Origin of the sequence: Clostridium beijerinckii HUN142, assembly GCF_000621745.1 — a bacterium.
Taxonomy (GTDB): domain Bacteria; phylum Bacillota; class Clostridia; order Clostridiales; family Clostridiaceae; genus Clostridium; species Clostridium beijerinckii_A.
Genome location: NZ_JHXK01000021.1, coordinates 57,672 through 115,342, shown reverse-complemented (window position 1 = coordinate 115,342; position 57,671 = coordinate 57,672). Strand labels below are relative to the sequence as shown.

The 57,671-nt window shown below is 28.7% G+C and carries 64 protein-coding genes and 1 pseudogene (2 of these 65 cut by a window edge); 56 read left to right on the top strand and 9 right to left on the bottom strand.

Annotated elements, in window-relative coordinates; translation table 11 throughout:
* Positions 1 to 58: the final stretch of a PAS domain-containing sensor histidine kinase gene (locus tag T483_RS0111735; protein WP_026887024.1), read on the top strand. 2,705 nt of this gene lie to the left of the window's left edge; only the last 58 of its 2,763 coding nucleotides appear in the window; the start codon falls outside the window, past its left edge; its stop codon occupies positions 56 to 58.
* A gap of 384 nt (positions 59 to 442) precedes the next feature.
* Positions 443 to 718 (top strand): hypothetical protein, encoded by a 276-nt coding sequence (locus T483_RS0111730; RefSeq protein ID WP_026887023.1) that lies wholly within the window; start codon positions 443 to 445, stop codon positions 716 to 718.
* A 110-nt stretch (positions 719 to 828) separates the two neighbouring features.
* On the opposite strand, the gene T483_RS31580 is transcribed toward T483_RS0111730, so the two are convergent.
* The gene (locus T483_RS31580; protein ID WP_196244869.1) at positions 829 to 972 is read right to left on the bottom strand and encodes a hypothetical protein; all 144 of its coding nucleotides are present in this window, start codon (positions 970 to 972) and stop codon (positions 829 to 831) included.
* Between the two features lie 552 nt (positions 973 to 1,524).
* On the opposite strand from T483_RS31580, the gene T483_RS0111720 reads away from it, so the two are divergent.
* From T483_RS0111720 to T483_RS0111670, 11 genes are all read left to right on the top strand, one after another.
* A complete protein-coding gene (locus tag T483_RS0111720) occupies positions 1,525 to 2,271 on the top strand; it encodes a hypothetical protein (RefSeq protein ID WP_026887022.1) in 747 nt (248 codons plus the stop codon).
* A 163-nt stretch (positions 2,272 to 2,434) separates the two neighbouring features.
* On the top strand, positions 2,435 to 3,025 hold the full coding sequence (locus T483_RS0111715; RefSeq protein ID WP_242841853.1) for an FtsX-like permease family protein: 591 nt from the start codon (positions 2,435 to 2,437) through the stop codon (positions 3,023 to 3,025).
* Positions 3,026 to 3,201: 176 nt separating this feature from the next.
* Positions 3,202 to 3,702 (top strand): GNAT family N-acetyltransferase, encoded by a 501-nt coding sequence (locus T483_RS0111710; RefSeq protein ID WP_026887020.1) that lies wholly within the window; start codon positions 3,202 to 3,204, stop codon positions 3,700 to 3,702.
* 361 nt (positions 3,703 to 4,063) lie between these two features.
* Positions 4,064 to 4,606 (top strand): signal peptidase I, encoded by a 543-nt coding sequence (gene lepB, locus T483_RS0111705; protein WP_026887019.1) that lies wholly within the window; start codon positions 4,064 to 4,066, stop codon positions 4,604 to 4,606.
* Positions 4,607 to 4,877: 271 nt separating this feature from the next.
* Positions 4,878 to 5,399, top strand: a complete 522-nt coding sequence (locus T483_RS0111700; RefSeq protein WP_026887018.1) for a GNAT family N-acetyltransferase — start codon at positions 4,878 to 4,880, stop codon at positions 5,397 to 5,399.
* 116 nt (positions 5,400 to 5,515) lie between these two features.
* Positions 5,516 to 6,520, top strand: coding sequence for a MerR family transcriptional regulator (locus tag T483_RS0111695; protein WP_026887017.1), 1,005 nt, complete (start codon positions 5,516 to 5,518; stop codon positions 6,518 to 6,520).
* 131 nt (positions 6,521 to 6,651) lie between these two features.
* Positions 6,652 to 7,191 carry a hypothetical protein gene (locus T483_RS0111690; protein WP_026887016.1) on the top strand — a complete coding sequence of 180 codons (540 nt, stop codon included), beginning with the start codon at positions 6,652 to 6,654 and terminating at the stop codon, positions 7,189 to 7,191.
* Between the two features lie 141 nt (positions 7,192 to 7,332).
* The gene (locus tag T483_RS0111685) at positions 7,333 to 7,980 is read left to right on the top strand and encodes a cyclase family protein (protein ID WP_026887015.1); all 648 of its coding nucleotides are present in this window, start codon (positions 7,333 to 7,335) and stop codon (positions 7,978 to 7,980) included.
* 373 nt (positions 7,981 to 8,353) lie between these two features.
* On the top strand, positions 8,354 to 8,482 hold the full coding sequence (locus T483_RS32455) for a hypothetical protein (RefSeq protein WP_278247426.1): 129 nt from the start codon (positions 8,354 to 8,356) through the stop codon (positions 8,480 to 8,482).
* Positions 8,483 to 8,524: 42 nt separating this feature from the next.
* Positions 8,525 to 9,787 (top strand): ATP-binding protein, encoded by a 1,263-nt coding sequence (locus T483_RS0111675; protein WP_051560359.1) that lies wholly within the window; start codon positions 8,525 to 8,527, stop codon positions 9,785 to 9,787.
* A 732-nt stretch (positions 9,788 to 10,519) separates the two neighbouring features.
* Positions 10,520 to 11,233: a histidine phosphatase family protein gene (locus T483_RS0111670; protein ID WP_026887013.1), complete on the top strand. Its 714-nt coding sequence runs from the start codon at positions 10,520 to 10,522 to the stop codon at positions 11,231 to 11,233.
* Between the two features lie 264 nt (positions 11,234 to 11,497).
* On the opposite strand, the gene T483_RS0111665 is transcribed toward T483_RS0111670, so the two are convergent.
* Entirely contained in the window at positions 11,498 to 12,304 is an 807-nt protein-coding gene (locus T483_RS0111665) for a zinc dependent phospholipase C family protein (protein ID WP_242841852.1), read from the bottom strand.
* 271 nt (positions 12,305 to 12,575) lie between these two features.
* On the opposite strand from T483_RS0111665, the gene T483_RS29050 reads away from it, so the two are divergent.
* The 7 genes from T483_RS29050 (at position 12,576) to T483_RS0111630 (ending at position 17,637) form a co-directional block, all read left to right on the top strand.
* Positions 12,576 to 13,019, top strand: coding sequence for a hypothetical protein (locus tag T483_RS29050; RefSeq protein WP_242841851.1), 444 nt, complete (start codon positions 12,576 to 12,578; stop codon positions 13,017 to 13,019).
* A 250-nt stretch (positions 13,020 to 13,269) separates the two neighbouring features.
* On the top strand, positions 13,270 to 14,322 hold the full coding sequence (locus tag T483_RS0111655; protein ID WP_026887011.1) for a galactose ABC transporter substrate-binding protein: 1,053 nt from the start codon (positions 13,270 to 13,272) through the stop codon (positions 14,320 to 14,322).
* A gap of 422 nt (positions 14,323 to 14,744) precedes the next feature.
* Positions 14,745 to 15,074: a hypothetical protein gene (locus tag T483_RS0111650; RefSeq protein ID WP_026887010.1), complete on the top strand. Its 330-nt coding sequence runs from the start codon at positions 14,745 to 14,747 to the stop codon at positions 15,072 to 15,074.
* Between the two features lie 84 nt (positions 15,075 to 15,158).
* Positions 15,159 to 15,449 (top strand): hypothetical protein, encoded by a 291-nt coding sequence (locus T483_RS0111645; protein ID WP_026887009.1) that lies wholly within the window; start codon positions 15,159 to 15,161, stop codon positions 15,447 to 15,449.
* A 56-nt stretch (positions 15,450 to 15,505) separates the two neighbouring features.
* Complete coding sequence (locus T483_RS0111640; RefSeq protein WP_026887008.1) at positions 15,506 to 16,189, top strand: rhamnogalacturonan acetylesterase; 684 nt, start codon at positions 15,506 to 15,508, stop codon at positions 16,187 to 16,189.
* 418 nt (positions 16,190 to 16,607) lie between these two features.
* The gene (locus tag T483_RS31010) at positions 16,608 to 16,769 is read left to right on the top strand and encodes a hypothetical protein (protein ID WP_155268475.1); all 162 of its coding nucleotides are present in this window, start codon (positions 16,608 to 16,610) and stop codon (positions 16,767 to 16,769) included.
* A 607-nt stretch (positions 16,770 to 17,376) separates the two neighbouring features.
* Positions 17,377 to 17,637: a hypothetical protein gene (locus T483_RS0111630; protein ID WP_026887007.1), complete on the top strand. Its 261-nt coding sequence runs from the start codon at positions 17,377 to 17,379 to the stop codon at positions 17,635 to 17,637.
* 249 nt (positions 17,638 to 17,886) lie between these two features.
* On the opposite strand, the gene T483_RS0111625 is transcribed toward T483_RS0111630, so the two are convergent.
* Positions 17,887 to 19,089: an MFS transporter gene (locus T483_RS0111625; protein ID WP_026887006.1), complete on the bottom strand. Its 1,203-nt coding sequence runs from the start codon at positions 19,087 to 19,089 to the stop codon at positions 17,887 to 17,889.
* A gap of 3 nt (positions 19,090 to 19,092) precedes the next feature.
* The gene (locus tag T483_RS0111620) at positions 19,093 to 19,515 is read right to left on the bottom strand and encodes a MarR family winged helix-turn-helix transcriptional regulator (RefSeq protein WP_026887005.1); all 423 of its coding nucleotides are present in this window, start codon (positions 19,513 to 19,515) and stop codon (positions 19,093 to 19,095) included.
* Between the two features lie 74 nt (positions 19,516 to 19,589).
* Here T483_RS0111620 and T483_RS32450 point away from each other — a divergent pair, with 74 nt between their 5' ends.
* The 11 genes and pseudogenes from T483_RS32450 (at position 19,590) to T483_RS32150 (ending at position 25,224) form a co-directional block, all read left to right on the top strand.
* Complete coding sequence (locus T483_RS32450; protein WP_278247425.1) at positions 19,590 to 19,712, top strand: hypothetical protein; 123 nt, start codon at positions 19,590 to 19,592, stop codon at positions 19,710 to 19,712.
* 385 nt (positions 19,713 to 20,097) lie between these two features.
* Positions 20,098 to 20,616: a VanZ family protein gene (locus T483_RS0111615; RefSeq protein ID WP_026887004.1), complete on the top strand. Its 519-nt coding sequence runs from the start codon at positions 20,098 to 20,100 to the stop codon at positions 20,614 to 20,616.
* Between the two features lie 200 nt (positions 20,617 to 20,816).
* The gene (locus T483_RS0111610; RefSeq protein WP_026887003.1) at positions 20,817 to 21,434 is read left to right on the top strand and encodes a hypothetical protein; all 618 of its coding nucleotides are present in this window, start codon (positions 20,817 to 20,819) and stop codon (positions 21,432 to 21,434) included.
* Positions 21,435 to 21,637: 203 nt separating this feature from the next.
* Positions 21,638 to 21,721 (top strand): annotated as a pseudogene (locus T483_RS32650) (MurR/RpiR family transcriptional regulator); the annotation flags it as partial.
* Between the two features lie 18 nt (positions 21,722 to 21,739).
* Positions 21,740 to 22,234, top strand: a complete 495-nt coding sequence (locus tag T483_RS29045) for an SIS domain-containing protein (protein WP_242841850.1) — start codon at positions 21,740 to 21,742, stop codon at positions 22,232 to 22,234.
* Between the two features lie 88 nt (positions 22,235 to 22,322).
* Positions 22,323 to 22,922, top strand: a complete 600-nt coding sequence (locus T483_RS0111600) for a sugar O-acetyltransferase (RefSeq protein WP_026887002.1) — start codon at positions 22,323 to 22,325, stop codon at positions 22,920 to 22,922.
* Positions 22,909 to 23,142 (top strand): hypothetical protein, encoded by a 234-nt coding sequence (locus T483_RS0111595; protein WP_026887001.1) that lies wholly within the window; start codon positions 22,909 to 22,911, stop codon positions 23,140 to 23,142. Before T483_RS0111600 ends, T483_RS0111595 begins: the two co-directional genes overlap by 14 nt.
* Positions 23,143 to 23,178: 36 nt before the next feature.
* Positions 23,179 to 23,673 carry a GNAT family N-acetyltransferase gene (locus T483_RS0111590; protein ID WP_026887000.1) on the top strand — a complete coding sequence of 165 codons (495 nt, stop codon included), beginning with the start codon at positions 23,179 to 23,181 and terminating at the stop codon, positions 23,671 to 23,673.
* A gap of 107 nt (positions 23,674 to 23,780) precedes the next feature.
* The gene (locus T483_RS0111585; RefSeq protein ID WP_026886999.1) at positions 23,781 to 24,320 is read left to right on the top strand and encodes a nitroreductase family protein; all 540 of its coding nucleotides are present in this window, start codon (positions 23,781 to 23,783) and stop codon (positions 24,318 to 24,320) included.
* Positions 24,321 to 24,672: 352 nt separating this feature from the next.
* The gene (locus tag T483_RS32155) at positions 24,673 to 24,882 is read left to right on the top strand and encodes a helix-turn-helix domain-containing protein (protein WP_242841849.1); all 210 of its coding nucleotides are present in this window, start codon (positions 24,673 to 24,675) and stop codon (positions 24,880 to 24,882) included.
* Between the two features lie 30 nt (positions 24,883 to 24,912).
* Complete coding sequence (locus T483_RS32150) at positions 24,913 to 25,224, top strand: hypothetical protein (RefSeq protein WP_242841848.1); 312 nt, start codon at positions 24,913 to 24,915, stop codon at positions 25,222 to 25,224.
* 147 nt (positions 25,225 to 25,371) lie between these two features.
* Here the strand turns inward: T483_RS32150 and T483_RS0111575 are convergent, their stop codons facing one another.
* Positions 25,372 to 26,112 (bottom strand): SDR family oxidoreductase, encoded by a 741-nt coding sequence (locus T483_RS0111575; protein WP_026886998.1) that lies wholly within the window; start codon positions 26,110 to 26,112, stop codon positions 25,372 to 25,374.
* 205 nt (positions 26,113 to 26,317) lie between these two features.
* Between T483_RS0111575 and T483_RS0111570 the strand changes: the two genes are divergently transcribed.
* From T483_RS0111570 to T483_RS32140, 10 genes are all read left to right on the top strand, one after another.
* Positions 26,318 to 27,253, top strand: coding sequence for an AraC family transcriptional regulator (locus T483_RS0111570; protein ID WP_026886997.1), 936 nt, complete (start codon positions 26,318 to 26,320; stop codon positions 27,251 to 27,253).
* Between the two features lie 475 nt (positions 27,254 to 27,728).
* On the top strand, positions 27,729 to 28,262 hold the full coding sequence (locus tag T483_RS0111565; protein ID WP_026886996.1) for a sigma-70 family RNA polymerase sigma factor: 534 nt from the start codon (positions 27,729 to 27,731) through the stop codon (positions 28,260 to 28,262).
* A 13-nt stretch (positions 28,263 to 28,275) separates the two neighbouring features.
* Positions 28,276 to 29,367: a DUF4179 domain-containing protein gene (locus tag T483_RS0111560; RefSeq protein ID WP_026886995.1), complete on the top strand. Its 1,092-nt coding sequence runs from the start codon at positions 28,276 to 28,278 to the stop codon at positions 29,365 to 29,367.
* A 475-nt stretch (positions 29,368 to 29,842) separates the two neighbouring features.
* The gene (locus tag T483_RS0111555) at positions 29,843 to 30,175 is read left to right on the top strand and encodes a PadR family transcriptional regulator (protein WP_026886994.1); all 333 of its coding nucleotides are present in this window, start codon (positions 29,843 to 29,845) and stop codon (positions 30,173 to 30,175) included.
* Positions 30,176 to 30,178: 3 nt separating this feature from the next.
* The gene (locus tag T483_RS0111550; protein WP_026886993.1) at positions 30,179 to 30,892 is read left to right on the top strand and encodes a DUF2812 domain-containing protein; all 714 of its coding nucleotides are present in this window, start codon (positions 30,179 to 30,181) and stop codon (positions 30,890 to 30,892) included.
* Between the two features lie 417 nt (positions 30,893 to 31,309).
* Positions 31,310 to 32,146, top strand: coding sequence for an AraC family transcriptional regulator (locus T483_RS0111545; protein ID WP_026886992.1), 837 nt, complete (start codon positions 31,310 to 31,312; stop codon positions 32,144 to 32,146).
* Positions 32,147 to 32,297: 151 nt separating this feature from the next.
* The gene (locus T483_RS0111540; RefSeq protein ID WP_026886991.1) at positions 32,298 to 32,840 is read left to right on the top strand and encodes a DUF6144 family protein; all 543 of its coding nucleotides are present in this window, start codon (positions 32,298 to 32,300) and stop codon (positions 32,838 to 32,840) included.
* A 122-nt stretch (positions 32,841 to 32,962) separates the two neighbouring features.
* Positions 32,963 to 33,670: a PadR family transcriptional regulator gene (locus tag T483_RS0111535; RefSeq protein ID WP_051560357.1), complete on the top strand. Its 708-nt coding sequence runs from the start codon at positions 32,963 to 32,965 to the stop codon at positions 33,668 to 33,670.
* A 78-nt stretch (positions 33,671 to 33,748) separates the two neighbouring features.
* The gene (locus tag T483_RS32145) at positions 33,749 to 34,204 is read left to right on the top strand and encodes a flavodoxin family protein (RefSeq protein WP_242841847.1); all 456 of its coding nucleotides are present in this window, start codon (positions 33,749 to 33,751) and stop codon (positions 34,202 to 34,204) included.
* A gap of 3 nt (positions 34,205 to 34,207) precedes the next feature.
* Complete coding sequence (locus T483_RS32140) at positions 34,208 to 34,552, top strand: hypothetical protein (protein WP_242841846.1); 345 nt, start codon at positions 34,208 to 34,210, stop codon at positions 34,550 to 34,552.
* A gap of 233 nt (positions 34,553 to 34,785) precedes the next feature.
* On the opposite strand, the gene T483_RS0111525 is transcribed toward T483_RS32140, so the two are convergent.
* Together T483_RS0111525 and T483_RS0111520 are read right to left on the bottom strand one after the other, a co-directional pair.
* Positions 34,786 to 35,229, bottom strand: coding sequence for a MarR family winged helix-turn-helix transcriptional regulator (locus T483_RS0111525; protein WP_026886989.1), 444 nt, complete (start codon positions 35,227 to 35,229; stop codon positions 34,786 to 34,788).
* Position 35,230: 1 nt separating this feature from the next.
* Entirely contained in the window at positions 35,231 to 35,644 is a 414-nt protein-coding gene (locus T483_RS0111520) for a polyketide cyclase (RefSeq protein WP_026886988.1), read from the bottom strand.
* Positions 35,645 to 36,246: 602 nt separating this feature from the next.
* On the opposite strand from T483_RS0111520, the gene T483_RS0111515 reads away from it, so the two are divergent.
* From T483_RS0111515 to T483_RS30130, 5 genes are all read left to right on the top strand, one after another.
* Positions 36,247 to 37,524 carry an aspartate aminotransferase family protein gene (locus T483_RS0111515; RefSeq protein ID WP_026886987.1) on the top strand — a complete coding sequence of 426 codons (1,278 nt, stop codon included), beginning with the start codon at positions 36,247 to 36,249 and terminating at the stop codon, positions 37,522 to 37,524.
* Entirely contained in the window at positions 37,512 to 38,561 is a 1,050-nt protein-coding gene (locus tag T483_RS0111510) for a zinc-dependent alcohol dehydrogenase (RefSeq protein ID WP_026886986.1), read from the top strand. Before T483_RS0111515 ends, T483_RS0111510 begins: the two co-directional genes overlap by 13 nt.
* A 15-nt stretch (positions 38,562 to 38,576) precedes the next feature.
* Positions 38,577 to 39,218, top strand: coding sequence for an HAD family hydrolase (locus T483_RS0111505; protein ID WP_026886985.1), 642 nt, complete (start codon positions 38,577 to 38,579; stop codon positions 39,216 to 39,218).
* A 111-nt stretch (positions 39,219 to 39,329) separates the two neighbouring features.
* Positions 39,330 to 40,526: an MFS transporter gene (locus tag T483_RS0111500; protein WP_026886984.1), complete on the top strand. Its 1,197-nt coding sequence runs from the start codon at positions 39,330 to 39,332 to the stop codon at positions 40,524 to 40,526.
* Between the two features lie 226 nt (positions 40,527 to 40,752).
* A complete protein-coding gene (locus tag T483_RS30130) occupies positions 40,753 to 41,865 on the top strand; it encodes a DUF1349 domain-containing protein (RefSeq protein WP_051560355.1) in 1,113 nt (370 codons plus the stop codon).
* Positions 41,866 to 42,055: 190 nt separating this feature from the next.
* Here the strand turns inward: T483_RS30130 and T483_RS0111490 are convergent, their stop codons facing one another.
* A complete protein-coding gene (locus T483_RS0111490) occupies positions 42,056 to 42,613 on the bottom strand; it encodes a TetR/AcrR family transcriptional regulator (RefSeq protein ID WP_026886982.1) in 558 nt (185 codons plus the stop codon).
* A 252-nt stretch (positions 42,614 to 42,865) separates the two neighbouring features.
* On the opposite strand from T483_RS0111490, the gene T483_RS0111485 reads away from it, so the two are divergent.
* The 4 genes from T483_RS0111485 to T483_RS0111470 are packed head-to-tail and all read left to right on the top strand — an operon-like array spanning position 42,866 to position 47,708.
* Positions 42,866 to 43,915, top strand: coding sequence for an HlyD family secretion protein (locus T483_RS0111485; protein ID WP_026886981.1), 1,050 nt, complete (start codon positions 42,866 to 42,868; stop codon positions 43,913 to 43,915).
* Between the two features lie 13 nt (positions 43,916 to 43,928).
* Positions 43,929 to 45,119 carry an ABC transporter permease gene (locus T483_RS0111480; protein WP_196244868.1) on the top strand — a complete coding sequence of 397 codons (1,191 nt, stop codon included), beginning with the start codon at positions 43,929 to 43,931 and terminating at the stop codon, positions 45,117 to 45,119.
* Complete coding sequence (locus tag T483_RS0111475; protein WP_026886979.1) at positions 45,094 to 46,302, top strand: ABC transporter permease; 1,209 nt, start codon at positions 45,094 to 45,096, stop codon at positions 46,300 to 46,302. The genes T483_RS0111480 and T483_RS0111475 overlap by 26 nt, the downstream gene beginning before the upstream one ends.
* Before the next feature lie 53 nt (positions 46,303 to 46,355).
* A complete protein-coding gene (locus T483_RS0111470; protein ID WP_026886978.1) occupies positions 46,356 to 47,708 on the top strand; it encodes a TolC family protein in 1,353 nt (450 codons plus the stop codon).
* 138 nt (positions 47,709 to 47,846) lie between these two features.
* Here T483_RS0111470 and T483_RS0111465 read toward each other — a convergent pair whose 3' ends face one another.
* On the bottom strand, positions 47,847 to 48,911 hold the full coding sequence (locus T483_RS0111465; protein WP_026886977.1) for a LacI family DNA-binding transcriptional regulator: 1,065 nt from the start codon (positions 48,909 to 48,911) through the stop codon (positions 47,847 to 47,849).
* A 353-nt stretch (positions 48,912 to 49,264) separates the two neighbouring features.
* Here T483_RS0111465 and T483_RS0111460 point away from each other — a divergent pair, with 353 nt between their 5' ends.
* From T483_RS0111460 to T483_RS0111435, 6 genes are all read left to right on the top strand, one after another.
* Complete coding sequence (locus T483_RS0111460; protein ID WP_431603150.1) at positions 49,265 to 50,239, top strand: ABC transporter permease; 975 nt, start codon at positions 49,265 to 49,267, stop codon at positions 50,237 to 50,239.
* A 13-nt stretch (positions 50,240 to 50,252) separates the two neighbouring features.
* Positions 50,253 to 51,149: a carbohydrate ABC transporter permease gene (locus T483_RS0111455; protein ID WP_031276350.1), complete on the top strand. Its 897-nt coding sequence runs from the start codon at positions 50,253 to 50,255 to the stop codon at positions 51,147 to 51,149.
* 34 nt (positions 51,150 to 51,183) lie between these two features.
* Positions 51,184 to 52,800 carry an extracellular solute-binding protein gene (locus T483_RS0111450; RefSeq protein WP_026886974.1) on the top strand — a complete coding sequence of 539 codons (1,617 nt, stop codon included), beginning with the start codon at positions 51,184 to 51,186 and terminating at the stop codon, positions 52,798 to 52,800.
* A gap of 66 nt (positions 52,801 to 52,866) precedes the next feature.
* A complete protein-coding gene (locus T483_RS0111445) occupies positions 52,867 to 54,354 on the top strand; it encodes a glycoside hydrolase family 32 protein (protein ID WP_026886973.1) in 1,488 nt (495 codons plus the stop codon).
* Positions 54,355 to 54,514: 160 nt separating this feature from the next.
* Entirely contained in the window at positions 54,515 to 55,462 is a 948-nt protein-coding gene (locus T483_RS0111440) for a carbohydrate kinase family protein (protein WP_026886972.1), read from the top strand.
* Between the two features lie 416 nt (positions 55,463 to 55,878).
* Positions 55,879 to 57,671, top strand: partial view of a sigma 54-interacting transcriptional regulator gene (locus T483_RS0111435; protein WP_026886971.1) — the 5' portion only. Its footprint extends 1,003 nt past the window's final position; 1,793 of the gene's 2,796 nt are visible here — the first part of the coding sequence; its start codon is at positions 55,879 to 55,881; its stop codon lies off the right edge, out of view.

The following is a 57,671-nucleotide window of genomic DNA, read 5'->3' as shown; positions in this document are numbered from 1 at the left end:
GAATGACAATCGACTTGTCCAGACTACTAACATAGAATTTTCTGATATATATTTATAGATAAAAGTATTTATATTTAAATGCCATATGATATGAATAATAAAATAATGTATTAAAATATAAAATCATTTAGAGGTGAGTTATTATGTTTTCTATTGAAAAAATAATAAGGAATAGGAGTGAATAACACATAGTTATGCTCCTATTCTTATGAAACAAGTGACAACCACCATTTTGAGGAAATGGTTTGGGGTGTAGTTAGTGGCAGTTATCAGATTGCACTATTATTATGTGAAAGAACGAGATAGATATTCTAATTAGATTCTGCAAAAATTTCAGATTATAGGGAATTAAAGATGATTTAACATGAGTTGTTTTAAAAATGGATATTTTGGAAAGGATTAAGATTAATAGACTAAGTTAAATCAAGGAGATAATAAAATTATGATGTGTAGTGGAGAGTTATTAGAAGAAAAAGTACAGCAATTTTGCAAAAATATTAATAAAGATGAAGGCCAAATATGGCAAGTTATAAACAGTGTCCATACAAAGACCTATGGACGTAACATAATGTTTGAAAAGGAGCGGTATCAAAAAGAAAATAATCTAGAAGATATACCAATGGCTGAGCAGTTTGCCAAATTGAATTTAGTTCATAGAGCGATAGAAATACTAAAAGGACTTGAAGAGTGTGCTAAAAATGGTTGGGAGTTAGAGTAGAAGAAAACTTTACGTTAATTGATGTAAATAAAAGTTAAAGAAAAATTAATATGACAATCTAAAGCCTAATAGGGCTTTAGATTGAGATGGTTTTGGGTAAGGAATTTCTATTATTTGCTTTCAACATTAAAATCTCTTAAGCAAGCTACAATATTTCCATTACCTCGATGAAAGTTAACACATTCGCAGCACTTACCATGTCTTTCGCAAGCGATATTAGAGCATGTACAATTCTTTTCGTTACAACCAGCCATTTTGAATTCCCCCTTAAGATCTAAATAAAAAATTCTAATTCATTAATAATTATAAACTAATTTCTAGGAGATATATAGAAAAGTGAAGATGATTATTGAAATTTTAATAATTAAAATTTGTATGCATAAATTGTCTTTGACTTAAAAAAGATTATTAATTAAAGGTATATTTTTTATTTTGTAGGGAGTGAAATAATAAATAGATTAACAGCTAATAGTAGTATATTATGATTCTAGTCGAGAATTTAAAATAAAGTTAAAAAACATCCGTGAAGGTAGATTAAGTTGAAAATACTTGATCTACCTTTCTATTTATTTGATTTTAAGACAATGTTTATACAGAATAATGATAAAATTACAATATATGTTATAATTAAGAGCGAGAATGAATTGATAATAAATAAGATGGAATTGTTATTTATGAAAATATAAATAAAAAATCAATTGATTATAATTTGAAAAAGTGACACTTAAATTTTTAGAAATTGTTCTATTTGGCATCTATAAATAGTTATGTAATGATTTTATATTCAAGATAAGGAGTAATAAGATATGAAGAAAATAATTTTGATAATAATATGTATTAGTACAATGTTTACATTAACATCATGTTACAAAGAACATAACACTAATTTTTTTGAGGAAACATCACCGTATACTAAGGAAGCGGAAAGCAACTATAGCTATGAGTTTAATGATAATAAATTGGTGATTAGCAATAAATGCAGTAATTTAGAAATTACAAAGAGTGGCACTAATGAAGTAAAAATTAGTATGAGAAAATCTGTTGGAGGAGAAGATGAAGAAAAGTTGCAGGAAGCACTAGATAATATTAAATGCACATTTTCAGATGGTACTGTTAATATAGAACCTGAAAAAGATGATGGCTTTCTTTTAAACTCAAGAAGTATAGAAGCTACTATTAGTATTCCTAAAAACATTGGTATGTTAGATATAGAAAGCTCTGTGGGAAATGTTGAATTGCAAGGAAATTTTGATAATTTAAAATCTGATATGAAGACAGGAAATTTAGCGTATAAAGGAGAATTAAAACAAGGAAATTTCACAGCTAGTGTTGGTAATGTTAAATTGGACTTACAGAGTCTAGATCCTGCTTATAAGTATGATATTAATGATAAGGTTGGAGATGTGGAGATTAAAATACCTAAGGAAAGCTCAATTAATCTAACTGGGCCAACTAATAGAGGTATTGAAGTGGGAAATGATGTTAAAATTGATGATAATAGTGCTACATTTAATATAAATTCAAAAGTATCAAATGTAAAAATAGATAGCTAAAGAGATTTGCTTAAGAAAGTTGAATTATTATGAAATACTTACAAAGTTGAATTATTATGAAATACTTACTATGTGAAATGTGCGTAATAAATAATTTGAGATTTTATATTTATTAATGTAACAAATCATCAAGATTACATATGCAAATAAAAGGAGAAACAGTATGATGAATATTTATAAATTTAAATACTTTTCTTTAGATGCGATAAAGAGTCTAAAACGAAATTCTACAACAACAATTTTTTCAGTAACTACTATAGCTGCAGCTTTCTTTATTAATGGATTATTTCTATTATTCTTATTATCAATTGGCATAAGTTTTGGAACTATTTCTACAGATAATGGAGCAATGAAAGAAATGATTATAATTTTAAGATGTTTTGAAGTTGCAATTTTTATTGTATTACCAATAGCAGCAGTATTTTTAATTGTAAATGCAATTAAAATGGTTATGTTCTCCAGAAGGAGTGAAATAAGTATAATGAAATTTATTGGGGCTACTGACTGGTTTATTAGATGGCCATTTATTATTGAAGGGGGAGTCATAGGAATTGCAGGGGCTTTTATAGGAAATTTATCTCTATTTTTCATATATAGCTTTATTTATACTAAAGCAATGGAGTTTGCACCAGAATTTAATCTTGTACGACCTACTTTTATAACTAATGTAATGCTTTTTCCATTTGGAATAGCAGGGGTTTTTATAGGTTTTATAGGAAGTATAATAGCTCTAAGAAAATTCTTAAATGTATAGATTTAATACTTAAGAAATTAATTGTTTGAAGATTTATTATTATATAAATTAGAAAAAGTGATATTATGATTTGGAGGTGAATTAGTGTTATTTCAAAGAGATTTCACTGTTTAATCAGAATAGAAGTTTGTATGTAATGTTCTAATAATTAAGTTAATTGAAAGAAGGAAACAAAGATGGAATTTAGTATTCGTCCAATGAAAGAAGAAGATTGGAATAGTGTTGCTGATATTTACATTGAAGGAATGAAAACTAAAAGGGCTACATTTCAAGCAGAACTTCCTAAGTATCAAGATTGGGACAAGGGACATTTAAATATAGGAAGGTTTGTTGCTACTAATAGTGATAATAGAATTCTTGGTTGGATAGCTCTAAGCCCAACAAGTAGTAGATGTGTGTATAAAGGTGTTGCAGAAGTCAGCATCTATATTAGTGAATCTTGTAGGAGGAATAATGTTGGATATGAACTAATGAATAGAGTAATAGAGGAAACTGAAAAAGAAAATATATGGACATTGCAATCAGGAATATTCTCTATTAATGAAGCAAGTATTAAATTACATAAAAAATGTGGTTTTAGAGTTGTTGGAGTAAGAGAAAAAATTGGATGTGATGCTGATGGAATATGGCATGATACTACCCTTATGGAAAGACGAAGTAAAATAGTAGGCATATAGAAAATATGTCAGTGTTAAGAGTTATATTGCTTAGTCCAAGTTATCTTTAGAATATGTATATTACAATAATAAGTTTTTATCATAATTCCCAAAATAGTACAAGAATTTTAGTCGTAATTGTGAAATGTGCATTGTGCAGTGCAACATATATACATAGCAAACAAATGAAAGAATAAAAATTTTTTGTAAGAGTTAACAATTATTAATTATAAACGATTCTATATTCTATTTATAGCGATGAATTAGAGAAGGTAATATTATTTAAGATAAATTTAAAATATCTATGCATAATACTATATTTTGGATATATGATATAATAATTACAAGATAAAAAAATGATCAACACAAAAGGAGAGAAGTAATGGACAGTGCAGTTAATCACAACTATAAGAATCAAGGCATAAAATTTTTTAAGGAATGGGTAATTCCAATAGCATTAGCCCTTATAATAGCTATGTTAATAAAAAATTTCTTGTTTTTTAACATATATGTTCCTAGTGAATCAATGGTACCTACCATAAACGTCGATGATAAGATGGTTGTTACAAAAATATATAATATGGGTAATATTAAAAGGGGAGACATTATTGTATTTTATTCCGATGAATTAAAGAAAACACTTATTAAAAGGGTTATTGGATTACCAGGAGATCATATTGTAATACATGATGGAATTGTTAATATAAATGGAAATGATATTAAAGAAGATTATGTAAAAAACAATGAAAAATATAATGGAGCATTTGATGTTCCGGAAGATAAATTTTTCTTTTTAGGTGATAATAGATCTGATTCTTGGGATTCAAGAAGATGGAAAAACCCATATATAGATAAAAGTAATATAAAAGGTAAGGCTGTATTTAGATTTTATCCATTTAGTAAAATGGGTTCGTTATCACAATAAAAAATAAGAACAAATAACATATCAAAAATCGCAGTATTCACAATAATATATTTTACTTAAAGTAGTAGATTTTGATTTTTTTAGATACTTTAAAGAGAATAGATTGTAAGTGAATTTGTGATTTTTTATTATTTAGCTTTAAAATTCTAAAAATAGTTTGGAGTTCATTAATAAATAAAATTGTTGTAGATGAGACTAAAATATAGAAATCTGATCTAAATATATATAACAAATAATTAAAAATAATATAATAGAATAATTTGAGGAGAGAATGAATATATTAAATTTAATTTTACCAACTTTAGAAGATAAGGAAAAACTCATGGATTATAAAAGAGAGTTTATTGAAAATAATGACAGCATGGATGGTACAGCTGGATTAGGTATTGCTGAAACTTTTGAAGAATGGTATAGCGCATTTTGTGATAATTCAAAAGAAGAAACTGTAAGAGATGGCTTAGTTCCTGCAACTACATACATGGCTGTTTCTGTTAGCGATGGACATTTAATAGGAATGATTGATATTAGACACCGATTAAATGACTATCTTTTAAACTTTGGTGGTCATATAGGTTACAGTGTTAGAAAATCGGAAAGACGACAAGGATATGCAACTGAGATGTTAGGACTAGCACTAAAGGAATGTGTAAAGTTAGGAATTAAGAAAGTATTAATCACTTGTAGCAAAAATAATATTGGATCTGCAAAAACAATAGTAAATAATAATGGAATATTGAAAAACGAAGTGGATGAAGGAAATAGGATTACACAAAGGTATTGGGTTTGTTTATAATAGCCATAGAATAGAAACGGAAGATTACTACTTTAAGAGCAAATATAAAATTTGAAATAGGTATTGACTCAGCCCTTAGTGGAGGAGTTAAACTAATTTTGAGGGGAGGAAGAATCTTGAAAATCAGTGAGTTTGCTAAAAGGTCAGGGGTAACCATAAAAACATTAAGGTATTATGATGAGATTGGTTTGTTAAAGCCATCTACAAAAACTGAAACTGGATATAGAGTTTATTGTGATAATGATTTTATAAAATTACAGCAGATTACTATGTTGAAATTTATAGGGTTATCTCTTGAGGAAATAAAACAATTGACAAGTGGAAAAGAATATAATATGTACAATATGATTGATATTCAAACAAGAGCTTTAGAGGAAAATAAAAAGCACATTGAAGTGGTTCTTACGGCTTTAAATAAAGCTAAAAAGAAAATGCAAAGCAATAATTTTTTGGAAGTTCAGCAACTTATTGAGATTATTAAGATAACAAATATGGAATCAATAGCAAAACAACGATTTAATAATGCAAGTAAAGAGTACGTTACTAATAGTTATTTTTGGAGAGCTAAGGCCGCAGAGCTTATAAATAAATTAGTTGAACCTAATACTGATGATGTTATACTCGATTTAGGATGTGGTACAGGCAAACAAATTATTGAGTTATCACGAAATGTAAAATTAGCAATCGGATTAGACATTAGTGATGGAATGCTTAAACAAGCTAAGATAAATATTGAAAATCATAAGGCTACAAATATTGAGCTCTATATAGGAACCTTTGAGGAACCAAATTTGAATGTAGATTTATATAATAAAGGTATTACAAAAATTATTTCTAATTATGCATTACACCATTTGACTACAGAATATAAAAAAAGGGCAATAGAAAAAATGATCTCCATAGGAGGAAAGAGTCTTAATAGTATTATTATAGGAGACTTAATGTTTTTTGAGAACCCAGATTATTATCAAAATGAATTTTCAGAAGTAGGATATGGACCTGAAGTTGATTCACCATCAAGTGTTGACGAATTATTAAATTGTTTTTCAAATTTTAACTTTCAAATTGAGGTACACAAGTTACATCCTCTTGTAGGAGTTATCATCGCAAATAGAAATTAGATCTTAAGGTTTCAATTTTATTTCAAATATTACTAATTCTTATATAGAATAGAATTCTTATAATAGCTAAATATAAATATTATTTAGTTTTATATAGTTAGTATAATTTCTATAAAAGGAGCGAATTAGTAATGATGAAAAAAATAAACAGATTAGTAGTACTAATAGTTGTTATCGTACTAGCAATGACGAATTTAGCATATGCACAACCAATACCTAAGCAGAACATACAATATGGACCTAAAATATCAGATTTAAAGAATAAACAAGATATTATAAAAAATTTTCAAGATATCAAAACTATACGAACAAATATAGCCACCATAAATATAAGAGAAAATTCAACAAATGAACAATTAATTGCAGTAAATACAAGCATAAGAAATTATATTAATGAATATCAACAAGTTATTCGTAATTTAGAAGAACATAAAAGAACTTATAGTGATTCAATTTCAGATGTATTTTTTTCGGATCAAATATCATTTATAGCCCAAAGTTTTGTTATAAGTTTAAGGCATCAGCAAAATTTGATAAGAGCACTTCAAGGTACTGAAGAAGAGGGCAAAAGGCTATTTTATTCAAGTTATTTAATACCAGTATATTATTATCTAACTTTAGGAGATCAAATGATAGCGTATATTGATAACTATTTTACATTACCAGATTAAACTTAAAGAAAAGTATAAACAAATTTATAATTTTGTATTCAAGGATCGCATCACTTAGAATGATATGCGATCTTTTTATATTATAATACTTATAGAATGAAAAAAATTACATTAAAATATGTAAAGAAAGTAGGGATTAATATGAAAGTAATAGATTTAACACATACCATTTCGGAGAAGATGTCAGTTTATCCAGGAACAGATGAACCTAAATTAGAAGTTGCAAGTACCTATGAGAAAGATGGTTTTAAGGAAACACTGCTAACTATGTTTTCTCACACAGGAACGCATATGGACTCTCCGGCACACTTATTCTCTCAAAGAACAACTTTAGATTCATTTAGTGCAGAACAGTTTGTTGGAAAAGGCATAGTAGTTGATTGCAGCAATTTAAAAGAAGACCAAAAGATTACGATGAAGTATATTGAAGCTGTTAAAGAAAAAGCAGATATAGCACAATATATTTTGTTTTATACAGGTTGGGATAAATACTGGGGGACAGATGCTTACTTTGGAAATTATCCATATATTACAGAAGAAGTAGCTGAATACTTAATAAAAAGTAAGAAGAAAGGGGTAGGGATAGATGTTATAGGAATTGATCCTATTAAAGATGAAAATTTAACTATTCATAAAAAGCTTTTTGCTGAAACAGACATAGTTGTAATAGAAAATTTAACATCTTTAGATAAAGTGGGAGATGAAATTTTTACATTCTGCGCTCTTCCAATAAAATTCAAAAATTCTGATGGAGCACCTACTCGTGCAATTGCTATTTTAGAGGATTAATATTCATGTATAAATATTTAAGCAACATACAAGTATTTATAAAGAAGGTACTCATTAAATCCAATTTGCTTCAATATAAAAAATACATTTTAGCATTGTTAAAAAAATAAAATGTAATAAGGTGGTTTGGTTAATATGACTATAAATGTTGAATAATTGCACAATAAATATTATAATGTAATTAATGGAATAATTAGGTTGTAAAAGAGGTTAAAGGAATTTATTTGGGAATCTAACACATAATGAAAATTGATAAACTTATATTTCCAATTTATATCTCTGATTTCTTAAATAAAATTACTTTTTTCTATATATCAATGTAATTATTCTAAATAAATAATTAAAATTAAATAATAATTAAGAGGTGGATATTATGGGAATAAAAAAAATGATTGCAAATTTATTATTAAATCTTTCAAAATCTATGACTAAATCATCTATGGCATCGTATGGTTCAGCTGGTATTGAAGATATGCCAGAGTCTATGAAGAATTTAAGATAATAAAACTTGTTGACTATCTAATATTATAAAAGGAGATGTAAATTGGAATTGCACTATATAGACGCATTTATTACAGTTTTTCAAAGTATATTGTTTACTCATATAGTTAACTATTGCTTGGAACAGGAGAAATTAAAAGAAAATAAAAAATTAATATTGTGCATAGTACTATTGTCCTTAAATGGCTTTTTTATTACCTATTTATTTGGAAATTCATCACTATGTATATTTGTAACACATGCTTTGAGTATATTAATTATACATTTTACTTTTAGAAAAAACGTTCTAAACTCAATAGTAGCGTATAATCTAATATATTCAATAGTTATCATTTGGATATCTATATTTAGCAATGTATTATATGGAATATTGGGTGATTTTTTGATATATGATATCGATACATTAAATATTACGCTTGTATATATCTCTCAAATTTTCTTATTTGTTTTATGCCTTGTATTTAGAAATAAAATTAGGCAAATTTATAGGCTATTACTAGATGAAAGTAACTCTGTAAAATACATAATTATAATAAGTTTTTTTCCTGATTTTTTGATTTCTTTATATAATATTTCCTATGATATAGAACCAGTATTATCAAGAAATATTATAGTCATAGCTTTAATTGCATTTATAATATTTAATATAATAGATTTCAGAAAGATTAAAAAGAATTCAGATGAAATACATAAATTAAATAGGACTTTAACATCAAAAAATATTGAGCTTAAAAATATAAAAGATAATTATAATTTAAATATATCAAGTTTATATGAACTTTGCGATATGAATATGTATCAAGAGGCTTCTAACTTATTGAAAAGAATTATAAATACATATCAAAATAGTGGAAATGTATATGAGAAGGATGCTGAAGGATCTTCACTTTTATCACTAGCGACTAAGCATGTTTTAGCAGAGAATATAAAAGTTATTGTATGTGATAATGCTAATTTTATGTTAACAACAATAAATGAGATGGATTTATATAGAATAATAATTAATATAGTTAACAACGCGGTAAAGGCTATGAAAAATAGAGGGACTATAATTGCTGAATCATATCAAGAATTAAACAATATAGTTGTAAACATAGCAAATGATGGGGAAAGGATTCCAGATAACATGATTAATAAAATCTTTGATTCTGGATTTACTACTAAAAATAATAACAACAAGAATCATGGTTATGGTTTAAGCATAGTGAGAGAATTAATTGAAAAACATAATGGGAAAATTAAAGTTGAAAGCAGTGAGCAGATGACTAAATTTACGATCGTGTTGCCGGTAAACACGGATATGTAATTTATATATATTTATAAAAAGTAAATTCATAGAAGCTTATATTAAACTTTACTTATTCTAAAGTTAAATTGATTAAAACTCAATTTAAAATATAAGTTATTGTACAACAAATAAAATGAATTGTTATATGCAGAACGTACATAATTTACAGGATTAAAGAATATTTTTTTAATGAAAAAACAGCTATTTTGAACTTCTAACTGTTGACTTGTCAGGAGAGGTTCGATAGCTGTTTTTGATTTTTATTCTCTAGGAATTTATATTAAAGTTAAATCTGTGGATATGTTATGGAAAAGACGGATTCAGAAAATTATGGTTTGTAAAGAGAATAAAAAAGAAAATATATTCGCCTGCATAAAATGTTCTTATATGCAGCATAGCTGCCATTTCTGATGTGAAGATTTTTCTCACATGCGTTCGAAAGGCAGATGCGTAAAAAAATCTCCAGCTCCAAAGTCGCCTGCGATTTTGTTCTTGTAAATATAAAAAATAAAAAAGGCAGCAACTTTCGTTGCCACCAAGTCCATTTTGCAAAATTAGTATAACTTAATTCATCTATAGAAATCAAGGGGGATAATCGGAACATTTTATCAGAGCTCAATAATTTGGTAACTGTAGCATGAATTATTATGCATTGCTAGATATTGAAGTTACCAGTATTTGTGATTTATGATATAATTTATTTATATAAATTACAAGATTGTAAATGATTTTTGCATTATGGGGGAAAAAATGAGTGATAAAAATAAGGGAAAAGTTACTTTATATTTAATGAGACATGGACAAACTATTTTAAATAAGGCAGGAAGAACTCAAGGGTGGTGTGATGGTGTTCTTACTAAGGAAGGAATTGAAGTGGCTGTAAATGCAGGACTTGGACTTAGTGATGTTAGGTTTAAAGCAGTTTACAGCAGTGATCTAGGCAGAGCGATAAAAACGGCTCAGATTGTTATAAAAGAGAATAAGGCAAGCGGCGATTTAGAATTAAAAGAGATTGAAGGTTTAAGAGAAGTATGCTTTGGAAAATATGAGGGAGAGCTTGAAAAAGTAAAGTTTAAGAAAATGCTTGAATTCCTTAATGTAACTTCATTTGAAGAAATGGCAGAGAAATATGATTTTCAAAAAGCATATTGCGATTCTTGTGCTGCATTAGATGAAACTAATGAGGCGGAAGATTATAACACAGCCTCAAAAAGATTTATGAGAACCATAGATAATATATGCATTGAGAATTCCGAAGATAATGGGGGGAATGTTCTCATAGTAGTTCATGGAGGAATACTTAGAGTATTCATTGAGTATTTAGATAAAAAAGTTAATGTAAGAAATATGGATAATTCAAGTATATCCAAAGTAATATATGAAGATGGAGAATTTAAAGTAGAGTCTGTAAATGATAATAGTTATAGTGAAAAAGGGAAGGCTATGAGGCAAATACTAAAATAATTGATGATATGGTGGATGCAATCTAAAGTAAACTAAAGATAAGTAAAAGTAACTGGAATTAAGGAACTATTGAACAAGTACTTTATTCTATGTTATGTTTGCTTGATCGTATTAAAATTTTATCTGAATCACTAGAATCCTAAGGACTGAACTTAAACAAATGAGAATTCAGTCCTTAAATTTATAAGCTGTAAAATAGAATATTATAAATTATAATTAGTTTATAAACGTATATTAATGAAAGCAAGGAAAATAGAATGGATTCTATAGTGAATTTTTCAAAATGCTATCAAAATGATTTCTCTGTTCCAGGATCATAATAGGATCAATTTCTTGTATATCCTTGTAAAACTTGAACATTAAACCGGCGGTGGTAGCTTGAGCCATTGTTAACACAATAGAAGTAATTAATTGAAACCTAAGATGTTTATTTCTTATATGAGAATGTTTTCTATATACACATATAGCTTCCTTACTATTAAAATATACAAACTGATTTAGTGAATTAAGATATATTCCTCCTTCTTCGAGTTTGAATTCATCATGATGAATATGAGTTTTAATTACCCAGTTTTCATAACTTCTATGATTATTTAGTAAGTGAACATTAGCATGTTGAGGGACTGTCAAGTCCTGAATTAGATGGCAGGTTGAGCCTAAATGGAACATTGCACTTTGAATATTCCCCTGGAAATATTCACTAAGTGCTTTTGTATAATAAGATATGCATTCTGATTTGGCATTGCTGTTTCCATATAGACCTTTATTCTTATGGGGATTGTAAAAATGATTACTGCTCTTTAAATCCTGGTCCGCCCAAACAACCCCAGCATTTATATCATCGATATATGACTCCATAAGTTTATAAACTTCAATATGCCCATCATTTTTTAGTATAGTTAAGGATTGATTATTTATAAATTTATGAACTTTGCATTCAGCTTTAATTATTCTCTTCTTTATAGGATTCACGGCCTTTAATATACCTTTAAATACATATGAATAAGACTTTTCTAATTTCTTCATAATCATCATTCCTGTCAATATATTTCTTTTAATTATTATAAACATAAGTAAAACTATTATCCGCAAAGATGCATAAACTTGGATATATTTCTTATAAAATTACTGTAAAATTTTAGTGGGGAAAAGAAGTTGTTTTCATGTGTATATGATGCAATAACTAATTTGAATATAAAATTATAGTGAGATAAACGCTTGCCTGAGGGTAAAATTCAGAAAATCAATTATAATGTATATATTGTGAAATATAAGCTTAAAGGGCTATAATGTATATATAAGTAAGTAGAGTTAAAATATTGTTTAAATAGAGGTGCGAATTTTGAAGAAAATTAACAGAAAAGTATTGTTAGGGATGTCTTCACTAATGTTGTTTACTTTAGGAGCATTATTTGGCGTTTCATTTAACGGAAAATCTAGTTATGGGGATCGTATATTAAATTTTATAGGATTAGGCCCATGGTCAAATATTGATACAGGGTTACACTATACAGCAATTATATCGTTAATGTTTTTAATACCGGCAGTTGTTTTAGGATATATGTTTTTAAAAGAAATTTTGGAATTGGAAAGCATGAATGGTAAGAGAAGAATAGAGACTTGGGAATGTAGGTTAAGTATATTAATAGTCTTAATAAGTGCTTTTGCTTTACCTGGGAAAATAGAACAGGATATGGGGAGTTTTTCAGAGTACGCGTTTGGCTTTCCTTTTAACTATTGGTTTATATATCAAGGGTTAGGTGGAAGTGGATTTGTAAAAATGTGATTAGGAGAGGGCGTAGCTCAACTCCTTTTTGCTTTTTTCATATGAAAATTTTATAGATCATAGATTCAGCATTTAAAATAAGAAGTATTCTTAAAAATTAAAGTAATATCAATTGATAAATAAAGGGCTAAATAAAAAAATTAAATATTATGTTATTGAAATATATTCATAATTATTAATATATTAATTAGAATAATTTTGTTTTTAAAAGTAATCCTATAAATTAGATAGATTTACAGGAGGTTTTAGAATGAAGTTATTAAAAAAGATGATAATATTTATTACAGTAACAGTCATAGTAATTGAAACATTAATGGGAGCTATTCCATTAAGAAGTCATAATAATTCAACAAATCCAGTAAATGTAGGAGTAGTTTTTTATAGATTCGATGATCCTTATGTTGTTGATTTAAGGAATAGCCTAGAAGATATTGAATCACAGAATAGAGGGATGATAAAATTTAATTTTTACAATAGCGAAAATAACAAAGATATACAAAATCAAACCATTAATACTCTGTTAGAAAGCGGAAAAATCGATCTTCTCATATTAAGCTTAGTAGATTTAGTAAACGATCCCAAAGAATTGATTAATTCAATCAAAGAAAAAAATATTCCAGTAATTTTTGCTAGTAAAAGAATCCTTAAGGTAGATGAAAATATAGTTAAATCATATGATAAAGCATACTATATACTGCCAGATTCAGAGCAGGCAGGAAGGCTACAAGGAAAATTGTTAGTTAATTTATGGAATTCAAATAAAAATACTATAGATACAAATAAAGATAGTATTATGCAGTATATAGTATTGCAGGGTGGAATTAATAGTAATGGTAATGAGTCAACAGATAGAACTAAATATTGCATTATGACAATCAGAGATGCTGGAATAAAAGTTGAACAACTTGAATCAGAATTTTGCAATTGGAGTGAGGATTTAGCTAGGGATTCAACGGATGCTTTATTGACTAGATACGGAAATAAAATTGAAGTAGTAATAGCTAATAACGATACTATGGCTGTTGGAGCTGTAAAAGCCTTACAAAAACATGGATATAATAAAGGTGATGGTACAAAAACTATACCTGTTGTTGGAATCGATGCTATTCCAGAATCGTTAAATTTCATACAAAAAGGATATATGGCAGGTACTGTTTTTCAGGATCCAGATGTTATGGCAAATGCATTTTTTGACGTTGCAATGCATTTATCAGGCAAAATACGTTTTGAATGTCCAAAGGAGTATCGATGTGATGAAAGTGGAAGAATAATTCAATTACCATTTAAAGAATATATGGGTTAGATCGAAAAATATATTTAAGTAATTAAAAAAATAGGTTGTTCTGATAATGAATTTTATTTACCTCAAATTTAATGGTTGCAAATTGGTCGTAAATAAAATTCATAGTTAAAAAATTAACAATGCATAAAAACTAATCTACAATATAGAGCGTAAGTGGCTCTTTTGTTAAAAAATGGTGTTATATGCTATTTTAGATGAGAAATAGAATAGAGATAATTAGAGGATGGTATATCTAAGATTAAATTAGATATAGGCAACTTGTAAGTAAATACATTTGTAGTATAATATGTACAAGAATAATAACAAAGAGTTAATCTAGATATTGAAATTAAATTTTTATATTCTAGTCTCAATTTAGCACTGAGATTTCTCGAGTGTTAAATGTATATTTATAATTGCAACATATATATGGGGGAATGTGCATGGGGATAACAGTATTGATAGCATTTTTTTCAGCTATTGCTGTTGTATTATTTCAGACGGTTTTGACAGTAATTGGAGCTAATCCATATAAAAAAGTTTATCACGAGCTTCTCTTAGAATTAAGTCAAAATCCAAAGGATGAGGAGTTAAAGGAAAGAACAATAGAGACTGGAAATGAATATTATAGTAGAATTAAATCTTATGGAATGGACAGCTATAGAGGAGTAGTATGTTCTGGACGTATGATGAGATTAATAGGGCCTGTGGATGAAAAAATGCTTTTGGAGGATATGTATACAATAATTAAAGTGAGTACTACTAGTAAATGAGTGAGCAAATATTATATCTATTCAAGTAGATATAAAGAAGAATGTCTGTAAGTAATGATGGGCTAATAAATAAGGAGTTATTTTATGGGAATAATTGGGATTTTGCCTGTATTTGCATTGGCTATATCTGGAGTTATATATTTTGGAGTGAAAGTATTAGAACGTGTATTAAATAAAAATATAATGGGATATGCGATTTTATTATTAATAATTGCTTTTATAGGTGTTTATGGACTTCTATATTTTTCAGAGGATGATGGATGCGGCGGAGGAGCAATATTTTTACTTTTATCTACTTTTGCAGTAGATTTCTTTATGATTATTTTTTTCATAATTGAAAAGTTATATAAAAAATTTAGAGCACGGTTACGATAGAATTATGTAAATTGTGGACAAGAAATATATTTATTAGAAATGGAGTTACATTAAGGATGGAAAGAAGTATAAAAATTTTTATTGCAGGTGATTCTACAGCTGCCACAAAATTGCCAGATGAGAAGCCAGAAACAGGATGGGGAGAAAGAATCGGAGAATTTTTTAATGATGATATAGAAATTTGTAATTTTGCTATCAATGGAAGAAGTTCTAAAAGTTTTATAGATGAGGGGATATTAAAAAAGATATCTGAATTAATTAAGTCGGATGATTTTTTATTTATAGAATTTGGTCATAATGATGAAAAAGAAAATGAGGAATTACATACAGAGCCATTTACTACATATAAGGGTTATTTAACTGAGTATATTAAAGTTGCTAGAAATGCTGGTGCACACCCAGTATTGTTAACATCTATACATAGAAGAAATTTTGATGAAAATGGTGTTATAAAAGATACACATGGAGATTATCTTGTAGCTGTAAGAGAGCTTGCGGCTGAATTAAACGTACAATTAATAGATATGAGTGAAAAAAGTAAGTGCTTATTTGAACAATTAGGAATAGAGAAAACTAAAGAAATATTCTTATGGGTTAAACCAGGTGAAAATCTCAATCATCCTGATGGGGTCCAAGACAATACTCACTTTTCGGAAAAAGGAGCAAAAGAAATAGCAGGGATTGTAGTAGAAGGAATAAAAGAAAACCATATAGAATCATTGGTAAGATGTATGAAATAGAGGCAAGTGTATATTGAATAAGTTGAAGTTTCCTGGACATATATGAAACCAGTATTGAGGTGATTTCTTTGTTAAAAGTAGGAAATAAATGTATCACACATATATGTCTTAACGATTATAATGGTAATGTGTATACTTGTCTAAGGTTATTAAGTGAAATAATCCCTTAGAAATATAGGGGGAAGTGTATTGTATGCACATAGATGAATAGAATTTTATAGATACAGCAAAAAAGGAAGGTTTAATATAATAAGCATATCTTAAGCGGTAAGAATACTTTATAGGCCTTACATATGTATTTAGCATTGGAAGTATTTACAATGTTAATGAGGCAGTAATTTCGATATATGTTACTTGAATAAAAGAAGAAAAGAGACTAAAATATGAATTGGATATTTGCAATCTAAGGAGGATTTGTATGAAAAATATTGATGCTAGACTAAATAAGATTATCCCTAATGCTTTACTTATAAGCTCAGGAACAAGTTTTGTTGCTGGAACAACCCTTAAAGTTACTGCGTTATATTGGATATCATCTTTATTATTAATTTCATGGTATAGATATATAAATAAAAAGTAATTAATAAATGTTAATTATAGAGAAATCAATAAATATGTTTAATATAATAACTATTTAAAACACCTCATTATTAAAGAAATTTAATGATGAGGTGTTTTATTTTATGTAATATATATTGCAATTCACAATGCACAATTCACAATTACGGATAAAATTCTTGTAATATTTTTAGAATTATTATGAAGAATTATTTTTGCAACATATATATTTTTTTATTTAATAAAGGTGAAGGAGATTTGATTATGTGGTAAAATTAGGTATAAAAGTATGATTAAGAAGTAAGTATTATAAAATTATTAAAGGGTGAATTATAGCCTGTACATTAACTAGAAGGAGAATTGCTGATTTGTAAATTGAAATTAATATATGTGTATTGAAATTCTAAACGATATCATTGTTATGTCCTTAATCGTGCACCTGGCTTGCTAGAGTTTTAAATGTAGATCTATTAATGAAATACATATATTGCTTATGGAAAAACTTGTTATGACAGACTTATATGATTATGGAGATAATTATAATAATTTAAAAATTAGTAGAATATGCAATGGAAAAAGCTGAAAGTAGAAAAATAGTTATAAATTATAATGTGTGAGAGGTGTTAAAATTGAAAATTACTAATAGAATATTCTTTATAGCAAGTATTATATTTGGCGGACTCACAATTATTTCAATATTTTTTATTCATAGTGATATTGCAAGTATATTTCTGGGGATTTCCCTATTATTTGGTGGTTTAGATGAAGTTAATTTATTAAAAGGTATGGATTCAGAAGAGACTAATAGAGGAAGTAAGACTGGTGGAATAATTGCGATAGTCGCAGGTTTATTTATAATAATTGCTTATATTGTTAGATTCTTATCGTAGATTGGTAGACTTTCAAGTTACGTAAGGCATTTGTGGTTTAGCGGGATACATTATATATAAAGAATACTGTAACAAATATCAGGCTGCTTGAAGAAAATTAAGAATAATATTGTTTACGAGATTTGTTATAAACAATTAAAAATAGTGAAATAAAAGAACTAATTGAATTATATGATTAAATTCAATTAGTTCTTCTATTTGCAAAGACAAAATTATTTCTTGACTGTTATTATTAATTATAATAAATATTTAAGCCATTATTGATTCAGTATCATCATTCATAGAAGTTGCTTTCTTGCTATGAAGGCAATAATATAAGAAAATGCAAAGAACTGCAACTGCTGCCATCATCATATATAAGCCTCGATATCCTATTAATGGGACAAAGTAACCTAAGATAAATGGTCCAATACCAACCCCTAAATCTTGAAATATAAAATTGGTAGAAGTAGCTAATCCTATACGATGTTTTGGTGAAACCTTTATTGCAATTGCTTGTACACTAGATGAAGTTGTACCATAACCAAGACCTAGTATAGCGGCAGCTAATAAAAGAGTTAAGCTTCCATGAGTTTGACTAAGGAAAAATAAAGATAAGGCAAACAATGCTATTGCTGGATACATAACAAAATTCTCACCTTTTTTATCAAACATTTGTCCAGTGAAAGGTCTTGAAAGCAAAACAAATACTGCATAAACGATAAAGAAGAGACTTCCAACGCTCATTAAATTAATTTCTTTAGAATAAGAGCTTATAAAAGTAAGTATGCTTGAATAACCAAGAGCAATTACTCCAGCAATAATTGAGATAGGAATAGCTTTTATTTCAAAGAAATTATGCAAAGAAAAATCTTTATTATTATTTGAATGTTCTTTTACAATTTCCAACTTTGGAATTTTTATAAAAAAGACAGCAAAAAAACTAAGTATTAAGAAAATAATACATACAACAAAATTCATATAAAAGTTTGAATGCTCAGTAATAAACATGCCTAAAAAAGGCCCAATTGCAGCTGCAATAGTAAGACTTAATGCATAATACCCAGTACCTTCTCCACGACGTTCATTTGGAATTATCTTTGCTACAATAGTTCCAGTTGCTGTTGAAGCAATTCCCATTGCAGCACCATTTAAGAAACGATTAATGAATAAGAACACCATACTATTCACTAAAAAATATAAAAATGTAGTAGCTAAAAATAAAATAAATCCGATATAAAGCATTTTCTTCCATCCAACTTGGTCAATATATCTTCCAGAGAAAATACGTGAAAGAAGTACTCCTATTACAAATATACCAGAAGCTAATCCAGCTTCACTTGGTGATGCATGAAATCTTTCTGTTGCAAATGTGGTTATAGTAACCATCAATAAATAAAATGTAAAATAAAGAAAGAAGTTTGCCGTCGAAACAATTAAGAAATTTTTCGTCCATAATTTAGGTTTGTCCATTTTTTATATCTCCTTTTCATTCGTAATATTTTTTTGTATTTTAGGAAGTGTCTCAAATATTATGATTTGATCATCTTCTGAAATACCCTTTACCACGTCATTTTCTAATTGAGTTATTCTTTCACGGCATACATCATAAAGTTCTTCACCGATTTCAGTTAGCTCAATTATTTTTTCACGTCTATCTTTACCAGATATTGTTTTTACTATTAGTCGTTCTTCTAAGCGTTGAACTCTTCGTGTTATGCTAGGCTTTTCGATATTATAGTAGTTAGCAATATCTACTAGGGAAGATGGTTGGTTATTTTTTAGATATAGAATAACCTGCCATAATGAATAAGAAAGATCATATTCACCTAGTAATTCGTTTAGCTTACTTATAAGAGGTCGATGTAGTGAAAAAAAGCGTTGAAATAGTCCTTGCATATTATACCCTCCCAAAAAAATATAGTTACCATGGTTAACTATTACCCAGGGTAATTATACTATTTTTATTTATAATGTCAAGTCGATTATATAGAAATATTGGAAATCTAATTGAAAGAGTAATGAAAAATGAACAGCAAAATCCCATTATTCAAGATGATGATGATGGGATTTTTTTTAGTTATAAGTTTCCTTAATTAAAATTAGATTAAAATATAGAATTACTTGAAGATAAATTTATATTTTTTGAATAATAGAACGATATTGTGAAACTAATTACCGAAATATATATTGCAAAAATAATTCTTCATGATAATTCTAAAAATATTGCAAGAATTTTAACTGCAATTGTGCATTGCAACATATATATTAAGTTATTTTTAATTTTATACTCATAAATAGTTAATATTATACTGATATACTAGAAACAGTAAGTAATATATGATGCGATAATAAACTTGCAGTTAATATTTCAGTAGAACAAGTTCTTAATTTTTAGAATAAAAAAATTTAGCTGCATCACTATTATTGGAATATTCATAATAATTTTTGTAAAAGCATTAAGGGAGATGGGAAATACGTATGGAAAATAAAAAAACAAAACAAGAGACACTAACAATTGGATTACTGCTAGTATATTTAGTAGTGTTAACATGGATTATATTGTTTAAAATGCAATTCTCACTTAAGGAATTAGGATACTTTAGAAGTATTAACATAATTCCATTTCATGAATCTGTGATAGTAAATAGTAGGATTGAGTTTTCTGAAATATATGATAACATACTTGTATTTGTGCCGTTTGGAATCTATATTGGTATGATAGAATGTAAATGGTCTTCCGTGAAAAAAATTGCTTTGATAGCAAGTGTAAGTCTGTTATACGAGGTATTACAATTCATATTTGCAATAGGTGCATCAGATATAACTGATATTATAGGAAATACCTTTGGAGGAATTGTTGGAATTACGATTTATGGTGTTTTCCTCAAATTATTTAAAACAGAGTTTAAAGCAAATAAAATTATAAATATTATTGCATTAGCTGGAACAATTTTAGTTATTTTATTGTTAGCATTTTTAGTTTTGGCTAATAATTAGAAATTTGAATTTTATAGAACTAAAGGTTTAGGGGGTAAGTACAAATATAATTGTTCTGTCATTTCTAAATAGCCAAATATCATTAAATTCGCAAAATATAGTTAGTGCAAATGTAAATATTTTTTAGGAATCACGGAACAATTCGATTACAAAAATGTGTTATAATTTACATATATTATATGAAAAGGCGTGAAGATATTATGAAAAGAAAAATTATTGCATTTTGTAGTATTTTAGTTTGTTGCATTATAGCTTTTTTAATTTTTTATCACAATACACAATATAATAAATATACAATAAAGGGTGCCGCGTACATTACAGAAAAGAATAAGCACTTAGTTGGGACGGAAGTTGTAGAGGGAAAAGGGCAGGTAGAAGAATATGATGCGCATAACATGCTGAAATATAGTAAAACCATAAAAAATATACCTGATGAAATGAAGCTATTGGATTCCGCTTTGATTAGTGACTTTGTAACAAAAGAAAAAAACAATGAATATATAACTCCAGAGATAATAGAGACAAATGGCAGTATAGGTGTATTTACAAAGGATGATGGCAGTGGATGGAAACTAAAAAAAGGAGATACATTAGTATTTAATTTTGACAAATATCAATCAAAAGTAATTAAGGATCAAACAGCAGTAATCGGCTATGTAGTAAATGGGAAAATGGTAAAAGGAGAAAGTTTTAAAGACTTATCAGGAAGTTATGAAATAACAGCAGATGAGCCTGGAGAATATTATATCTACACAATCGATGCTAGTTCAGAATATCTTGCATTCAAAGAAGGAAGCATTAGTGTTCACGAGTGCTAATTTGCTTGCAATTTGAAGTGTAAAGGCAAGAAGAATATCAGACTTTACAGGTAAGTGAAATATAAATAGTAACTTTGTTGGAGGAAACAATGTTTTCGTATGATAATATTCAAAAATTTAATGAAACTGAAATTAAGATATATAAGTTTATCATTGATAATGAAGAAAAAATACCTTATATGACTATTTGAGAATTAGCTAATTCAATTCAGGTATCAACATCGACGATTATTAGATTCTGTAATAAGTTAGATTGTGATGGGTATAAGGAATTCAAAGAAAAACTTAAGAAATATGTACATAGAATGCAGGAAATACCACCACAAAGTGATTTGACTGAGATGTTAAATTACTTTAAGAAAACTAACATTAATTCCTTTGAACAGAAAATAGAGCAAGGCGCAGAGGTGATTAGAAAATCAGAAACAGTGCTATTTTTAGGTTCAGGTTCATCTGGTGCACTTGCGAAATATGGGGCAAGATATTTCTCTAATTTGGGGAAATTTTCAATGGGATTGGAAGATACATTTTATCCAATTACTAAGGATATGAAGACTACAGTGGTAATTGCACTTTCAGTTTCAGGAGAAACAAAGGGCGTTATAGACTTAATAAATCAATTCAAAGTTAGTAAATGTATTATTTTGAGTATAACAAATCAGTCCAATTCGACTATTGCTAAGATGTCAGACTGGAATATTTCATACAATATTGACATGCATCAAGCTAATGGTGGATATAATGCTACTACACAAGTGCCAGTGTTATTTCTTATAGAAGCATTGGCAAGAAGAATATGAATTTTGAAACATCTTGTTACTAGATATGTAACAAGATGTTTTTTATACTGTTGATAAACGCAATTACGAAAAAAAGGAGCATTATAATATGAAAACAGAATTAGAAAAATGTATGGCAGGAGAGAATTATAACTGTCATGATGAAATTTTTTTAGGATTTAAGAAGACAGCAAGAACATTACTTTCAAAATATAATAGTCTTAGTTATGATGGTAAGGAAGAAAAAAGAGAAATTCTAGGAAGCCTTTTTGGTAGAATAGGGAGTAATATATCCGTCGGATCTCCATTTATATGTGACTATGGCCGTAATATCTATATGGGTAATAATGTATCTGTTAATATGAATTGTACTTTTGTAGATTGCAACAAAATTACTATAGGCAATAATGTACTAATTGCATCTAATGTGCAAATTTATACAGCAACTCATCCAATAGAGCTAGAGGACAGATTAGTAGAAAATTGGGATCCAGAAACTGGGGAATATTTTTGCAATACTTACGCACTTTCTATTACTATAGGCGATGGATGTTGGATTGGAGGCGGAGTTATTATTTTACCTGGAGTTAGTATTGGAAATGGAAGTGTTATAGGGGCAGGTAGTGTAGTAACAAAGGATATTCCTGAAAATAGAGTAGCAGCTGGAAATCCATGTAGAGTGATTAGGAAAATTAATGGAGTACAATAATATTATAAAGCTGTTAAAAAAATATTGTATTAATAAGAATGAATTTTGCTATGTAGGTGATGCATTCTCTGATGTAGTAGCCTGTAGAGAAGTAAGCGTAACGTGTTTGTCGGCAGCGTGGTCAAATAGTGTTGACCTAGAAGAGTTGAAAAAAATTAATACAAATCATATATTTAATGATGTTTGTAGTTTGAAGATATTTTTAGAAGGAACAATTTAAATTATTTTAAAAATGTATACTGGAGGAGTATAAAAAATGATTACAGAAGGAGATATTAATATAAGAACTATTGAGGAACGTGATTTAAAAGTAATTTATGAATTTAATTCGCAAAAGACATGTGAAGATTATCAAGAATTTCAATTTGAATCATTTCGAAAACTACAACTTGAATATGAGAAAGATGGTTTTTGCTCCTCTGAGTTTCAAATACTGAATGTAGAAAAAGAAGAGCAAACAATTGGATCACTTTACTTAAGTTTTTATAGACAAGGAATTGTGAGAATTGGCTTGGTTTTAAGTTCCGATAATTGTAACAAAGGAAATGGAACAGTTATACTTAATTTAATAGTAAAGTATATATTCGAGAATTACCCAATAGTAAGGATAGAAGTTGATACTGACGTGGAGAATATCATTGCTCAAAAGTTATTGCAAAAAGCAGGATTTCTAAGAGAAGGTACATTGAGAAAATATCGTTATCATCATGGTGCATATCATGATTCATATATTTATAGCATTATAAAGTAGTTATTTAGAAAAGATATCCTTCTAAAATAAAGAGTAGTGTTCTATTGAATATGTTATAACTATGTGTAAAATCTACTAAAATTCCATGAAGAGAGGGATTTAAATAAATGATTAAAGAAATTGAAATGCGTAGAAGTATAAGAAAATATAGTAATAAACCAGTAGAAAACGAAAAAATAAATGAATTACTAGAAAGTGCAAGGCTTGCTCCATCAGGTAACAATACTCAGCTTTGGCATTACATAGTGGTTAAATCTGAAGAAATGAGACAAAAAATAGTAGAAGCTTCTCATAATCAAAAATGGATGTTTACAGCTCCAGTATTTATTGTATGTGTTGCAGATATACGTTGCAGAATTAAAGAAGGGGATGTGTATTTAGATGATAACAGTCCTCAGGATGAATTAAAAAGAATAATTAGAGATACTTCAATTTCAACAAGGTATATGCTACTGGAAGCTAATAGCTTGGGGCTAGGCGTTTGCTGGGTGGCAGAATTCACACAGGAAGAAATTAGACCAGTATTAAATATACCATCAGACAAATATGTAGTTGGAGTCTTAACTATTGGATATCCAGATGAAACTCCTAAAGCTCGTCCGAGAAAGAAGCTTGAATATATGGTTCATTACGAAAGTTGGGAGTAATAAAGTAATAACTACATTAACATTTAATATATTGAAATCTAGCTCTAATTAGGAAATTGTTTTTCTAGAGTTTTAAATTTAAATCTATTAAGGAAATATATATAATGATTTATAAACCATAAAAAGTAAATATTCGATTAAAGTATCACACTATTAAAATTTCAAGTTGGTAGTGTGATTATTTTTATATCAATGAAATAATTTTAATAAGAAGTAATTCATAATTAAGTTTTTATACAGTTTATGGGCAATGCAAATACAAGTTGCGTATTTGCAATTACAGGTTGGTGTTATTTTAGTGTAAAACTCATTATAATTTGCACATAATAATAAAGAAAAGAGGTATGAAGTTATGAGTTTTTTAGATAATTTAAAATTAATTAGGCAAGAAAGAAATATTTCACAAGAGAAGCTAGCAGAAATAGTTGGAGTAAGCCGCCAGGCAGTTTCTAAATGGGAGCAGGGAAGTGGCTATCCAGAAATGGAGAAATTGCTTATCTTATCTAAAGAACTTAATGTATCTTTAGATTATTTGATGTTGAGTGAAATAAGGTCTAGTTAAAATGATAAACCTTTATCTACTAATGTAATTATGCCAACTGGGAAAATCACTATTAAATCGCATGACGGAAAATCAATTGTTAATTGCTATAAAGTTTTAGCGTCAAGTGTAATGTATAAAGCAAGAAATGATGAGCCTAAATATTGGTTAATCGGTATTAATAGCGGAGCACTTTGGGGAGAAAAATCAACTGTACTTGGATGGTATGCTGATGAAGAAAATATTAAAAAAGAAATGGATGAAATTGCAGATGCAATTAATAAAGGAATACCAGTATATGAATTAAAATATGCAGTAAAAGTTAAAAATAAAATGCGGAGAGTAAAAATAGATGAAGATTAATAAAAGGTAGAGGCTGTTTTAAATGTAACTGCCTCTACCTTTTATGTAGGTCATTGCTGTATTCTAATATTCTTCAGAATATGCTGGAATAATGCGGGCTTAGGGGATATTAGCTGAAAAACTTTGTTTTTTTAACAGATAAGAGTATTAAACATATCCACCATTAATTCGAATAGTCTGGCCCGTTATCCATTGAGCTTTATCACTAACCAAAAATTCAATAGCATTCGCTATGTCGTCTGGTTCACCAATACGTCCAAAGGAATTCATTTGTTTAATTGCCTCAATCTGCTCATATGTCTTTCCAACGTTGAAAAGTTCAGTATTTATTGGACCGGGTGCTACAGCATTAATTGTAATTTTTTTAGGGCCAAATTCCTTTGCTAGTTGACGTGTGATTTGTTCAACTGCTCCTTTTGTGGCTGCATAAACGCTATAAGTTGGGAACATACTTTCAACAACTGAGGTAGAAAAATTAATGATTCTTCCGTTATTCTCCATATGTTTCATAGCTTGTTGGCATGCAAAATAAGTACCTTTCACATTTATATTAAAAAGCTTATCAAATTCTTCTTCTGTTACATCAGAAAGTAATTTATAAAGTATTACGCCTGCATTATTTATTAATATATCTACCTTTCCAAATTTAGTGATTGTTTCTGAAAACAATCTTTCAACGTCTTTTATGTTGCTAACATCAGCTTTAATTGCAACGGCTTGTTCGCCTGATTTAGTTATTTCTTCTACAACTTCTTCTGCTTTTACTGCATTACTAGAATAATTGACAACTACTTTAGCTCCAAGTACAGATAATTGTTTAGCTATAGCACTTCCTATTCCTCTAGATGCACCTGTTATTATTGCAACTTTACCTTCTAAGTTTCTCATTGATATAAACCTCCATTAAAATAATTTACTTATAATTAAAGATATATGAGAGTATTTGCATTGAGTAAATATTTTTGTCTTGCATATTCTTTATTTGTTGATTTGATTATAGGATAATTTAGATATGAATAGGTAGCCTATTTATTCCTAATCATTGCACAATCCTGCAAAAGAAATTATAATTTTTTTATGAGGAGATATTATTATGGGAAAAAGGATTTACAATATAAAAAATTATAAATTATGTAATCAGCAAAGGCGTCTCGCCTCTCTAGTTGAGAAATTTACTTATAGAGATGGATTTCAATCAACTGATATACCATCATTGGATTTAATACGTGCCTCTAATATTTCAGAACCACTGCATTCGATTTACATCCCATCCATATGCGTAATTGTACAAGGTGCGAAAACTGTAATTCTAGGAAAAGAAAGTTATAGATATGATGCAAACTCTTATTTAGTTGCATCTGTTAATTTACCTATTATAGGCAAAATAATTGAAGCTACTCCTGACCAGCCATATTTATGTGTCAGGCTTAGTTTTAATTCAGATCAAATTTTTGATATCATTAAAGAATCAAAGCAAGATTTTGAAGAAAAGCCTGGCTTGGAAAGAGGATTAACTGTAACAAAAGGTAATTCATTACTTCTTGATGCTTTGCTAAGGCTTGTAAGCCTTTTAGAAACTCCAGAGGAAATTCCAGTTCTTGCTCCTCTATTTATTAGAGAAATACTTTATAGAGTTTTACAAGATAAACATGGATACATATTGAAGCAATTTGCTATGATAGGTAGCCATGCACGGGCTATCTCAAAAGCTATTAACTTGATTAATAATAATTTTGAGAAACCCCTGCGTATTGATGAATTAGCAAAGGAAATTAATATGAGTTCGTCATCGTTGCACCATTGCTTTAAGAAGGTTACTGCAATGAGTCCGTTACAATATCAAAAGCAGATTAGATTACAAGAGGCAAGGAGACTGCTGCTTTCAGAGGTGCTAGAAGCAGCGGAGGCGGGTTATAAAGTTGGTTATGAAAGTCCATCTCAATTTAGTCGTGAGTATGCACGAATGTTTGGATTACCACCTATAAGTGATATAAAACGGCTTAAGGACTCCATTTATATCAATTTTTAAGAGTGGTAAATTAATAATATAAATGGAGAGAGAGAGGTATAGTAAAAAGCTTGATTTTTTACTTATGATACGGTGAATCATATCACAAATAAATTATGATAAGTAAGTTTAAGCAAAAATAACTTTTTTATTAAAAATGGTAGCCATCTAAATTGCAAAAAAGGGCTACTATTTTTTTTTTCGCTTAAAATCATGATGATATATTGTCTTATGATGATAGAATTAAAGGTATAATATTAGCATTTTTTATAGCTTGGATAGAAATAATATAAATTTTTAAATAGATATTGGGATTATAAGGGGTGTATCCAACTTGCATAGAGATATTGGAAGTTATCATTTAATAGATTTATGTTTATTATAAAAGTACTTATATTAAGGCACAAAAAAATAAAAATTTTATTCATTGATAGAATTAGGATTATCCTATCCGTAATAGTAAGTGTAAGGCATTGTCAGAAAGGGGGATTTTGCTATGGATAAAGAAATTTATTTATTAATAAAAAAAAGAAGTGAAAAAGGCATGGAGTTACTTATTAATGAATATGCACCATTAATAAAAGCTATAGTAAAAAAACATTTATACAATTTTCCACAGTATCATGAGGAATGCATCAATGATGTATACCTTAAGATATGGAATAATATCACAAGCTTTGATAAAGAAAAGAATATTTTAAAAAATTGGATAGCCGCAATAGCAAAGTACAGAGCTATAGATTATAAGAGAAAATATTTAAAAACTCTTGAGCATATGGATATATCTGAACTAGATATAGAAAGTGACTTCACAATAGAAAAAGAGGCTTTAAAGAACGAATTAGAATATGAAACAGAGGAAATCTTAAAATACCTTAGTTTATTTGATAAGCAGCTTTTTATTAAGCTTTTTGTGAAAGAAGAATCTGTAAAGGAAGTTAGTGAAGAGTTTAATATTAAACCCTCTGTGTTATATAACAGAATTTCTAGAGGAAAGAATAAGCTTAGAAGTATATTTTCTAAACCATAAGGAGGGATAAGCCATGAAAGATGAATATAGTTTATTAAATAATGTAGAAATAGATTTTTCACAGTATGTAATAGAAGAGGTTGATGAATTAGAAAAGAAGAAACTCATGAGACAATTTACAACGTCTAAAAAGAAAACATTGTTTTGGAATAAAAAGAAGGCCTTAGCAGCTATAGTAGCCTTGCTTTTGATTGTAAATTTAGGAATTCATGGAGATGAGGTTTTAGCAGGAGCAGCAAGCTTTAAAGATAGTATTAATAAATGGTTAGGAATTAATACTACTGGAGAAAACTATTCAACTGAGATAGGGAAAACTTTGGAGAGTAAAGATGTTAAGCTTACTTTAAATGAGTTTTTTACTGATAATTCAAGAATCATTATTAATTTTAATATTAATAAGAAAAAAAATGACCTTGTTGATATTAACCATAAATTAGTTCCAGACATTTATATTAACGGAAAAAAAATTGAGAGAAGTTCTGATTATGTTGGATATAGTATTGCAGGATATAAGGATTTTGTTGGATACGATAAGGTAGAAAATAATGAACTTGAGAAAGAAACTAATGTGATTCTTGAGGTAGAAATGATGGAATTACCATTAACTGATAAGGAAGATGTAAAGTTAGTATTTTCTTCTTTAGCTGAAGAATATGGTATTAGTTCTTCAGATTTTACTTATAGCTTTGTCTATGATTCTACGAATTATAAAAAAGATACTAAAGATGTCAAGGTAGATAAAAATATTATAATTGGTGATAATGAACTTTCTTTGGGCAATATTACTATTACACCAGATAAAGTGTTTATTTCTGGTGATTCAAAGGGTTTTAGTGCGCATGAAAATAATAAAGATGCAAATTACTATTATGATATTGTTGATGCAAATGGTGATTCAGTGCCTTTACGAGGAGAAATAGGAAATGGAGCATATCTTTATAGAGATTATGTACATGAGTTACCCGAAAAGCATTTTAATATAAATTCCATAAAAATTATTCCGTATACTTTTAACAAAATAAATACAAATACCACATCTGTTTCAGAAGATGGTAGAACAAAATATATAATTGAAGATAAGATTATTACAGCTAATTTAAAATAAAGTATAAATAAGAAAGGTAATTAAAATATAATTCTAAATAGGGTGTCTGAAAAGCAGATATTCTATTTTTATAAAAGCGTTATTACTTGCTAATGATACCATGAATCATATCGCAAATAAATGACGATAAGTAAGTTTAAGCAAAAATAACTGTTTTTTTATTAAAAATGGTAGCTATCCAAATTGCAAATTGGGGCTACTATTTTTTTGAAATTTTTTATATAAGAATCACAATCAATATTAATAGTGACATTAAAATAACCCAACTTGAAGTAGAAGCATAAAACTTATTATTTTGTTTCAAGAAGAAAATTCACAATAAATGCTGCAAATACAATACCGCTCTTTAGGTAATCTGCCAATAATAGTATTATATTAAAAAATATACTATATCATTTATTGACATATATATCATTTAATGATATAGTTTATTTAATGATATATCGTTAAATGATATAGAGGAGGTGTATGAGAGCTGGCTAGAAATAATTCTTTAGATATGGGCGAACTTACGGATGCGTATTACTATATTTTATTATCTTTAATAAGGCCTAAGCATGGTTATTTAATTATGAAATCAGTTGAGGAAATGTCAGAAGGGGAGTTCTCAATAGGTCCTGCATCATTATATACTAGCATAAAAAAACTTCTTGATGCAGAATTTATAGAACTTACGCAAGAATCAGAAAAGAAAAAAGTTTATGTAATAACTGATAAAGGGATTGAATCTTTAAAAAATGAGCTTGAAAGAAAGCGTAAAATGGTTAAAATTGCTGAGAATGCATTTAATGATAGGGAGATGTTATAATAGATGTTTGGTACAAAATATATTATGAGTAAGGGATTATCATTTGCTGAGTACGAGGAAATGCAGATGCTATCTGAATATGCTAGTAGAGGATGGAAATTAGAGAAATTTGCATTTATGGGATATAAATTAAAAAAAGCTGAGCCGGAAAAACTGCAATATGCTTTAGATTATAGAATAAATCTAGATGAAGAATATTTTTCGTATTTTAGTGAAGCAGGATGGACTAATGTGTGTTCGATAGGAAATATAATTCATATATTTAGTGCTCCTGAAGGAACAAAAAAAATTTATACTGATAAGGATACTGAAATAGAAAAGCATATAAGCATGTATCAATCACTAAAAAAAGTGGCAATACCATTTTCTATTTGTTCTATTATACTTTTTATTTTAATGGCTTTTATTAAAAATAGCAATTTGCCTGATATATATAATACAGTGCTTTTCATTATTTTTATACCAATAATAGCAGTTTCTGTTTTTACAACAATACCATGCTTAAGTCATTATAGCCAAATAAGCAAACTTCAAAAAATGTCTGATTTAGATAAGAGACATAAAATAAGTAGATTTTTAGCACTAATTTTAATAATAGATATAGTTCAAATAATTCTAATGGTTTTAAAAGTTATAAGTATGCCTACGGGAATATATCTAATTGTTTTTAATATTATTTTGTTACTGTCTGTATATAGACGAAAATTCATAAAATAGAAGTAAGAGACTTATATATTTTAATAATTGCTTGATGTAGATACTTCTATACTTTTAACTTATTAATAATATTGGTATGCAGAGATTTTAGTATTTTATACTGATACGATGAATTTATATCATAAATATGATTTATAGCTTTAGGCATTTATATATTGTCTAAGGCTATTTTTATAAGTGAAAGTAAGGTGTCATAAGTGATGTTGTATTTACAAAATATGTTATAATTTGAAGAAGTGAGAGATATTTTAAATATAAAATAAATATGAAAATAATGCTTGGAGAAGCTTATATTTTTTATTATTAATGTTGTTATTGAAAGTTAACATTTCAGTAATATTTTTTAAATGAAGGTAAACTTTTATCAAAACGAAATCTTTAGTTTATGTAAAAAGTGTTTGGGAGAGTGGGCTTAAGATGATAATTAAAAAACTTTTGATAAATAAAAGTATTGAATACATTTTGCAGCATATAGATGAGGAGATTTCTATTGAAGATGTTGCTAATTACTGTGATTTTTCAAAATATCATTTTAGTAGAATGTTTAAAGCAGAAACAGGAATAAGTGTATATTCTTTTATCAAACGTATAAAAATAGATCAAAGTGCAGTAAGTCTTAAGGTTGAAAAAGACAAAACTATTACTGATATTGGAATTAATTATGGATACAGTTCTTCCAATTATAGTTCAGCCTTTAGTAAGCAATATAGTATTTGTCCAGTAGAATTTAGAAAATCTATGAATTCAGCAGGCGTTATTAATCCATTTTGTCCTAGTGAATATAATGCTTTTAAGTCTTTTGAGAATTATGATCAGAACATTAGTATAGAAAATTTGACTGATCTTAACGTGATTTATGAAAGATATATTGGAGATTATAGTGAGATAGGCGTTAATTGGTATAGTTTTATGGAACGGTATAAAGCTTATATTAAACCAGATACGCTTTTGATTGAAAAATCTTATAATGATCCATCTATTACTCAGTTAGACAAATGTATATATGATTTATGTATCACTGTCGATGAAGATGTACAGTCAGAAAATCTTACAACAATAAAAGGTGGTAAATTTGCAGTTTATAGATTTAGTGGATATATATATGATATTTTTATAACATTTCTGGGAATCTTTAATGTTTGGCTTCCACGTAGTGGGTATAGAAGAGACGAAAAATATGCATTAGGGATTTACCATAGTATTGATAGAAAAAATAGTCATGTTACTATGGATTTATGTGTTGCTATTAAATAGAGCAAGAATTCAGAAGTAGAAAAGTAAGGTTTCCCTTATTATAAAAATAGTGATAAGGCGCATTAAAAAATAATTATGAAATTTTAGTATTGTTATTTTCTTTTATGTGATTAAAGTTATCGCTAGATAAAGTCAAGAAAAGGGGAATTTTATGTTTGATATAAGGAAAATCCAAGAGAATGTTATTTATGAAGCTGTTAAGGGTCAAAGCAATGAGGATATTGCAAGAGAAGTTGTATATGGAAAAGAGGGAAGTGGTAAATTAGAAAGAAACGCCATATGGGTGAATTCTACAATGAAGAGATTGGAAAGCAAATTTGACAAGGCGACTATTAAGATGATCAGAATGAAGTGCCAGTGTGGATATGGAATGGATAAGAAGTTAGAACTTGTGAAAGAGCTAATGGAACTATCATCAAGTTTAGAAGAATTCGGAAATTTACAAAAAGCAAAAGATATAGGGCTATTTTATGAGAATGGAGAACTTTATTTACAGTTTAATTTTTGTCCATGCCCAATGCTTGCGGATGTAGATAGGTTAGGGTCTGATACATGGTGTCAATGTACTACTGGGTATAGTAAAGTATTATTCGAAGAAGCCTTTAAGTGTGAAGTTGATGTTGAGCTACTGAAAAGTATAAAAATGGGTAATAAAAGATGCCTCATGAAGATAATTCCGAAAGGGGTTATATAGTAATAGAGAGGTAATATCATAAATAAATGAGTTCTGGGTAAGAAGTGATATAGTGAATAAAAATATTTGACTTTATACAATCTTGGGTATATCATGAATTATAACCAATATTGGATAAAGAGGTGAGAAACATAATTAAGGTATTAATTTTATATTATTTAAGCATAAAATCTACTCATGGATATGAAATCCAAAAGTTCATCCAAACAAACCATATGGATAAGTGGACAAAGATTCAATCGGGATCAATATATTATGCATTAAATAAGCTTGAAAAAGATGGATTGATTGTTTTAAAAGAAGAAATTGGTTCTGGATCAAAAGCTAGAAAAATTTATAAAATAACTGATAAGGGCAGAGATGAATTAAAAGAACTTGTAAAAAATGAAATAACTAATGAATTGTACCCAAGCGGTTCTGATAAATTTATTATTTATCCATTGTTAAATACACTTGATAAACAAAGTATGATTTCTCTTATACATAGCCATATCGATGGGTTAAGAGATAAGATAACATATTTAAAAAAGTGGCAGAAGATAAAAGTCAATAAGCAAAGTCTTGCGGTTGAAAAAATTTCATTCGAAATAATGATTTCAAATCTTGAATACCAAATAAAATGGCATGAAGCATTTATTGATGAGATTGATGAATGCATTGTTACAAGTAATGAAATCTCAAGCCTTATTTCAAATTTTGATTTTTCTAATGCTGAAGAAATGGAAGCTTCAACAAATGATTCAATAGAAAGTCTAAAACAGGAAATCTTAAAGAATCCGGAAAATGCGTCAGAAAAATTAGAAGAGTTAATTAAAAAATTAAGCAAATAATAATATGTCCTATCTAAAAAAGATAGGACATATTATTAAATTTTATATCCAATGTTGGATAGTGTGTGGAGGAATAAAATGAGAATAGTTATATTAATGGGAAGTCCAAGAAAGCAGGACAGTTTAAATGTATGTAAGGAAATTGAATTGAGGTTAGGAACTAAGAACATGACTTATGATTATATTTTCTTAAAGGATTATGAAATCCAAGATTGTAGAGGTTGTGGGTTATGTTTTAAGAAGAGTGAAAAACTTTGTCCTTGCAGGGATGATTTAGATATAATAAGAAAAAAGCTCTTAGAGGCTGATGGAATTATTATTGCTACACCTGTTTATGCATATCAAGTTCCATCACCATTAAAAAGAATTATTGATAGAATGGCATTTTTATTCCATCGTCAAGAATTAGTGGGAAAGCCTACATTGATTGTTATTACCAGTGATGGAGGTGGCCATAAGCAGGTTGGTAAATATATGAAGATGACTATTAGTGGTTGGGCATGTAATTTAATTGGAATAATAAGTATTATTTAGCCTATGTATTTTGAAAATAGAAAGGATAATTTTGCTTTAGTTTACAATGAAGGTTATCATAAAAAGACATATTTAAAAATTGAGAAACTTACGAATAAATTTAGACAAGCTATTGAAAGTCAAGTTAGAAAAGCTCCATCTTATTATGATATATTTATGTTTAATTGTTTACGAACTAAGACTTTTACCTCTAGGGCTGATTATGATTATTGGAATGACAAGAATTGGTTAAATTCATATTATTTTTACGATGTAAAGATAAATCCTTTAAAAAAATTATTTGGAGTTATACTAAGATTAATTATTGATTTGGTAGGGAAAAAGTTGAAAAGTAAAATGTCATATTAAAGGGCATTTGGTATAAATAAAGGATAAAAAGAGATATGTATGACAGAACTCTTGGAAGAGAGCTTTTAACTATTTAAAGTTCTTACTAAGAATACTATTTAATTTAGCACATAATCCAGTTTTCCATATAAAAATTATACTTAATGTTTAACATGATTAAATATATAAAAATGGATAGATATATTGAGATCTATCCATTTTCTATATTTTGGTATCCTACCTATAAATAGATATTAATCTAGTTGATTTAGATACTTACGAAAGAGTTTTTCATTTTCCTGTAAAATACCAAAAAAATCATCATCTATTTTCTCAACAACAGGAAGAGCGAGTTTTACTATTTCTTGTCCTTTGGGTAATAGTATAATTGCATTTGCTCTACTATCTTTCGGATTTACAGTTTTTCTTATAAATTCCTTCTTTTCTAATCCCTTAACGATTTGGGATACTGACATGACATCCATATCTGCCATCTTAGAAATACTTACTTGAGTCACATTATCATCAGATTGACTGAGAAAGTTTAAGGTGGTAAGCACTACAAATTGAGGATGAGTAATCCCTAATTTACGTAACTCTTGATTTATAATGGAATGCCATTTATTATATACGCGAATAAAAAGAAGTCCGGTTGATGATTCTGCATCATCTTTAAAACGATTTGATGGAAATTCCAATTTATCTTTCAGCCTCCTTTTTGATTATCATAGTAGATTTAGGGACATCAGAAAATACATTGCAAAGAAAATTTACATCATCTTCCGATGGGTTTTCTTTATCTAATCTCACAGTATGTTGAATAAAAGTTTTACCATCTTTTTGCAAAATATCATGTCCGAAATATATTCCTCCAACACCAGGGACATCAGTTCTATCCCAATAAGAACAATTAGGAACGATATTAGTAAGAGTAAAAGACATCTCTGGCATTCCCTCTAGTTTCATTGTTCCAGTAGTTCCTGTTTTTAATTCTCCATTAAATTTAATGCTTTCTAAATCTTCTTCCCAAATATGTCTTTTTTCAAGATCAGCATAATAAGACCAAATAAGTTCATTAGGTGCATTTACTTCTAATTTGAATGTTAACTCCATTTTAAGCTCTCCTTTAATATATATATTTATTATAAGTACACTTATTATATATATTTATAATATTCATTCCTTATTTTGTCAAGTTATATGAAGGAATTAATTTTATATTCTAATTATGAAATTCAGAAAATACATTTATGACAATATATCCTAAAAAAGTGCAGTGGCTCAATCTAAGATTAAATTATAAATTGGTATTGAACAAGATAGTGTAATAAATTCCTTATGATTTTAGTTCATATTTAGAGTATTTATTTAAGGGGCACATTGAAGTGTATTAGAATTTTTGCTATTTTAAATTTTAATAATTTTATATTTTATATTGGATTTTTCAGCATAATTTTTAAATAATAATAGACTAATAAAGTACTTTAATAAATTTAATATATAACTTTAAGCGTTAAAAATATAAATATATACAACAATATACAAATAATAACATGGTAACTGTTGACATATATGAAATTAAATTGTAAAATTGTCTCAGTTAGCTAACAAATAATGCCACTCAAGTGGTAAAAATAAGAAAAAGGGGTGATGTATGTAGAAAAAATAGAAATAAGTAGAAACAATTTAAATTTGAAGGGAGAGAAAGAAGAATAATGGAGAACTCAAAGTTTGATCCCAAAGACGTTGACAAAGAAGAGAAGGATGCTTTAGAAAAATACTTTGGACAAGGCATCTATCTTTATATTGATGGACAAAAGTACATTGATTGTGCATCAGGCACTTTTAATTTAGCCCTCGGCTATTCAGCAGAAGAAGTTGTTGAAGCTGTAAGAAGGCAGTTGAGGAGATGTAGCCATCTTTCATCAGCCTTTACCAAAGAAAAATCAAGAGAGATCTTCGAATCATTAAGAGAATTTTTACCAGAACAAATTAATGATTTTTGGTTTAGAGATATAATTGGCTCCACAGCGAATGAATGTGCTATTAGAATTGCTCAGAAGGCAACAGGAAAATCAGATGTTATATCTTTATTTCTTTCACATCATGGACAAAGTGTCTTAACAACAGCAGTTTCAGGTAATGCTTTTCGCAGAAAAAATTTTGCATTATCTCAGCCAAATACTTTAAAAATACCAGCTCCTGATTGTTTTAATTGCTTTTATTCACAATCAAAAGAAAATTGTGGATTTCTATGTGCAAGAAGAATGGAAGATTTTATAGAGTATGCCTCAAATGGTCAGGTAGCTGCACTTATTATAGAGCCTATCTTGGGTAACGGAGGGAATATAGTTCCAGATTCCGGATACTTTAAAAAGATAAGAGAAATTTGTGATAAACATGGTATTCTAATCATAGCAGACGAAGTTCAAACTGGATTTGGAAGAACTGGAACGTTCTTTGCTACAAATGGTTTTGCTAAAGATTTAAGACCTGACATAATAACATTTGCAAAAGGTGCGGGTGGAATTGGGATACCTGTTGCCGGTGTTTTAATGAGAAAGGAACTTAATGTTTTAGAATCATGGGAACATTCAACAACATCGGGAGCAAACCCATTAGCACTTGTAGCAATGGAAGCAACAATTAAGTATATTAAAAATCATAATATTTTAGATAATGTTAATAAACAATCAAAACTATTAAAAGAGGGACTTGAAAATCTTGCAAGGAAGTATCCATTTATTTTTAATGTTAAAGGTAGAGGGTTGATGTTTGCATTTGATTTTGCAAATAGGAAAAGTGTAGATCTATTTATGGAAATTGCAAAACAACAAGGGTTAATTGTTAGAGCAAGTCGCTATAGCTTTGGCTTATCAATAAAGGTTAGACCACCATTAATAGTAAATGAATATGAAATATATGAAATTTTAGATAGACTTGAATCTTCATTAATTCAGTTTAGTAAGGAGAGAGAAAAATGCGTGCTTTAAAATATAATGGTACATGGGATGTTTCGCTTGAAGAAGTAGAAGATCTTCATGTTATTAATCCAAATGATGTTATCGTCGACATAAAATATTGTGGAATATGTGGCACTGATGTTGGTATTATTTCAGGAACTTATCCCGTGGCAGTAAAAGGGGTCACACTAGGACATGAATCAACTGGTATTATAGCAGAAGTAGGATCAGATGTAAAAAATGTAGAGGTAGGCGACAGAGTAGTAATAAATCCAACTTATTATTGTGGGAAATGTCGTATGTGCCAAACTTTAAGGATAAATCATTGTGAAAATAAATTTGGTACAGAAAGTGGCGTGAGCTATGATGGTACTTATGCAGATCGTTATCGTACTACATCAAATTTTGTATATAAAATTCCAGATGATGTATCTATGAAAGCTGTAACTTTAACAGAACCATTAAGCTGCGTAATTACAGGAGCACGTAAAATTCAGCCTTCATCCATGAATTTAAATACCTATGTTTTTGGTGCTGGAACAATGGGGATTTTATATACATGGGCTTTGTACTTAAAGGGGTTGACTCCAGTAGTTATTGAAACATCCTTAAATAGACTGAATTATGCAAGCGGTTGCGTTCCTGAAGGAGTAAAAATATATAGTTCACTTGAAGACGCGAGAATAAACTATTTTAATGATGCAAAGGCACCATTAGATATTGTGGTAGATACTACATCTGGATTATTAGAAAAATTATATCCTGAAATGTCTTGTGACGGAATCTATATGAGTATTGGATTAAAAGATAAGTATGCAAATATAAATGTTAGGGAATTAGCCGATAAGAGTTTATCGATAATCGGGTCAATTGATTCTTTACATGGTTCATTTTTAGAGGCTTTCCATCTTATTACAAAAAATATCATTCCAGCTGAAAAGTTAGTAAGTCATGTAATTCCATTGGAAAATTATAAAAAAGCATTTTCAATTTTAGGTTGCGATATTGATTCGAAATCCATGGTCCAAGCTAAAGAACAGAATGCAAAAGTTATAATAGAGTGCTAACAGGGAAAAGTTGATATGATAAAAGGTGTAATATTTGATATAGATGGAATAATTGTTGATAGTGAACCATTGCATATGGAAGCTTTGATTGAATCAATAAAAAAAGAGGTATGTGATAGCATTGAGGTTAAAGAAGATGAGCTAATTGGATTAACTCTTGATGAGACTATTAAAAAATTTGGAATAGAAGATAGAAAACATCAAGAAATAAAGAATGCTACTGTAAAATGCTATATGGAGAAATTAAGTGCAAAGCTGATTAGGAAAGATATGAAAAAATTATGGATGTCACTAATAAAGAAAGATATAAAATTTGGCTGTGTGTCTACCGCAGAGATGAAAATATGCCAGGCCAATGTTAACCTATTAGGAATAAGTGATAAAAAAAAGGTGCCTATTGTTGCTTTAGAAAGCGTAGAAAAATCTAAACCACATCCGTTGCCATATCTTACAATGCTTAATATGCTTAATTTAAGTGCAGACGAAGTTATAGTATTAGAAGATTCTGATATAGGTATAAGTGCTGCTGTTTCAGCAGGAATTAGAAATGTTTATGCTTGGCCTCATAAACTTTCAACCTACCAGAAATATAATCAGGCTAAGAAAGTCATTGCTGATTTACATGATGTAGAGTTTTTTAATAACATAATGAATTAAAAGTTTTGAGATAAGTAATCTTTTTAGATTCTTTATAGTAATAGATATTGATACAACGTATTAGGATTATATGAAAATTATAAAAAATAAGATAGAGAGGAAATAGTAAGAATGTTTACAGCATTATTAATCATTGTATACTTATCATTTATAAGCTTAGGATTACCAGATTCTGTATTAGGGTCAGCATGGCCGCTTATGTATAATGATCTATCAGTTTCACTTTCTTCAGCAGGAGTCATTTCAATGATTGTTTCTGCGGCGACTATAATATCTAGTTTATTTAGTAGTAAAATTATTAAACGCTTTGATACTGGTAAGATTACACTTGTAAGTGTTGGAATGACAGCTGTAGCATTAATGGGATTTTCAATATGCCCGTCAATGTTATGGATATGTGTTATGGCTATACCTCTTGGACTTGGAGCTGGCTCTGTGGATGCAGCACTTAACAATTTTGTAGCTTTACATTGTAAGGCAAAGCACATGAGCTGGCTTCATTGTTTCTGGGGAATTGGTGCTACTACAGGACCTATAATTATGTCAATTTCCATTGCTAATAATTACGGATGGAGAAAAGGATACTTTGCAATTTCTATACTTCAATTCTTTTTAGTATTTATACTGTTTTTTACGCTTCCATTGTGGAAAAAGGTTGAAGGAACAAATTCATCTAGTGAAATACAGGAAGGTAGGGAAGAAAAAGAGGAACATAACAATACTTCTGTACTAAAATTACCAGGCGTAAAATTTTCACTGCTGACATTTCTTTGTTATTGTGGGGTTGAGGCTAGCACAGGCCTTTGGGGAAGCAGTTACTTGGTTAATTATAGAGGAGTAGATGCTGCACAGGCAGCAGGTGCTATTTCATTATTTTATGCAGGGATTACTTTAGGAAGATTTCTATCAGGATTTTTAACAATGAAATTCAATAATTTATTACTAATAAGATCTGGACAAATTCTTTGCTTTATAGGGGCAGTTTTGCTGCTATTACCACTTCCTATTTATCTTTCAATAGCAGCATTGATTTTAATTGGATTTGGATATGCCCCTATTTATCCATCAATGATGCATGAAACTCCGAGGCGTTTTGGAAAAGCTGCATCTCAGGCCATTATGGGGTTGCAGATAGCGTTTGCCTATATTGGAACTACATTTATGCCTCCGCTATTGGGGTTTACAGCTTCAAAAACTAGTATAGTGATTTATCCATATTTTTTGATAGCATATATTTTGATAATGCTAATAAGCTCTGAAAAAACTAATATGTATGTCAAAGTTAACGAAAATAATTATGTAGTATAATTATTTGTTATAAAGTTACATTAAGGTACAATCAAAAAAATAATAGACTAGTATGCTTGCATATTTTGCATCATGGTTAGTTGTTAAATTTTCCCAATAAGTCAACTATGAGCAGAATTTGCTTATTGGTCTGGTACGAAATATGCCTCACATATTCAATCTATTATTTTATTTGATGTGCTAAAATATATTAAGAAATATTACTGAGGGAGTTGATATATTAATTATGGAAAAGTTATATTCTTTAATAAATGAAAAAGTGAAAGAAAATTCAAAGGTGTTAATTGGTATTAGCGGTATAAGTTTAAGTGGAAAAACTGCTTTTGCTAATAAACTAAAAGAAAGATACCAAAGCCAATATAAGGTTTATACAATTTCTTTAGAGGAGAATCAAGATGTATTAAAAGAATCTCTTAGTAATATTAATCCATCTAAGTATTACTATGAAAATGCTTATGATTTTTCTTCAATAAAAAATGAAATTGAAAATGCATATAAAAGTAATGATATAGTTATAGTTGAGGGAGCATTAATATTTAAGAATACTGTAGATATTAATTTTGATATAAAAGTATGGTTAGATTGTACTTTTACATCATCGATAGAAAGAAGTGATGAAGATAAAAAAGATCTTTATGGAGATTATTTCATGTGGCTTCAAAGACAGCATTTTTCAATAGATAACCCTAAGGCAAAGGCAGATATAATAATAAAAAATGATAAAATATTAGAAAAAGAGTCAGAGGTTTTTGTTGATTTAGTAAATGATCCTTCGTCAGCAGATAAGATGAAGTGGTTATATGAACCTAAAGTGTGGAAAGTGGGAGAAAGTGGAATTTACGTAGAAACTGATAAGGTGACTGATTTTTGGCAAAGAACTCACTATGGTTTTAGAAATGATAATGCTCATATGTTTTATATAGAAATCGAAAAGGACTTTACTATGACAACAAAGGTTAAGTTTAATCCAATAAATCAATTTGACCAATGTGGATTAGTAGTAAGAGTGGACGAGGATAATTGGCTGAAGACTTCTATAGAATATGAACTAGATAATCCTCCAAAACTAGGTGCTGTTGTAACTAATTTGGGATATTCGGATTGGTCTACACAAGAGTTAGATAAACAAGTTGACGAAGCTGAATTTAGAATTAGCAGACAAGGAAACGACTATAAAATAGAGGTTAATGTTCTAAATAAAGGTTGGAGGCAACTTAGAATTTGTCATCTACACAGTTCAAAGAAAAATGTTAAATGTGGGATATATTGCTGCAGTCCTATTGATAGTGGTTATAATGTTTTATTCACAGAATTGAAGATAAAAGAGGAGTTTTTTTAATATATAGAAAAATGGTTGACTTTATAATGGACACAAATATGACTATCCTAGAGTATGCTATAAATACTGAATAGCTAGGAAACAGCCTAAAACATGGTATGATGCGTTTTAGGCTGTTTTTTTATTGCAAATTATTTTTAGTTGCTCATTCATTTTAGCTTGTTAGAGTTTAATACAAAAATGCGTTAAGTTAATAAATATCTTCAGAATGAATAAATCCATTTTGAATTTTAGATGTTAGTGCTGAAGTTATTTCAGAAGTTATTTCATCAAATTCTATTTGTTCAAGAACACCAAAAAGTCCAAATACAATAAAGGATACGCTACTCTTATTTACAAGTCTTGATTTTTCATTATTTTGAGTTTTTTCTAAAAGTTTTTTTATTATAAGTTGTTTTGTCTTATACATAGAAAAAGAGTGCCTTGGTGAATTGAAAAATGGTACATAAAGATCCCTATTTTCTCTAAATATATCTAATGTTTTTTCAATTATTTCCGGCATGTGATTTATTAATTCGGTAAAGTTATAAGGTTCTATAACTTTAATGGTTTTATCGACAGCATCATTCATAAAACTATCTGCACAATCGTAAATATCTCTGTAATGTAAATAAAATGTGCTCTTATTAATGTCTGCTTCTTGGCATAATTCTTTTATAGTAATATCTTTTATATCTTTATTTGATATTAATTTAGCAAAAGCAGTTTGAACAGCTTGTTGTGTTTTTCTTTTACGCCTATCTGTCATTTGTAATTCCCCCCCATTTAATAGACAAATTTATCAATTTAGTTTATTAACAGACTTATCCATTAATATTGATTATTGAATAAGAATCCACATATTTCTATAATAGACTTGTGTCTATATAAAGGATAATTCATAAAAAATATAATGTCAATATATGTATTAATTCTAATTAAGTTAACAATAAATATACAACTTATGAAGTTTATAATTTAGAAAATAAAGTTTTCTAAATTATATTTTAGGAGGAATTTTATGAAAGTAAAAAATGTAGCATTAGTAGTATTTTCAATGGTTGTAGCTAATATATTTACAGGATGCACGCCAGTATCTACATTAACTGGAGACAAGCTAGTAAAGCAGACTCAGAGTAATTTAATAGTGCAGTCAAATGTTGACATGACAGATGTTAATGTAAATACATTAATTCCTGGAAAAGTTAAAGAAATCAAAGTTAAGGAAGGTGATAATGTAAAAAAAGGAGATGTTCTGCTTATAGTTGATAGTGATACATTGGCAGCTCAACAAGCTCAAGTACAAGCTCAAATTGAAACAGCAAAATCTCAGCTAAATGCTGCGCAGGCAGCTAGGGATGCTGCAAGTGCAAAGCTTGAGTTAGCTCAAAATGGTGCAAGACCAGAAGAAATTGATCAAGCTAAGTCTGCTTATGATCTTGCGAAGATAACTGTAGATAGACTAAAAGTTTTATATGATCAAGGTTCAATTCCTAAATCGGATTTTGATAATGCTCAAACTCAAATGCAGGTAGCAAAAGATAAGTATGATATAGCACAAAGTGGTGCAAGACCAGAAGATATAAAGGCGGCTCAGGCACAGGTAGATCAGGCAAATGCATCAGTTGAAGCAGTTGAAGGCCAAATAAAACAGGCAGAAGCAGCACTTCAAGGAGTTAATGTAAATCTTAATTATGCTACAGTTACTGCACCAGAAGATGGGACAATAACACAAGTAAATGTTGAAGCAGGAGAAGTTATATCAACAGGAATGCAGCTTATTGTAGTTACTAAGACCGATGAACCATCAATATTGTGTAATGTTAGGGAAACAGATTTATCTAAAGTAGACTTAGAACAAGAAGTTTCTGTAAAGATTCCAGCATATAAAGATGAAGAATTTAAGGGGAAAGTAGTTAGAATTAATAAAGATGCTGATTTTGCAGTTAAAAGAGCAACAAATGATAATGGTGAATTTGATGTACTATCTTATGGCGTTAAAGTTGAATTGACTGATAACGATAAGCCACTCCGTTCTGGAATGACTGCTTTTGTTGATTTTGGAAAGTGATGTGAGAATAGGTATGAAGGAAATAGTATCGAAGATTAAAGAAAGATTTATAAAGTCTAAAGAAATTATAGTTTCTGTTATGTTACTTTTGATAATACCAGCTATTTCTAGTTATGCTTTAGGTTATACATATAGTGAACATGTAGTAAAAAATGTTCCTACAATGATAGTTGATCATGATGATTCTACTTTAAGTAAAAATTTTATTACTCAAATAAATACAAACGAAGTATTTAATGTAGTTAATTATAGTGAGAATGATAATGATATTAAAAATTTAATGGATGAAGGGAAAGTCGTGGTTGGCATTATCATTCCTGCAAATTTTGCTAAAGACTTAAACGATGGGAAAGCACCTAAAATCATGATTTGCTATGATGGCTCGCAGATGTCAGCAGTAAGTGCAGGTAAGACTAGAATAGCTGAAATCTTAGGGACTATTAAAGTTAGTTATTTAATGAAGATTGGGGAAGGTAAGCTTGGGATAATGCCTCAGGAAGTTAAAAATAATATTATTCCCATACAAACTGATTCTATATTTTTAGGGAATTCAGCAAGAAGCACAGCTAATTTTTTGCTTCAAGGAATGTTAATTGGAATTGCCCAGATAGGAATTATTTCACTTGGTGCATTAGTAGTAAAGGAAAAGGAGAACTATTTTTTCTTGTTAATTAAAAGTATCATTTTTGGATTAATAGGTTCAATTTCAATTTTTCTATTGATGTTTATACAATATAAATATTTTCAAATGCCTTATAGAGGATCAGTTAAAGCTGCAATTGCATTAACTATAACTTTTAGTATTACTATGATAAATTTAGGGATTTTATTTAGATTAATTATAAGAAATAAACTGGAAGCAGTGAGTAGTTCTAGCCTTATGGCTTCATCTTTTGTTTTACTGTCAGGGTATACATTTCCACTAATGGCTGCACCTGAGGTGTTTAAAAAATTATCTAAAATCATTCCTTTCTTATATTATGGGATTCCAATGAGAGACTTATCTCTTTTAGGATTAAATTTTAATGATGTGGTGCCTAATCTATATTATTTGATAAAATATATGATTTTCACATGGATTATTATGTTAGTTATACTGCTAATAAAAAGTATTTCAAAGAAAAGAACTAATATTAAAGAGAAAATTTTAAATAAAGTTATTAGAAGGAGGAAAAAAGATGAGGTTTCTGAAGTTTCTAGCTAGAGATAAAAAAAGTATTATTTCACTTAGTTTACTTCACATTAGTATAGTAATTTTTGTGGCTTGTATTTTCAGTAAAGTCTATATTGAAAATATTCCTTTCGGGATAGTAGATATGGATAACTCATCTTTATCCAGAACTATAATAGAAGAACTTAAAAAGAGTCCAGGTGTGAATATTAGTTATTATGCAGATTCACAAGAGGAATTACAACAGGCAATTAAGGAGAAAAAGGTTAGTGGGGGAATGGTGATTCCTAAAGATTTTGACAAAGATGTTGTCAAAAAGAAATCTCCTAGTGTTGCATTATTAATAGATGAAACAAATGTTGTTGTTGGAAGCAATTTATATGCATATTGTAATGGAGTCACAGGAACTATAAATGCTGGAATTCAACTTAAAGTATTCGAAGGGAAAAATATGATGCCATATAATGCAAAGAAAGCTATTACGACTTTTTCATATAGTGAGCGTGTTCTTTATGAACCACAGCTTAGCTATATAAGATACCTGATGTATTCTCTTGTACCATATCTGCTACAGGGAACTTTTCTCATGACATTTTTAGTGCCTGCATTAATAAAAAATAGAGAAAAGCTAACTTCAATAAATTTTAAATCAAAAGATACTGTAAAAAACATACTTATTCTTTTAACAAGAGTTTTAATGATTATTTTTATATCAGTATTTTCAAGCTTAATTGCATTATGCATTTTAGGAAAATATTTTGATTTGCCTCTTCGTGGAAATATCTTAGAATACTTGACGTTGACTTCAATATTCCTCATTGATCTTACAGCTATTGGAGTTTTATTTGCAGCGTTATTTAATAATTTAATATATTTTACTCAATTTTTTACCATGATAAATATAGTAACCTTTTTAGCTAGTGGAATTCCATTCCCAGAGTATGCAATGCCTAGCGGACTTCCTAGAATAATTAAAAATATTTGGCCATTTATGAATGTAGCACTTCCATTAAAATTCATAAACTTAAAAGCAGTTGGATGGGATGTTATATTACCATATGTAAAAAGTGGAATAATGTATGCAGTAGAATGGTTTTTAATAGGAATTGTATTATATTCTGCTAGAATTTTACTGAGTAAATATAGAAATAAGAAGGTATCAAAGGAAGAAGACGAAAAAATATTGATAGAAACTTATGCGGTGCAGGTAGATTAAATGGAATTAAGAATCTATTAATTGAAAATATTTAATACAAGGGGGAAGAATAAATGAAGAAGAATATAAAAAAGATAGTTGCTATTGGAATTGGATTAAGTATAGTAAGCGGAAGTATAAATCCAGTCTTAGCAATAGAGAATCAAAAAAATAATGAAATAGTAAGTGCCCAAATAATAAATGATGAAAGTAATTCAATAATAAATGGACAATCATCTAACGGTAAACCAATTCTTACTTTAGATCAGGTTATAAATGCAGCTATAACTAATAGTGAAGATTTAAATTTAAAGTCTCAGCAAATTTCTATGTACAGAAAGAAAGAGGATATTCAGGATAAAACTAATGACTTTTATGAGAGTCTTGGTGAAAAAATATATGATTTTCCATATGACAAGCTTGAGCTTCTAGAAAAACAAACAAACCAGTCGAAAGATTTTTTACAAGATCAAATATCGAGTGACATCACTAATAAGTATAATGCAATTATTATAAAGCAAATAGATATAAGCCAAGCAAAGACAAATTTAGATATAAAAAATAAAGACTTAGAAACTATTAAAACAAAAGTGCAAATAGGCATGGCAACCTCAAATCAATTAACGGATAAGCAGATTGAAATTAATTCTTTAAAAAATGATATAACTGCAAAAGAAAATTCATTAAAGGACAGCATGGATTATTTAGGAGTTTTAACTAATTTGAATTTATCAAATTATACCGTAGATCCCAATATAGAATATAATTTATTTAAAATTGATGGTTCAAGTGATGAATATATAAATGATAAAATTGAAACTTATTTAAAATATAATCAGAAATTAATTAATCTTACAAACGATTATTTAGATGACTTAAAGGATGATGGCGTAAAAGATATTATGAATAAAGATATTCCAAGCATGCCGTCTGGTGGAATCCCATCTCCAGCTTCATATATGAAAAAAGATGATGCTACAGGAGCAGTTGAATTAGACGAAGGTGCGTATTCTATTGGACTTAGCTCTTATGCTCTTCAACTTATAAATTATGAAAAAAATGCATTGAAATATTATATGGATCTTAGTAAGTATGGAGCATATGTAGATGGTAAGTATGGAGTGGAGGAAGCACAAGTTAAGCTTGATGATTCAAAAAAGAGTTTAAAAAATGGATTAAAGCAAGCTTATTCAACGTTGCTTGATTTGGAAAATAAAATAAATGACTTAAATGATACAATAAAGTCAACTAACACAAAACTTAAATATGCAAAGACACAAGTAGATGTAGGACTGATGACAGAAAACAATTATAATGCATTAGTTCTAAAAAGTGAGCAGTTAGATTCATCACTAAGAACGCTCATTAATGCTTATAATAATTTAAAGACCACTATTCAGGAGCCTTGGGTGCTAGGGGCTAATTAGTTATTGAAATATTGCTTTTAGTGATTATTCAAAGAGAATATTAAATTGAAATACTATGTATTTTATTACACATACAAGGTACCCTATAAAGATAGACTTTTATTAAATTGTTTATCTTTATAGGGTATTTTTAATTGGTTAACAGTTAATTTCATTCAGTAAGTTTCCAGTAGATTCCCTAAACTTAGGTGAAGTACGAACATGGATTGTTCTAAATGGAATGGATGGATTATCTATTCTTGAAAGTAACAAATCTGCGGCAATATCTCCCATCTCATAACTTGGAATACTAACGGTAGTGAGGTGAGGTTCAATTATTTTTGATTCCATTGAATCATCAAATCCACATATTAAAATATTATCAGGTACAGAAATACTTTTATGTTTTAGAGCTCTTATGACATTAATTGCAATAAAATCGTTTGCGCATACAAGAACTTGAGGAAGAACTGAAAGGTCCATTATCTTGTTTTCAAGCCATTCAGGATCATCATAAGGTTCTTTGTCATTTTCGATAATAGAATTATTAATATCAAATGAGAGTTTTGAATCTAATATAGCAGAGCAATAACCCTTCCAACGTTCGTAAAAACTCTCACAATGATATATATCTCCTACAAACCCTATATTTGTTTTATTATTATTAATTAGGGTTTTAATAATATTATAAGTACTATGGAAATTTTCCATTAAAAGAATATCAGCATTTACAGGTTTACTGTTGTGGGTACTAGGTGAATCGATAAATAGTGTAGGAATGTCTAATCCACATATAAGCTCACTATAATTTTTATCAAACATTTCTATGCATATTATGCCATCAACCAACTCAGGTTTAAAGTTCGATGGTAAGCTTGAGGAATTTAATTCATTATCACGAACAACATACATAGATAATCTATAGCCAAGAGTGCTCATCTTTTCTTCAAAACCTGATAAAAGATGAGATCCAAAATGGGAACTGTTTGGCATACTGCTTGTTAATAGTGCAATTTCTTTATTTAAAGATGAATTGGGAGAAATGGATGATACATTGTTTACATATGCAAATTGTTTGTAACCCATTTCAATTGCCTTTTGAATAATTTTAGATTTTGTAGCGTCTGCTAATGTTCCAGTATTATTTAAAGCTTTAGAAACTGTATTCCTTGAAATCCCCAATTCATCGGCTATATCTTGAACCGTTATTTTCTTATTTAGCATTATTAAAGGCTCCTTTCTTTGTCATATAAAATCTATATCAATATTTTAAGTATTGTTATTGACATTAGTATAACAAATGAAGTGACAAATGTAAAATAAAATAATTATATATACATAAATGCTAGCAAATAAAAAGAGATATAATATATTTTGTGTGCAAATGTAAAAATATAATGATGATAAAATGTAATATTTATATTGACAAATGTAATGGGAATCTGGTAATATCTATTTATAAATTAAAGATAAGGTTTACAAAAAAGATTTAACAAGCAGAGTGGATTTGTAAAGGTAAATTGAGTTTTTGTTACAAATGTAAAAAACTAAATAATAAAATGAAAGGGGAAATAAGTTTGAATGGGGTAAAAAGTACAAGATTTAATTTTAACAGATTAGATGGTGGAGATCCTATTATTAATAAAAAGAACTCTAAAATATATAGTAAGTTAAAGTATATCAAAAAGAATTATCAATTATATCTGTTCTTCACGCTACCGCCACTAATACTGTTAATTATTTTTAAGTATATTCCTATGGGAGGAGTACTAATTGCATTTGAAGATTATAGTGCTATTTCGGGAGTTTTCCATAGTCAGTGGGTAGGATTAAAACATTTTGAAAGATTTTTATCTTCCCCAGATTTTATGACTTTGTTAATGAATACTTTAAAGGTAAGTTTGTATGGAATATTGTGGGGATTCCCGTTACCGATTATACTTGCTTTACTTTTAACAAGAATAAAGAGTGAGGGAATTAAGAAAAAGATTCAATTAATTTTGTATGCTCCTAATTTTATTTCTGTAATAGTAATTTCAGGTATGATTATCGTTTTCTTATCACCGATTGGGCCAGTTAATCAATTTTTTGGAACTGCTACAAACTTTATGGCAATGCCTAGTGCATTTCGGACTATATATGTAGCTAGTTCAGTTTGGCAGGCAACTGGTTGGGCATCAATTATTTATACAGCAGCTCTTTCAAATGCAAGTCAAGAATTAACAGAAGCAGCTGTTATAGATGGAGCGAATATTTTTCAACAAATTTTGAATGTTGATTTACCAGCAATTAAGCCAATTATGGTTATTCAATTTATTTTATCAGCAGGAAATATTATGAGCGTAGGTTTTGAAAAAGCATTAGCTTTGCAAACAGATTTGAATTTACCAACTTCAGAAATTTTACCAACTTATGTTTATAAAATGGGTCTTCTAAATGGAGATTATAGTTTTTCAACAGCCGTAGGTTTGTTTAATTCAGTTATTAATATAGTTTTATTAATAGTTGTGAATTCAATTGTTAAAAAATTAAACGAGGGAGAAGGAATATAAGATGAATATGAAAATGAAAATGAAAAAATTCAAAAAATTATCATTTTCTGATAAATCTATTACAATAAGTGGTTATGTAGGAGTAATACTTTTTGTATTAGCTATTATTATACCACTTATATATATAGTTGTTGCTTCTTTTATGGATCCCAATACATTAAACAATCAAGGAATAACATTTGATTTTAGTAAATGGTCAATAGAAGGATATACAAGAGTATTTAAAGACGATATGCTTTTAAGAGGATTTTTGAATTCCGTATTCTATTCTACTGCTTATGCGGTAATTTCAGTTGGAGCCACACTTTTAGCTGCATACCCATTATCTAGACCAGATTTTGTGGGGAAAAAAATTATTACTACTTTATATATTATTACTATGTTTTTTGGCGGAGGGTTGATGCCAACATATCTTTTGGTTGACAATCTAAAGCTTCTTAACACAGTGTGGGCGATTTTACTTCCAGGTGCAATTAATGTATGGAATATTATACTGGCAAGAACTTATTTTCAAAGCTTACCAAAAGAGTTAAGAGAAGCATCTGCTATAGATGGTGCAAGTGATATTACACATTTCTTTAAAATAATGATTCCAGTATGTAAACCAATTATTGCAGTATTACTTTTATATCAATTTGTAGCTCAATGGAATAGTTACTTTGATGCTATGATTTATTTAGATGATACTAAATTGCAACCTCTGCAATTAGTAATTAGATCAATCTTAATTCAAAATACACCAAGACCTGGTATGATTGCAGATGTTCAAAGTGCAGCAGCAATGGCTAAAATGGCACAATTGCTAAAATACTCCACTATTGTTGTTTCAAGTTTACCTTTACTAGTTATGTATCCATTTTTCCAAAAGTATTTTGATAAGGGAATAATGGCAGGATCAGTGAAGGGATAAAAAAATATATATAGAAAAAGGATGGGGAAATAATATGAGGAAAAATAAAATTAGAAAGTTGGTTAGTATTTCTTTAGCTATGTTAACAGTATTATCATTTACAGCATGTGGTAGCTCAAGCAAGAAAACAGATACAGCTACATTAAAGGATGTTTCATTTCCATTAAAAGAAACAGCTACTTTAAAAATGCTTACAAGTGCGCCATCAATTTCGACTCAAGACCCAAATGAAAGAATTATTTTTCAAAGATTAGAGAAAGAAACAAATGTGCATATCGATTGGACGTGCTATACAGATGATCAATTTCCTGATAAAAAGAATTTAGCATTATCAAAAAAAGATACACTTCCAGATGTAGTATTTAATGCTGGTATGAACAATAATGATTTACTTCGTTATTCAAAACAAGGAGTTATTATTCCAGTTGAAGATTTAATAACAAAGGATATGCCAAATTTATCAAAAGTTCTAGAAGAAAAACCAGAGTATAAGAAAATGATTACTGCACCTGATGGCCATATTTATTCATTCCCATGGATAGAGGAATTAGGAAGTGGAAAGGAAGCAATACAAGCTGTTGGAGATATTCCATGGATAAATAAAAAATGGCTTGATGAATTAGGGCTTCAAGTACCAAAAACAACTGATGAATTAGTTACAGTTTTAAAAGCATTTAAAGATAAACACCCTGAAGGGAAAACAGATGTAATTCCAATGTCATTTATTATTAATGCTGTTGGCGGAAATGAAGATCCAGGATTTATACTTGGGGCTTTTGGATTGGGAGACAATGGAGATCATTATATGGTGACTAATGATAAGAAAGTTGTATATTCAACTACTCAAGATGGATATAAAGAAGGTATCAAGTGGCTTCACAAGCTTCAAGAAGAAGGTCTTATAGATCCAGAAGCGTTTACTCAAAAATGGGATACTTTTGTATCAAAGGGAAAAAATGATCGTTACGGTATGTTTTTCACTTGGGATAAAGCTAATATAGCTGCAAACAAAGATGATTATATACCTCTTCCAGCACTTGCAGGTCCTAATGGAACTGTTAATGCTACTAGATCAAATGGATATGGGTTTGATTTAGGAAGATGTGTTGTAACATCAGCAAATAAAAATTTAGAATTAACAGCAAAATGGATAGATAAGTTATATGAACCGCTTCAATCAATACAAGATAACTGGGGAACATATGGTGATGAGAAAAATCAAAATGTATTTGAGTTAACAGAAAATAAAACTTTAAAGCATTTACAATTAGGTACAGCATCACCATGGGAAGTTCGTGCAAATCAATTTGTTTCAGGACCATTAGCAGTTCTTGATAGTTATTATGGAAAGTATACAACATCTCCAGATGATGCCCAAGAAAGATTAGATATACTTCATAAAACTTATGTTAAAGATATGAAAGCTGATTACAATTATCCACCTGTATTTATGTCTCAAGAAGATATAGAAAAACTTACTCAATATGAAACAGCAGTAAAGGCATATACAGAACGTAAGAAAGCTGAATGGATTTTAAATGGTGGAATAGATGAAGAATGGGACTCTTATTTAAAAGAAATGGATAATCAAGGTTTATCAAAAATATTAGAAATTAAACAAAAATATTTAGATTCATACTTTGCAAAATAAAAAACTTATATAAGCGGCTTGAATGGTCGCTTATATAATATTTAAGATGATTGAAAGGAAATGATTATGAATAATATAGTGAGAAATAGTAGTGGAATTTTAAATAAAGCAAGAGTTTTTGAAGAAGAATCTATAAAGAGTATACCAAAAGAACAGAGGCCATCGTTTCATTTATCATCACCAGTCGGGTGGATTAACGATCCAAATGGATTTTCTAAATTTGCAAAGGAGTATCATCTTTTTTATCAATATTATCCATACGATACTAAATGGGGACCAATGCATTGGGGGCATAGTAAGACAAAGGACTTTATAAGGTGGGAGCAGTTACCAACAGCTCTTGCGCCAGATCAGGAATATGATATGGGAGGATGTTTTTCTGGAAGTGCAGTAGAGTCAGATGGAAAGCAAATACTCATGTATACTGGAGTGTTTGACAAAGTTCAAGAAGATGGGGCTCATATAATTAGACAAACTCAATGTATTGCAATTGGAGATGGAGTAAATTATGAAAAGCTAACGTGTAATCCTGTGATAACAAGTTATTCTTTACCAGAAGGTAGTAATTTAGAAGATTTCAGAGATCCTAAGATATGGAAAGAAGCTGATGGGTTTTATACTGTAGTAGCTAGCAGGCATGCTGATGGAAGCGGACAAATTCTTTTATATAAATCAAGTGATTTAAAAGAATGGAACTTTGTTTGTATTCTAGATAGAAGTAAAAATGAGATAGGTAGCATGTGGGAATGTCCAGACTTTTTTAATATTGATGGAAATAATATTATGATTATTTCACCAATGGAAGTAAAGGCGAATGGACTGAAATTCCATAATGGACATAATACGGTGTACTTAATTGGAAAATATGATAAGGAAAATCATACGTTTAATAGAGAAGATTATGGAACTATAGATTTTGGTTTAGATTTTTATGCTCCTCAAACTCTAGAAGCAGAAGATGGAAGAAGAATTATGATAGGATGGATGCAATCATGGGAAAATAATATTGTTCCAAAAGACTTTAAGTGGTGCGGAATGATGAGCATTCCTAGAGAACTAACAATAAAGGATGGAAAGCTAATCCAAAATCCAATTAGAGAAATTAGAAATTACTATAAGAATTCTGTTAAATACGAGAATGTATTAATTAAAGATAATGTGGAGTTAGAAGGTATATCAGGAAGAGAATTAGATATGACTCTGGAAATTGATGGTTTAAATTGCGAAGAGTTTATAATTAAAATTGCTAAAAATAATGACTATGAAACATTAGTTACTTTTGATCCAAGAAAAGATATCATTTCATTTGATAGAAGTTATTCAGGGAAACTTTGTGATTCCTTACATAAGAGAGAAATGAATATAAGAAATCAAAATGGAAAGATTAAACTAAGATTAATTATAGATAAATACTCTGTTGAAATATTTGCAAATGATGGCGAACAAGTAATGACATCTACTTTTTATACTAACTTAGATGCAACAGATATTTCATTTTGTGCTAAGGGTGAAGCAAAAGTAAGTATTGAAAAGCATAGTATTGTTTTAAATTAAGGATTATATTTAGATGTGTTTAAAAAAGCGACTAAATTAGGCTTTATAATTCAGCTACTTTTAGATACATAGATAAGTATAAAATTTTCAACAAATATTAGTTTACAAAGCAAATTTCTATAGTTTAATAAAGATAAACTAAGATAGATGGAGGATTAAGGTGAGTAAAAACATTTTTTGTATAGGAGAGCTTTTAATTGACATGGTTTGTGTTGATAATAAAGGATTAAAAGATGGAGAAAAGTTTGAGAAAAAAGCAGGTGGAGCGCCAGCAAATGTTGCAGCATGTATTTCTAAATTAGATGGAAATGCTTATTTTTTAGGACAAGTTGGTGACGACTACTTTGGAAAACATTTAATAGAATTATTAAAAGATTTAAATATAAATACTGAAATGGCAGTAGAAAAGGGTAGTACAACAATAGCGCTAGTTGGTATAGATGCAAATGGTGAACGTAATTTTGATTTTCTACGAGGCAGTGATGGAGAATATTCATTTAATAATATTGACTTATCAAAAATAACTAACTCGGATATCATTCATTTTGGTTCTGCTACAGGATTTTTAGAGGGTGAATTAAAGAAAACATATTTTAAATTATTAGAATATGCAAAATCGAATAATATATATGTATCTTTTGATCCCAATTATCGTGATGCATTAATAACACCAGATAAATTAGAAATGTTTATTGAAGATAGTGTTGAGTTCATAAGAAAAAGTGATTTTACTAAGCTAAGTGATGAAGAGCTCTTTCTATTAACTAAAGAAAAAGATGTAACAGCAGGAGTTAATAAATTGCATGAATTAGGCGTTAAGGTTGTAACTATTACGCTAGGATCTAAAGGAACATATCTAAGCGTTAATGGACAGAATGAAATAATTCCATCCATTGAAATTAAGCAAGTAGATTCAACTGGTGCTGGAGATGCATTTGTTGGAGCCGTATTAAAACAAGTATCTGATATTGAGAATAAACAAAATATAAGTTTTGAAGAATGGAAAGACATAATTTTATTTGCAAATAAAGTAGGTGCTATTACATGTACAAATTATGGAGCAATAGCATCAATGCCTATTTTAAGTGAAGTAAGAAAATTATTTTAATAAATATTGCAATAATAAATTTGTATTTAAACTTCTAATAAGCAAAGTGCTCAGTTAGGTAAAAATTTATAGGCTCAATTGTAACATATATATTAGTGTGAAAAAATAAAACCAGTAATATTAGAGTGTATTGTACTAAAAAATAAGAGAAAAAGTGTGTTAATGAAAATCTGCATTGTGTAAATTAAAAAAAAGAGTGTAAAGAGTAAATATTTTTATTAAGTGAAGCTGGTTTAAGCGTAAATTTAGTATAATATGCTTTATTTACACTCTTGTTTGGCATAATAATTGCTTTAAATAAGAAATTAGGTAAGTATTTAGTTGAAAATTTAAATAGAAGTGTTATTTATAGCTTTGGATATGTAATGGTAAGTACTAAAAATTAAAACTAGGGATTAAAGGAAAGTGATAATGCCATGAAGCAAATTGATAAAATTTATAAGTATATATTATCAAATTCTAGGGAATTTACTAAAGAAAAATTATTTAAAATTAAGGGATTTAGTGCGCAGCAAGTTGCTGAACACTTGGGGATATTAAGGAGCAATGCTTCTAGAGAACTTAATATTCTTTGTAGAGAAAAGAAAATAATTAAAATTAGAAATAGACCTGTTCTATATTTTGATAGAGAACAGTTTATTAGAATATTAAAGGTAAACTTAAATGATGAATGTAACGAAGGTATAGAAATTAACGATTTTATCAATTTGTTAGAGGATAAAGAAGATAAATCACCTTTCGACTCGTTAATAGGATTTAATACAAGTTTAAAAAATCAAATAGAACAAGCAAAGGCTGCTTTATTATATCCACCGAATGGGTTGCATACTCTAATAATTGGTAGTACTGGTGTTGGTAAAAGTTTATTTGCTAATATGATGTACAAATACTATAGAAATATAAAACAGTCACAAGAGGATCCGCCATTTATAATATTTAATTGTGCTGATTATTCTAATAATCCCCAACTTCTTCTATCACATATATTTGGACATGTCAAAGGCGCTTTTACAGGAGCTGAAAAAGAAAAGGAAGGGATAGTTGAAAAAGCTGATGGAGGCATATTGTTTCTAGATGAGATACATAGATTACCACCAGAAGGGCAAGAAATGGTATTTTACTTTATGGATACGGGAACCTATAACAAATTAGGCGAAACAGATAGACAGCATAAAGCAAATGTGCTATTAATTGGAGCTACAACAGAGGATCCAAATTCTACGCTGCTTAAGACTTTTATTAGAAGAATCCCTATAACAATAACTATTCCACCTTTTGATGAAAGACCTATTAATGAAAAATTGGATCTTGTACAATATTTGCTTTCTAAAGAAGCACAGAGAGTGAACAAAACTATTAAGATTTCTTCGGAAGCAATTAAAGCTCTCATAGGCAGCACTAATTATGGAAATGTGGGACAGCTAAAATCTAATATACAATTGGTTTGTGCAAAGGGATTTTTTAATTGTATTAACACAAATAAGGACATTGAAATAAATTTAAGTACATTACCTCCAAATATAAAAAGCGGAATATTAGCTTTTGGAAATCAAACTAAAGATAAAACGACTATATGGAATATGATTCCTAATAATATTACTATTCAGCCAGATGGAAATAGAAAATTTTTAGAAACAGATGATTATGAAACACCATTTAATATTTATAGAATAATAGAGAGTAAAACTTCTGTGCTTCAAGAAGAGGGCATGAATGATGAAGAAATAAAGACATTTATTACTACAGATATTAGCATTCATTTAAAACAATTCTATGATCGATTCAACAATGATATAAGCCGGAGGGAAGGCCTATTAAAGATTGTTGATAAAAATATTGTGGAATTTTCAGAAAAGATAAAAATACTAGCTGAAAACAGATTGAATAGAAAATTAAATGAACGTTTTATCTATGCAACAAGTCTTCATTTTAGTGCATTATTTAATAGGATTAAGAAGAATACTGTTTCCTATGAATCAAATATTGATTTATCCATACCAATTGAAAGCAAAGAATATGAGGTCGCTAAAGAAATTCATGCACTTATTGAGAAGAACTTTAACCTAAGTATACCTAATGTTGAGATTGAATATTTAGCATTATTATTAAATTCAATACGAGAATCATCTCGTCAAGAAAGAGTTGGAATTGTAGTAGCATCACATGGGTCAGGAATTGCAACTAGCATGGTTAGTGTAGCTAAAAAGCT

Bases quoted from the DNA above. Each gene is read 5' to 3' on its own strand.
- T483_RS0111730 (WP_026887023.1), top strand. From the start codon at position 443: ATGATGTGTAGTGGAGAGTTATTAGAAGAAAAAGTACAGCAATTTTGC.
- T483_RS31580 (WP_196244869.1), bottom strand. From the start codon at position 972: ATGGCTGGTTGTAACGAAAAGAATTGTACATGCTCTAATATCGCTTGC.
- T483_RS0111720 (WP_026887022.1), top strand. From the start codon at position 1,525: ATGAAGAAAATAATTTTGATAATAATATGTATTAGTACAATGTTTACA.
- T483_RS0111715 (WP_242841853.1), top strand. From the start codon at position 2,435: ATGATGAATATTTATAAATTTAAATACTTTTCTTTAGATGCGATAAAG.
- T483_RS0111710 (WP_026887020.1), top strand. From the start codon at position 3,202: ATGGAATTTAGTATTCGTCCAATGAAAGAAGAAGATTGGAATAGTGTT.
- lepB (WP_026887019.1), top strand. From the start codon at position 4,064: ATGGACAGTGCAGTTAATCACAACTATAAGAATCAAGGCATAAAATTT.
- T483_RS0111700 (WP_026887018.1), top strand. From the start codon at position 4,878: ATGAATATATTAAATTTAATTTTACCAACTTTAGAAGATAAGGAAAAA.
- T483_RS0111690 (WP_026887016.1), top strand. From the start codon at position 6,652: ATGATGAAAAAAATAAACAGATTAGTAGTACTAATAGTTGTTATCGTA.
- T483_RS0111685 (WP_026887015.1), top strand. From the start codon at position 7,333: ATGAAAGTAATAGATTTAACACATACCATTTCGGAGAAGATGTCAGTT.
- T483_RS32455 (WP_278247426.1), top strand. From the start codon at position 8,354: ATGGGAATAAAAAAAATGATTGCAAATTTATTATTAAATCTTTCAAAA.
- T483_RS0111670 (WP_026887013.1), top strand. From the start codon at position 10,520: ATGAGTGATAAAAATAAGGGAAAAGTTACTTTATATTTAATGAGACAT.
- T483_RS0111665 (WP_242841852.1), bottom strand. From the start codon at position 12,304: ATGTTTATAATAATTAAAAGAAATATATTGACAGGAATGATGATTATG.
- T483_RS0111655 (WP_026887011.1), top strand. From the start codon at position 13,270: ATGAAGTTATTAAAAAAGATGATAATATTTATTACAGTAACAGTCATA.
- T483_RS0111650 (WP_026887010.1), top strand. From the start codon at position 14,745: ATGGGGATAACAGTATTGATAGCATTTTTTTCAGCTATTGCTGTTGTA.
- T483_RS0111645 (WP_026887009.1), top strand. From the start codon at position 15,159: ATGGGAATAATTGGGATTTTGCCTGTATTTGCATTGGCTATATCTGGA.
- T483_RS0111640 (WP_026887008.1), top strand. From the start codon at position 15,506: ATGGAAAGAAGTATAAAAATTTTTATTGCAGGTGATTCTACAGCTGCC.
- T483_RS31010 (WP_155268475.1), top strand. From the start codon at position 16,608: ATGAAAAATATTGATGCTAGACTAAATAAGATTATCCCTAATGCTTTA.
- T483_RS0111625 (WP_026887006.1), bottom strand. From the start codon at position 19,089: ATGGACAAACCTAAATTATGGACGAAAAATTTCTTAATTGTTTCGACG.
- T483_RS0111620 (WP_026887005.1), bottom strand. From the start codon at position 19,515: ATGCAAGGACTATTTCAACGCTTTTTTTCACTACATCGACCTCTTATA.
- T483_RS32450 (WP_278247425.1), top strand. From the start codon at position 19,590: ATGTCAAGTCGATTATATAGAAATATTGGAAATCTAATTGAAAGAGTA.
- T483_RS0111615 (WP_026887004.1), top strand. From the start codon at position 20,098: ATGGAAAATAAAAAAACAAAACAAGAGACACTAACAATTGGATTACTG.
- T483_RS0111610 (WP_026887003.1), top strand. From the start codon at position 20,817: ATGAAAAGAAAAATTATTGCATTTTGTAGTATTTTAGTTTGTTGCATT.
- T483_RS29045 (WP_242841850.1), top strand. From the start codon at position 21,740: ATGCAGGAAATACCACCACAAAGTGATTTGACTGAGATGTTAAATTAC.
- T483_RS0111600 (WP_026887002.1), top strand. From the start codon at position 22,323: ATGAAAACAGAATTAGAAAAATGTATGGCAGGAGAGAATTATAACTGT.
- T483_RS0111595 (WP_026887001.1), top strand. From the start codon at position 22,909: ATGGAGTACAATAATATTATAAAGCTGTTAAAAAAATATTGTATTAAT.
- T483_RS0111590 (WP_026887000.1), top strand. From the start codon at position 23,179: ATGATTACAGAAGGAGATATTAATATAAGAACTATTGAGGAACGTGAT.
- T483_RS0111585 (WP_026886999.1), top strand. From the start codon at position 23,781: ATGATTAAAGAAATTGAAATGCGTAGAAGTATAAGAAAATATAGTAAT.
- T483_RS32155 (WP_242841849.1), top strand. From the start codon at position 24,673: ATGAGTTTTTTAGATAATTTAAAATTAATTAGGCAAGAAAGAAATATT.
- T483_RS32150 (WP_242841848.1), top strand. From the start codon at position 24,913: ATGCCAACTGGGAAAATCACTATTAAATCGCATGACGGAAAATCAATT.
- T483_RS0111575 (WP_026886998.1), bottom strand. From the start codon at position 26,112: ATGAGAAACTTAGAAGGTAAAGTTGCAATAATAACAGGTGCATCTAGA.
- T483_RS0111570 (WP_026886997.1), top strand. From the start codon at position 26,318: ATGGGAAAAAGGATTTACAATATAAAAAATTATAAATTATGTAATCAG.
- T483_RS0111565 (WP_026886996.1), top strand. From the start codon at position 27,729: ATGGATAAAGAAATTTATTTATTAATAAAAAAAAGAAGTGAAAAAGGC.
- T483_RS0111560 (WP_026886995.1), top strand. From the start codon at position 28,276: ATGAAAGATGAATATAGTTTATTAAATAATGTAGAAATAGATTTTTCA.
- T483_RS0111550 (WP_026886993.1), top strand. From the start codon at position 30,179: ATGTTTGGTACAAAATATATTATGAGTAAGGGATTATCATTTGCTGAG.
- T483_RS0111545 (WP_026886992.1), top strand. From the start codon at position 31,310: ATGATAATTAAAAAACTTTTGATAAATAAAAGTATTGAATACATTTTG.
- T483_RS0111540 (WP_026886991.1), top strand. From the start codon at position 32,298: ATGTTTGATATAAGGAAAATCCAAGAGAATGTTATTTATGAAGCTGTT.
- T483_RS32145 (WP_242841847.1), top strand. From the start codon at position 33,749: ATGAGAATAGTTATATTAATGGGAAGTCCAAGAAAGCAGGACAGTTTA.
- T483_RS32140 (WP_242841846.1), top strand. From the start codon at position 34,208: ATGTATTTTGAAAATAGAAAGGATAATTTTGCTTTAGTTTACAATGAA.
- T483_RS0111520 (WP_026886988.1), bottom strand. From the start codon at position 35,644: ATGGAGTTAACATTCAAATTAGAAGTAAATGCACCTAATGAACTTATT.
- T483_RS0111515 (WP_026886987.1), top strand. From the start codon at position 36,247: ATGGAGAACTCAAAGTTTGATCCCAAAGACGTTGACAAAGAAGAGAAG.
- T483_RS0111510 (WP_026886986.1), top strand. From the start codon at position 37,512: ATGCGTGCTTTAAAATATAATGGTACATGGGATGTTTCGCTTGAAGAA.
- T483_RS0111505 (WP_026886985.1), top strand. From the start codon at position 38,577: ATGATAAAAGGTGTAATATTTGATATAGATGGAATAATTGTTGATAGT.
- T483_RS0111500 (WP_026886984.1), top strand. From the start codon at position 39,330: ATGTTTACAGCATTATTAATCATTGTATACTTATCATTTATAAGCTTA.
- T483_RS30130 (WP_051560355.1), top strand. From the start codon at position 40,753: ATGGAAAAGTTATATTCTTTAATAAATGAAAAAGTGAAAGAAAATTCA.
- T483_RS0111490 (WP_026886982.1), bottom strand. From the start codon at position 42,613: ATGACAGATAGGCGTAAAAGAAAAACACAACAAGCTGTTCAAACTGCT.
- T483_RS0111485 (WP_026886981.1), top strand. From the start codon at position 42,866: ATGAAAGTAAAAAATGTAGCATTAGTAGTATTTTCAATGGTTGTAGCT.
- T483_RS0111480 (WP_196244868.1), top strand. From the start codon at position 43,929: ATGAAGGAAATAGTATCGAAGATTAAAGAAAGATTTATAAAGTCTAAA.
- T483_RS0111475 (WP_026886979.1), top strand. From the start codon at position 45,094: ATGAGGTTTCTGAAGTTTCTAGCTAGAGATAAAAAAAGTATTATTTCA.
- T483_RS0111470 (WP_026886978.1), top strand. From the start codon at position 46,356: ATGAAGAAGAATATAAAAAAGATAGTTGCTATTGGAATTGGATTAAGT.
- T483_RS0111465 (WP_026886977.1), bottom strand. From the start codon at position 48,911: ATGCTAAATAAGAAAATAACGGTTCAAGATATAGCCGATGAATTGGGG.
- T483_RS0111455 (WP_031276350.1), top strand. From the start codon at position 50,253: ATGAAAATGAAAAAATTCAAAAAATTATCATTTTCTGATAAATCTATT.
- T483_RS0111450 (WP_026886974.1), top strand. From the start codon at position 51,184: ATGAGGAAAAATAAAATTAGAAAGTTGGTTAGTATTTCTTTAGCTATG.
- T483_RS0111445 (WP_026886973.1), top strand. From the start codon at position 52,867: ATGAATAATATAGTGAGAAATAGTAGTGGAATTTTAAATAAAGCAAGA.